General features: G+C 73.8%; 57 protein-coding genes and 2 tRNA genes (2 of these 59 only partly in view). 23 read left to right on the forward strand and 36 right to left on the reverse strand.

Translation table 11 applies throughout. The features are described from left to right. Window positions 1-329 carry the 5' portion of a MarR family winged helix-turn-helix transcriptional regulator gene (locus ACGFI1_RS02945; RefSeq protein ID WP_392782316.1) on the reverse strand. The gene continues 217 nt to the left of window position 1, outside the view, so 329 of the gene's 546 nt are visible here — the first part of the coding sequence; the start codon lies at window positions 327-329; its stop codon lies off the left edge, out of view. A 115-nt stretch (window positions 330-444) separates the two neighbouring features. On the opposite strand from ACGFI1_RS02945, the gene ACGFI1_RS02950 reads away from it, so the two are divergent. Beyond that, window positions 445-1989 (forward strand): DHA2 family efflux MFS transporter permease subunit, encoded by a 1545-nt coding sequence (locus ACGFI1_RS02950; RefSeq protein ID WP_386866826.1) that lies wholly within the window; start codon window positions 445-447, stop codon window positions 1987-1989. A gap of 38 nt (window positions 1990-2027) precedes the next feature. Here the strand turns inward: ACGFI1_RS02950 and ACGFI1_RS02955 are convergent, their stop codons facing one another. The 3 genes from ACGFI1_RS02955 to ggt form a co-directional block, all read right to left on the reverse strand. Then, complete coding sequence (locus ACGFI1_RS02955) at window positions 2028-2894, reverse strand: oxygenase MpaB family protein (RefSeq protein ID WP_240807442.1); 867 nt, start codon at window positions 2892-2894, stop codon at window positions 2028-2030. A 99-nt stretch (window positions 2895-2993) separates the two neighbouring features. Next, window positions 2994-3356, reverse strand: a complete 363-nt coding sequence (cutA, locus tag ACGFI1_RS02960) for a divalent-cation tolerance protein CutA (RefSeq protein ID WP_138636011.1) — start codon at window positions 3354-3356, stop codon at window positions 2994-2996. Between the two features lie 58 nt (window positions 3357-3414). Continuing rightward, window positions 3415-5367: a gamma-glutamyltransferase gene (gene ggt / locus ACGFI1_RS02965; protein WP_449201461.1), complete on the reverse strand. Its 1953-nt coding sequence runs from the start codon at window positions 5365-5367 to the stop codon at window positions 3415-3417. A gap of 395 nt (window positions 5368-5762) precedes the next feature. On the opposite strand from ggt, the gene ACGFI1_RS02970 reads away from it, so the two are divergent. From ACGFI1_RS02970 to ACGFI1_RS03000, 7 genes are all read left to right on the forward strand, one after another. Beyond that, window positions 5763-7727: an amino acid permease gene (locus tag ACGFI1_RS02970; RefSeq protein WP_392782322.1), complete on the forward strand. Its 1965-nt coding sequence runs from the start codon at window positions 5763-5765 to the stop codon at window positions 7725-7727. A 182-nt stretch (window positions 7728-7909) separates the two neighbouring features. Next, window positions 7910-8743 carry an NUDIX hydrolase gene (locus ACGFI1_RS02975; RefSeq protein WP_138636010.1) on the forward strand — a complete coding sequence of 278 codons (834 nt, stop codon included), beginning with the start codon at window positions 7910-7912 and terminating at the stop codon, window positions 8741-8743. After that, window positions 8740-9765 carry a molecular chaperone DnaJ gene (locus tag ACGFI1_RS02980; RefSeq protein ID WP_386866830.1) on the forward strand — a complete coding sequence of 342 codons (1026 nt, stop codon included), beginning with the start codon at window positions 8740-8742 and terminating at the stop codon, window positions 9763-9765. Before ACGFI1_RS02975 ends, ACGFI1_RS02980 begins: the two co-directional genes overlap by 4 nt. 14 nt (window positions 9766-9779) lie before the next feature. Beyond that, complete coding sequence (locus ACGFI1_RS02985) at window positions 9780-10751, forward strand: hypothetical protein (RefSeq protein ID WP_387070265.1); 972 nt, start codon at window positions 9780-9782, stop codon at window positions 10749-10751. 3 nt (window positions 10752-10754) lie between these two features. Next, complete coding sequence (locus ACGFI1_RS02990) at window positions 10755-12035, forward strand: adenylosuccinate synthetase (protein ID WP_392782327.1); 1281 nt, start codon at window positions 10755-10757, stop codon at window positions 12033-12035. Between the two features lie 36 nt (window positions 12036-12071). Further along, complete coding sequence (locus ACGFI1_RS02995; RefSeq protein WP_392782330.1) at window positions 12072-14042, forward strand: hypothetical protein; 1971 nt, start codon at window positions 12072-12074, stop codon at window positions 14040-14042. A 23-nt stretch (window positions 14043-14065) separates the two neighbouring features. Further along, window positions 14066-14770 (forward strand): 3-keto-5-aminohexanoate cleavage protein, encoded by a 705-nt coding sequence (locus ACGFI1_RS03000; RefSeq protein WP_301173988.1) that lies wholly within the window; start codon window positions 14066-14068, stop codon window positions 14768-14770. Window positions 14771-14790: 20 nt separating this feature from the next. On the opposite strand, the gene ACGFI1_RS03005 is transcribed toward ACGFI1_RS03000, so the two are convergent. The 3 genes from ACGFI1_RS03005 to ACGFI1_RS03015 are packed head-to-tail and all read right to left on the reverse strand — an operon-like array spanning window position 14791 to window position 17758. Further along, window positions 14791-15402: an Rv1733c family protein gene (locus ACGFI1_RS03005; RefSeq protein ID WP_392782335.1), complete on the reverse strand. Its 612-nt coding sequence runs from the start codon at window positions 15400-15402 to the stop codon at window positions 14791-14793. Window positions 15403-15452: 50 nt separating this feature from the next. Then, window positions 15453-17063: an MFS transporter gene (locus ACGFI1_RS03010; RefSeq protein WP_392782338.1), complete on the reverse strand. Its 1611-nt coding sequence runs from the start codon at window positions 17061-17063 to the stop codon at window positions 15453-15455. A gap of 11 nt (window positions 17064-17074) precedes the next feature. Continuing rightward, the gene (locus tag ACGFI1_RS03015) at window positions 17075-17758 is read right to left on the reverse strand and encodes an LppX_LprAFG lipoprotein (RefSeq protein WP_392782341.1); all 684 of its coding nucleotides are present in this window, start codon (window positions 17756-17758) and stop codon (window positions 17075-17077) included. Window positions 17759-17912: 154 nt separating this feature from the next. Here ACGFI1_RS03015 and ACGFI1_RS03020 point away from each other — a divergent pair. Next, window positions 17913-17986 (forward strand) — tRNA-Ile (locus ACGFI1_RS03020). Between the two features lie 239 nt (window positions 17987-18225). On the opposite strand, the gene ACGFI1_RS03025 is transcribed toward ACGFI1_RS03020, so the two are convergent. Then, window positions 18226-18999 (reverse strand): enoyl-CoA hydratase-related protein, encoded by a 774-nt coding sequence (locus ACGFI1_RS03025; protein ID WP_392782344.1) that lies wholly within the window; start codon window positions 18997-18999, stop codon window positions 18226-18228. A 60-nt stretch (window positions 19000-19059) separates the two neighbouring features. Here ACGFI1_RS03025 and ACGFI1_RS03030 point away from each other — a divergent pair, with 60 nt between their 5' ends. Both ACGFI1_RS03030 and ACGFI1_RS03035 read left to right on the forward strand, forming a co-directional pair. Then, window positions 19060-19452 (forward strand): DUF7715 family protein, encoded by a 393-nt coding sequence (locus tag ACGFI1_RS03030; protein WP_364552052.1) that lies wholly within the window; start codon window positions 19060-19062, stop codon window positions 19450-19452. Between the two features lie 12 nt (window positions 19453-19464). Next, complete coding sequence (locus ACGFI1_RS03035; protein WP_138640961.1) at window positions 19465-19758, forward strand: MTH1187 family thiamine-binding protein; 294 nt, start codon at window positions 19465-19467, stop codon at window positions 19756-19758. Here the strand turns inward: ACGFI1_RS03035 and ACGFI1_RS03040 are convergent. After that, window positions 19748-20116, reverse strand: coding sequence for an STAS domain-containing protein (locus ACGFI1_RS03040; RefSeq protein ID WP_138640962.1), 369 nt, complete (start codon window positions 20114-20116; stop codon window positions 19748-19750). The two genes, ACGFI1_RS03035 and ACGFI1_RS03040, sit on opposite strands and share 11 nt — an antisense overlap. Before the next feature lie 32 nt (window positions 20117-20148). Then, complete coding sequence (locus ACGFI1_RS03045) at window positions 20149-20847, reverse strand: neutral zinc metallopeptidase (RefSeq protein ID WP_392782348.1); 699 nt, start codon at window positions 20845-20847, stop codon at window positions 20149-20151. Window positions 20848-21008: 161 nt separating this feature from the next. On the opposite strand from ACGFI1_RS03045, the gene ACGFI1_RS03050 reads away from it, so the two are divergent. From ACGFI1_RS03050 to ACGFI1_RS03070, 5 genes are read left to right on the forward strand one after another with little or no spacing between them, the layout of a single operon-like run. After that, complete coding sequence (locus tag ACGFI1_RS03050) at window positions 21009-21815, forward strand: ABC transporter ATP-binding protein (RefSeq protein ID WP_392742243.1); 807 nt, start codon at window positions 21009-21011, stop codon at window positions 21813-21815. Next, entirely contained in the window at window positions 21812-22603 is a 792-nt protein-coding gene (locus tag ACGFI1_RS03055; protein ID WP_138640965.1) for an ABC transporter ATP-binding protein, read from the forward strand. The genes ACGFI1_RS03050 and ACGFI1_RS03055 overlap by 4 nt, the downstream gene beginning before the upstream one ends. Continuing rightward, entirely contained in the window at window positions 22600-23490 is an 891-nt protein-coding gene (locus ACGFI1_RS03060) for a branched-chain amino acid ABC transporter permease (RefSeq protein ID WP_386866851.1), read from the forward strand. The genes ACGFI1_RS03055 and ACGFI1_RS03060 overlap by 4 nt, the downstream gene beginning before the upstream one ends. After that, window positions 23483-24583, forward strand: a complete 1101-nt coding sequence (locus ACGFI1_RS03065; RefSeq protein ID WP_301177432.1) for a branched-chain amino acid ABC transporter permease — start codon at window positions 23483-23485, stop codon at window positions 24581-24583. Before ACGFI1_RS03060 ends, ACGFI1_RS03065 begins: the two co-directional genes overlap by 8 nt. Further along, entirely contained in the window at window positions 24580-25848 is a 1269-nt protein-coding gene (locus ACGFI1_RS03070) for an ABC transporter substrate-binding protein (RefSeq protein ID WP_386866853.1), read from the forward strand. Before ACGFI1_RS03065 ends, ACGFI1_RS03070 begins: the two co-directional genes overlap by 4 nt. Before the next feature lie 18 nt (window positions 25849-25866). Here the strand turns inward: ACGFI1_RS03070 and ACGFI1_RS03075 are convergent, their stop codons facing one another. The 5 genes from ACGFI1_RS03075 to ACGFI1_RS03095 all read right to left on the reverse strand — a co-directional run bounded on the left by ACGFI1_RS03075 (window position 25867) and on the right by ACGFI1_RS03095 (window position 30868). Next, the gene (locus ACGFI1_RS03075; protein ID WP_392782369.1) at window positions 25867-26373 is read right to left on the reverse strand and encodes a MarR family winged helix-turn-helix transcriptional regulator; all 507 of its coding nucleotides are present in this window, start codon (window positions 26371-26373) and stop codon (window positions 25867-25869) included. Continuing rightward, window positions 26370-27836, reverse strand: coding sequence for an MFS transporter (locus ACGFI1_RS03080; RefSeq protein ID WP_392782371.1), 1467 nt, complete (start codon window positions 27834-27836; stop codon window positions 26370-26372). Before ACGFI1_RS03080 ends, ACGFI1_RS03075 begins: the two co-directional genes overlap by 4 nt. Before the next feature lie 108 nt (window positions 27837-27944). Then, entirely contained in the window at window positions 27945-28754 is an 810-nt protein-coding gene (locus ACGFI1_RS03085; RefSeq protein WP_364552072.1) for an ABC transporter ATP-binding protein, read from the reverse strand. Further along, on the reverse strand, window positions 28755-29804 hold the full coding sequence (locus ACGFI1_RS03090; protein WP_392782374.1) for a FecCD family ABC transporter permease: 1050 nt from the start codon (window positions 29802-29804) through the stop codon (window positions 28755-28757). It abuts the gene before it with no gap. After that, complete coding sequence (locus ACGFI1_RS03095) at window positions 29801-30868, reverse strand: FecCD family ABC transporter permease (RefSeq protein ID WP_240808277.1); 1068 nt, start codon at window positions 30866-30868, stop codon at window positions 29801-29803. Before ACGFI1_RS03095 ends, ACGFI1_RS03090 begins: the two co-directional genes overlap by 4 nt. 78 nt (window positions 30869-30946) lie before the next feature. Between ACGFI1_RS03095 and ACGFI1_RS03100 the strand changes: the two genes are divergently transcribed. Both ACGFI1_RS03100 and ACGFI1_RS03105 read left to right on the forward strand, forming a co-directional pair. Next, window positions 30947-31972: an ABC transporter substrate-binding protein gene (locus tag ACGFI1_RS03100; protein WP_392782377.1), complete on the forward strand. Its 1026-nt coding sequence runs from the start codon at window positions 30947-30949 to the stop codon at window positions 31970-31972. Between the two features lie 11 nt (window positions 31973-31983). Next, window positions 31984-32814, forward strand: a complete 831-nt coding sequence (locus ACGFI1_RS03105; protein WP_392782380.1) for a siderophore-interacting protein — start codon at window positions 31984-31986, stop codon at window positions 32812-32814. Window positions 32815-32918: 104 nt separating this feature from the next. Here the strand turns inward: ACGFI1_RS03105 and ACGFI1_RS03110 are convergent, their stop codons facing one another. Further along, entirely contained in the window at window positions 32919-33533 is a 615-nt protein-coding gene (locus ACGFI1_RS03110; protein WP_386866867.1) for a response regulator transcription factor, read from the reverse strand. Beyond that, the gene (locus ACGFI1_RS03115) at window positions 33521-34678 is read right to left on the reverse strand and encodes a sensor histidine kinase (RefSeq protein ID WP_392782384.1); all 1158 of its coding nucleotides are present in this window, start codon (window positions 34676-34678) and stop codon (window positions 33521-33523) included. Before ACGFI1_RS03115 ends, ACGFI1_RS03110 begins: the two co-directional genes overlap by 13 nt. A gap of 66 nt (window positions 34679-34744) precedes the next feature. On the opposite strand from ACGFI1_RS03115, the gene ACGFI1_RS03120 reads away from it, so the two are divergent. Continuing rightward, window positions 34745-34927: a hypothetical protein gene (locus tag ACGFI1_RS03120; RefSeq protein WP_387070273.1), complete on the forward strand. Its 183-nt coding sequence runs from the start codon at window positions 34745-34747 to the stop codon at window positions 34925-34927. Between the two features lie 38 nt (window positions 34928-34965). On the opposite strand, the gene mnhG is transcribed toward ACGFI1_RS03120, so the two are convergent. From mnhG to ACGFI1_RS03155, 7 genes are all read right to left on the reverse strand, one after another. Next, window positions 34966-35289: a monovalent cation/H(+) antiporter subunit G gene (mnhG, locus tag ACGFI1_RS03125; RefSeq protein WP_387070274.1), complete on the reverse strand. Its 324-nt coding sequence runs from the start codon at window positions 35287-35289 to the stop codon at window positions 34966-34968. Beyond that, entirely contained in the window at window positions 35286-35570 is a 285-nt protein-coding gene (locus ACGFI1_RS03130; protein ID WP_138639439.1) for a monovalent cation/H+ antiporter complex subunit F, read from the reverse strand. Before ACGFI1_RS03130 ends, mnhG begins: the two co-directional genes overlap by 4 nt. After that, window positions 35567-36118 carry a Na+/H+ antiporter subunit E gene (locus ACGFI1_RS03135; protein WP_392742283.1) on the reverse strand — a complete coding sequence of 184 codons (552 nt, stop codon included), beginning with the start codon at window positions 36116-36118 and terminating at the stop codon, window positions 35567-35569. The genes ACGFI1_RS03130 and ACGFI1_RS03135 overlap by 4 nt, the downstream gene beginning before the upstream one ends. Further along, window positions 36115-37638, reverse strand: coding sequence for a Na+/H+ antiporter subunit D (locus ACGFI1_RS03140; protein ID WP_392782388.1), 1524 nt, complete (start codon window positions 37636-37638; stop codon window positions 36115-36117). Before ACGFI1_RS03140 ends, ACGFI1_RS03135 begins: the two co-directional genes overlap by 4 nt. Next, window positions 37635-38063, reverse strand: a complete 429-nt coding sequence (locus ACGFI1_RS03145; RefSeq protein WP_138639442.1) for a Na(+)/H(+) antiporter subunit C — start codon at window positions 38061-38063, stop codon at window positions 37635-37637. The genes ACGFI1_RS03140 and ACGFI1_RS03145 overlap by 4 nt, the downstream gene beginning before the upstream one ends. Further along, entirely contained in the window at window positions 38060-40849 is a 2790-nt protein-coding gene (gene mbhE, locus ACGFI1_RS03150) for a hydrogen gas-evolving membrane-bound hydrogenase subunit E (RefSeq protein WP_392782392.1), read from the reverse strand. The genes ACGFI1_RS03145 and mbhE overlap by 4 nt, the downstream gene beginning before the upstream one ends. 92 nt (window positions 40850-40941) lie before the next feature. Next, window positions 40942-42963, reverse strand: coding sequence for a WD40 repeat domain-containing serine/threonine protein kinase (locus tag ACGFI1_RS03155; RefSeq protein WP_392782394.1), 2022 nt, complete (start codon window positions 42961-42963; stop codon window positions 40942-40944). A gap of 224 nt (window positions 42964-43187) precedes the next feature. Here ACGFI1_RS03155 and ACGFI1_RS03160 point away from each other — a divergent pair, with 224 nt between their 5' ends. From ACGFI1_RS03160 to ACGFI1_RS03170, 3 genes are read left to right on the forward strand one after another with little or no spacing between them, the layout of a single operon-like run. Further along, on the forward strand, window positions 43188-43613 hold the full coding sequence (locus ACGFI1_RS03160) for a hypothetical protein (protein WP_392782397.1): 426 nt from the start codon (window positions 43188-43190) through the stop codon (window positions 43611-43613). 17 nt (window positions 43614-43630) lie between these two features. Beyond that, window positions 43631-44026 carry a peptidase inhibitor family I36 protein gene (locus tag ACGFI1_RS03165; RefSeq protein ID WP_392782399.1) on the forward strand — a complete coding sequence of 132 codons (396 nt, stop codon included), beginning with the start codon at window positions 43631-43633 and terminating at the stop codon, window positions 44024-44026. An 8-nt stretch (window positions 44027-44034) separates the two neighbouring features. After that, window positions 44035-44418, forward strand: a complete 384-nt coding sequence (locus ACGFI1_RS03170) for a peptidase inhibitor family I36 protein (protein WP_392782402.1) — start codon at window positions 44035-44037, stop codon at window positions 44416-44418. A 51-nt stretch (window positions 44419-44469) separates the two neighbouring features. On the opposite strand, the gene ACGFI1_RS03175 is transcribed toward ACGFI1_RS03170, so the two are convergent. The 3 genes from ACGFI1_RS03175 to ACGFI1_RS03185 all read right to left on the reverse strand — a co-directional run bounded on the left by ACGFI1_RS03175 (window position 44470) and on the right by ACGFI1_RS03185 (window position 46687). Next, window positions 44470-45306 (reverse strand): AfsR/SARP family transcriptional regulator, encoded by an 837-nt coding sequence (locus ACGFI1_RS03175; RefSeq protein ID WP_392782405.1) that lies wholly within the window; start codon window positions 45304-45306, stop codon window positions 44470-44472. Window positions 45307-45437: 131 nt separating this feature from the next. Continuing rightward, window positions 45438-46175, reverse strand: coding sequence for a hypothetical protein (locus ACGFI1_RS03180; RefSeq protein WP_392782408.1), 738 nt, complete (start codon window positions 46173-46175; stop codon window positions 45438-45440). 439 nt (window positions 46176-46614) lie between these two features. Then, window positions 46615-46687: transfer RNA gene (locus ACGFI1_RS03185), tRNA-Asn, on the reverse strand. Between the two features lie 141 nt (window positions 46688-46828). On the opposite strand from ACGFI1_RS03185, the gene ACGFI1_RS03190 reads away from it, so the two are divergent. Continuing rightward, entirely contained in the window at window positions 46829-47101 is a 273-nt protein-coding gene (locus ACGFI1_RS03190) for a YtxH domain-containing protein (RefSeq protein WP_138641282.1), read from the forward strand. Here the strand turns inward: ACGFI1_RS03190 and ACGFI1_RS03195 are convergent. The 9 genes from ACGFI1_RS03195 to ACGFI1_RS03235 form a co-directional block, all read right to left on the reverse strand. Next, window positions 47098-47589 carry a hypothetical protein gene (locus ACGFI1_RS03195; RefSeq protein WP_301175415.1) on the reverse strand — a complete coding sequence of 164 codons (492 nt, stop codon included), beginning with the start codon at window positions 47587-47589 and terminating at the stop codon, window positions 47098-47100. The two genes, ACGFI1_RS03190 and ACGFI1_RS03195, sit on opposite strands and share 4 nt — an antisense overlap. A 17-nt stretch (window positions 47590-47606) precedes the next feature. Continuing rightward, window positions 47607-48926: an MGH1-like glycoside hydrolase domain-containing protein gene (locus tag ACGFI1_RS03200; protein WP_392782411.1), complete on the reverse strand. Its 1320-nt coding sequence runs from the start codon at window positions 48924-48926 to the stop codon at window positions 47607-47609. Window positions 48927-49051: 125 nt separating this feature from the next. Further along, on the reverse strand, window positions 49052-49858 hold the full coding sequence (locus tag ACGFI1_RS03205; RefSeq protein WP_392782414.1) for an HAD family hydrolase: 807 nt from the start codon (window positions 49856-49858) through the stop codon (window positions 49052-49054). Continuing rightward, window positions 49855-50967 (reverse strand): cysteine protease StiP family protein, encoded by a 1113-nt coding sequence (locus tag ACGFI1_RS03210; RefSeq protein WP_392782417.1) that lies wholly within the window; start codon window positions 50965-50967, stop codon window positions 49855-49857. The genes ACGFI1_RS03205 and ACGFI1_RS03210 overlap by 4 nt, the downstream gene beginning before the upstream one ends. Beyond that, window positions 50964-52322 carry a phosphoribosyltransferase family protein gene (locus ACGFI1_RS03215; protein WP_392782421.1) on the reverse strand — a complete coding sequence of 453 codons (1359 nt, stop codon included), beginning with the start codon at window positions 52320-52322 and terminating at the stop codon, window positions 50964-50966. The genes ACGFI1_RS03210 and ACGFI1_RS03215 overlap by 4 nt, the downstream gene beginning before the upstream one ends. After that, the gene (locus tag ACGFI1_RS03220; RefSeq protein WP_387067473.1) at window positions 52319-53476 is read right to left on the reverse strand and encodes an HpcH/HpaI aldolase/citrate lyase family protein; all 1158 of its coding nucleotides are present in this window, start codon (window positions 53474-53476) and stop codon (window positions 52319-52321) included. Before ACGFI1_RS03220 ends, ACGFI1_RS03215 begins: the two co-directional genes overlap by 4 nt. A 25-nt stretch (window positions 53477-53501) precedes the next feature. Continuing rightward, complete coding sequence (locus ACGFI1_RS03225) at window positions 53502-54080, reverse strand: TerD family protein (protein ID WP_138634840.1); 579 nt, start codon at window positions 54078-54080, stop codon at window positions 53502-53504. A gap of 49 nt (window positions 54081-54129) precedes the next feature. Continuing rightward, the gene (locus ACGFI1_RS03230) at window positions 54130-55266 is read right to left on the reverse strand and encodes a DUF475 domain-containing protein (protein ID WP_138634844.1); all 1137 of its coding nucleotides are present in this window, start codon (window positions 55264-55266) and stop codon (window positions 54130-54132) included. Window positions 55267-55328: 62 nt separating this feature from the next. Further along, window positions 55329-55343, reverse strand: the 3' end of a protein-coding gene (locus ACGFI1_RS03235; RefSeq protein WP_138634847.1) for a TerD family protein. The gene runs 564 nt beyond the window's last position; the window shows 15 of its 579 coding nt (coding positions 565-579); its start codon lies off the right edge, out of view; the stop codon is at window positions 55329-55331.

Consider the following 55343-nt stretch of genomic DNA (forward strand, 5'->3'; position numbering starts at 1 on the left):
CTGACGATCATGCGCCTCCGGTCGCGCTCGTCCGGGCGCCGCTCGACGAAGCCGCCGCGCTGCAGCTCCCCGACGAGCTGGCTGACCGTGGCGGGGCTGAGCGCCATGCGCCGGGCGAGGACGCCCACGGGCGCCGGGCCGTGCAGGACGAGGTGCATCAGCGCGGGCACGTGCCGGGGGCCGAGGCCGGCCTTCCGCACCCGCTCGATGAGGTCGTCGGCCGCGCCGTGCCCGCCCTTCATCCCGCGCACCATCCGGGTGATGAGCTGGACCATCGTCTCCAGGTCGGCGTCGATGGGCGCGTCGGTGGAGAAGCGATCCTCGGACATACCTTGAAGTTCAACACATTTCGTGATGCACTGCAAAATGTTGAACTTCAAGGTGTTTCACATCTTGCGTTCGGGGGACTCGGGGGTACCGGACCTTCAGGCAAGGGGGACGACCATGGCCGAAAGCCCGTCCACCAAGGTGGCCCCGCCGGGCAGCCCCGGCGGCGAACGGCTCGACCGGCAGACCATCGTGCTCGGCCTCGTGATCGTGGCCGGCACCGTGATGGCGATCCTGGACACCACGATCGTCAACGTGGCGCTGGAGACGCTCGGCCGCGACTTCGCCACCGACCTGTCCACCATCCAGTGGGTCATCACCGGCTACCTGCTGGCCATGGGCAGCGTCATCCCGCTCACCGGCTGGGCCGTCGACCGGTTCGGCGGGCGGCGCGTGTGGCTGACCTCGATCGTGCTGTTCGTGACCGGATCGGTGCTGTCCGGCGCGGCGTGGGACATCGGGTCGCTGATCGTCTTCCGGGTGGTGCAGGGGCTCGGCGGCGGCATGCTGATGCCGACCGGCATGGCCATCCTGACGATGGCGGCCGGCCCGCGCCGGCTCGGCCGGATCATGAGCATCGTCGGCGTCCCGATGCTGCTCGGCCCCGTCCTCGGCCCGGTGCTCGGCGGCTGGCTGGTCGAGGACGTCGACTGGCGCTGGATCTTCTTCGTGAACGTCCCGGTCGGCCTGCTGGCCTTCGCGCTGGCCTGGTGGAAGGTGCCGCACGGCCACGGCGGCGACGGCGCGTCGGCGCTCGACCTGCGCGGGCTGGCCCTGCTGCCGCCCGGGTTCGCGCTGCTGATCTACGGGCTGTCCACCGCGAGCAAGGAGGGCGGCTTCGGCAACGCCACCACGCTCGGCTGGCTCGCCGCCGGCGCCGTCCTGGTGGCGCTGTTCGTGCTGCACAGCCTGCGCCGCCGCGAGCGCTCGCTGATCGACGTGCGGCTGTTCGCCGACCGGACGTTCGCCACCGCGTCCGCCGCGGTCTTCCTCGTCGGGATCGCGCTGATGGGCTCGATGCTGCTGATCCCGCTCTTCTACCAGACCGCGCACGGCGAGGGCGCGTTCGCCGCCGGCCTGCTGCTGGCCCCGCAGGGCGTCGGCGCGGCGATCGCGATGCCGCTGGCCGGGGTGGTCACCGACCGGTTCGGGGCCGGGCGGATCGTCCCCGTCGGCATCGTGCTGCTGGTGCTCGGCACCATCCCGTTCGCCCTGGTGGACGCGGGCACGTCCTACTGGCTGCTCGGCGGCGCGCTCATCGTGCGGGGCCTCGGCCTCGGCTGCACGATGATGCCGACGATGTCGGCCGCGCTCACGACGCTCCGCCGCGAGGCGGTGTCGCGGGCCAGCAGCTCGCTGAACATCATCATGCAGCTCGGCGGATCGGTCGGGACCGCGCTGCTGGCCGTCATCCTGTCCCGCGAGATCAGCGACCGGATCCCGCAGGCGGGCGGCGGCGGTGGCGGCGTCGGCACGATCCCCGCGCAGGTCCGCGAGCGGCTCGCGCCGCAGCTCGCCGACGCGTTCGGCAGCACGTTCTGGGTCGCGCTGATCCTCACCGCGCTGCTGATCGTCCCGGCGCTGCTGCTGCCGCGCCACGGCGCCCATGCCGAGGAGGACGCGGAGAAGGGCGGCGCGGGCGCGCCGCCGCCCATGGGCTGACGCCCCGGCGACCGGTCAGGGCGCGGCCGGAACCCCCGTCAGGACGCGATGGACCAGGTGGCCAGGCCCGCCTCGTGCTCGCGCGTGAGCTGCTTGGCCCGCCGGGCGTCCGGCGAGTACCGGTACCGCTCCGGGACGACGTGCGAGGTGCGGTACAGGCCCTTCAGCGTCAGCGTCGCCGCCAGGTCGGACGTCGGCAGCCCCGGCAGCCCGTACATGCGGCGCGCCCAGCGCGGCAGCGTCGCGACGGTCAGCGTGCCGATCGCGGGCGCGGCGAGCTTCAGCGGCAGCAGGTTCCGCGGGACGGCCGGGCTGAACATCCTGCGCAGCCCCTCGCGGGCCTCCCGGCACGCCCAGATCCGGCGCCGCATCTCCTCGTAGTAGTCGCGCATCTCCGCGACCGTGCCGGGCACGTCCGCCGGGTCGAGCCCGACCACGGCGGCGGCGCGGCGCTGCTCGTCCACGAAGGTGTCGGCCTCCTCGGCGGTCAGCGGGACGCCGGCGCGGCGCGCCACGTCGAGGTAGGAGTCGACCTCGCCCAGGTGGACCCAGAGCAGGTTCTCCGGGTCGTCGATCGGGAACGTCTCGCCGGTGCGCATGTCGAGCCCGGTCAGCTTGGAGTGCAGCCGGCGGACGCGGCGGCCCACCCGCTCGACCTCCTCCTCCGTCCCGTAGGTGCGGACGCGGACGAACTCGACCGTCCGGGTCAGCCGCGCCCACGCGGCGGCGGGGTCCATCAGCTCGGAGTTCTGCGCGGTCCCCCACATGGAGCGCGGATGCAGGGCCTGCAGCAGCAGCGCCCGGATCCCGCCGACCAGCAGCACGGGCTCGCCCATGACACGCCAGGTCACCGAGCCCGGCCCGAACAGCCCGTGGTCGGTTCCCACCTCGCCCAGTTCGCGCACGTCGACCGCCTTTCCGTCCCGCCGCGGCCCGGGAGCACACCCGCGGCCAGGGTAAACAAGAACTTACCCTGCCATGGCGCAGGTCACACGGTCCAGCGGTCAGTCGTCGGCGGGGTCCTCGACGGCCTCGTCGCGCGCGCCGGGCTCGGTCTGCTCGGTGATCCAGGCGAGGTAGTCCATGCTGCCCGCCACCACCGGCGTCGCGATGATCTCCGGGGTGTCGTAGGAGTGGCCCTCGGTGATCAGCGAGGCCAGCTCGTCGAAGCGGTCGGCGGAGGTCTTGAACAGCACCATCCACTCCTCCGCCGACTCGATCTCGCCCTCCCACCAGTAGGTGCTCGCGATCGGGCCGACCAGCTGGGCGCAGGCGGCGAGCCGCTCGGCGACCGCCGACCGGGCCAGCTCGGCGGCCTCGGCGCGGGAGTCGGTCGTGGTCGTCACCTGCACGTAAGAGTGCGCCATGGCACGACTCCTTCCCGCTCGCCGCCCGCGCACGCCCCGCGTTCCGGCCGCGCGGCGGTCACCGGGCCGGCCGGACGACCAGCGCGCTGCCGCCGCCCCGCCGCGCCGGCTCCGCCACCGCCTGCACGAGGCCGGGCCGCAGGAACTCCAGCCCGGTCGCGGCGCCGATCACGCCCACCGGCGGGCCGGGGAACGGCTCCAGGCGGTGGCCCCGCGCGGCGAGGTCGCGGCCGTACCGGTCGATGAACGCGGGCTCGGCGTAGACGTAGGGGGTGTTGCGCTGCGTCGCGCGTGGCGCGGCCAGGGCGGTGGGCAGGTCCATGCCGAGGTCGATGCGGTTCACCAGGATCTGCAGCACGGTCGTGATGATCGTCGACCCGCCGGGCGTGCCGAGCGCGAGCCGCGGCCGGCCGTCCTCGAGCACGAGCGTCGGGGACATGCTGCTGCGCGGGCGCTTGCGCGGTCCCGGCAGGTTCGGGTCGGGCGCCTGGCCCGGCGCCGGCGGCTGGAAGGAGAAGTCGGTCAGCTCGTTGTTGAGCAGGAAGCCCCGGCCGGGGACGGTGATGCCGCTGCCGCCGAACTGCTCGATCGACACCGTGTAGGACGCGACGTTCCCCCACTTGTCGGCGGTGACGAGGTGGGTGGTCTGCGGGCCCTCGAACGCCAGCGCGCGGGTCTGGGTGCCGGGCGGGACGCACGGCGCGTAGCTCCCGTCCGGGGAGCCGGGCGCGACGGGCGCGGGCGCGGCCCGGTCCGGCGCGATCAGGCAGGCGCGCTCGCGGGCGAACCCGGTGGACAGCAGCTCGTCCAGCGGCACGTCCACCTTGTCGGCGTCGCCCACGTAGCGGCCGCGGTCGGCGTAGGCGAGCTTGGACGCCTCCAGGTAGTAGTGCAGGGCGGTGACGGGGTCGCGGGCGTCAAGGCGGAAGTTGCCCAGGATGTTGAGCGCCTCCCCCACCGTGGAGCCGCCGGACGAAGACGGCGGCATGCCGTACACGTCCATCCCCCGGTAGGGGACGTGGGTCGGGCGGCGCGGCACCGCGCGGTAGGCGGCGAGGTCGGCGGGCTCCATCAGCCCGGGGCGCACGGTGCGGCTCGCCGCGGGGTCGACGGGCGGCCGCGCGACGGTCCGGGCGATCTCCTTGCCGAGCCCGCCCTCGTAGAACCAGCCGGTGCCGCGCTTCGCGAGCTGCCGGTAGGTGTCGGCGAGGTCGGGGTTGCGGAACACCGAGCCGACCTCGGGCACCTTCCCGCCGGGCAGGAACAGCTCCCGGGTGGGGACGATGTCGCGGAAGCGCGCCTCGTTGACCACCGTCTGGTCGTGGAACTCCCGGTCGACGACGAAGCCGCGGTCGGCGAGCCGGATCGCCGGGCGCAGCAGGGCGCCGAGGTCGCGGCTGCCGAACCGGCGCAGCGCGAGGTCCCACTGGGCGAGGGTGCCGGGCACGCCGACGCCGAGCCCGCTGGTGACGGCCTGGTCGAACGGGAGCGGCTTGCCCGTCGCCGGGTCGATGAAGGAGTCCTCCTTCATCCGCGCGGGCGCGAACTCGCGGCCGTCGATGGCGTGGACGCTGCGCGTGCGCGCGTCGTAGTAGGTGATGTAGCCGCCGCCTCCGATCGCGGAGACGTACGGCTCGGTGACGCCGAGCGCGGCACCGGCGGCGACGGCCGCGTCCATCGCGTTGCCGCCGTGCTTGAGGACGTCCAGGGCCGCCTTGCTGGCGTCGAGGTCGACGGTCGACACGGCGCCGCCGTAGCCGGTGGCGACCGGCTGTTTGACCGGCTTCTGCGGCGGCCCTGCGTGCGGGCCCGGCGCGGGGACCGGCGCGGCGACGGCGGCGCCCGGCACGGTCAGCGCCGCGGCGGCGGTCAGCACGGCGGTGAGCGCGGCGGCGAGCGGCGTGCGGCGCCGGACGCGCACCCGCACCGGCCGCACGGGACCGGACGGCCGTACGGGGTCGGCGGGCTGGGCGGGGTCGGACGGCTTCGAGGGCGATGGGGAGCGGAACACCGGACCTCCAGTCGAACGCGGCGTCCCTACGGTGCCACCGATCTTCGCGGGGCGCCACCGTCCGCACCGGCCGGGCCCGGACGCGGCGCGGAGAAAGATCGTAAGCGCTTTCCCCCTGAGAAATCAGGGCCTTTCGCCACGGAACGGTCCATTAGAAAGGGATTCGGGAATCGGCTGCCGCGCGTGCGGACGCCGCCACGGCACGTCGCGGACCTGCGGTTTGGCAGGATGCGACAACGACGAGACGACAACCGACCCGACGAAAACGTTGCGATTATCCCCATACGTGGTGAATTCTTAGGGACTTCGACAAGCCATCACCTCGCGAACAGCGGCGCGGGTTCAGCACCCCCGGCCCGGCCCCCGGGCCGGCGGGACAACCTAGGACCTGGGACATGCGCATGCGCAACAACATGTTCCGCCGGCTGCCGGTGGAACAGGCCACCGGCCGGCTCTACGGCGGGCGGCACCGGCTCCGCGTGGTCTACCGGACCCGCGACCTCGTCGTGCTCGGCCTCGGCGTGATGATCGGCTCCGGCATCTTCAAGATCGCCGGAGAGCAGGCCAGCTCGACCGCCGGCCCCGGCGTGCTCGTCTCCTTCCTCATCGCGGGCGGCGTCTGCGTGCTGGCCGCGCTGGCGTTCGCCGAGCTGTCCTCGATCATCCCGGTGGCGGGCAGCGCCTACTCCTTCAGCTACGTCGCGTTCGGCGAGGTCTGGGCGTGGGTCGTCGGCTGGGCGCTGGTCATGGAGCTGCTGCTGGCCGCGTCGGTGCTCGCGCGGGTGTGGTCGCTCTACGCCACGCAGGCGCTGCACGACTTCGGGGTGCCGATACCGGGCGCGCTCGGCGACCTGATCGGCCAGGTGAAGGGGCCGGACGTGCTGGCCCTCGGCATCCTGCTGCTGGTCGTGCTGATGCTCGCCACCGGCAGCCGGCTGAGCCTGAAGACGCTGTGGTACATGGTGATGGCCAAGGTCATCGTCATCGGCCTCGTCATCGCCACCTGCCTGAAGTTCTTCGACGCCGGCAACCTCACCCCGTTCGTCCCGCCCGCCAAGCCCGCGCCGGAGGGCGACCAGACGGTGCTGGACGCCGTGCTCGGCGCGTTCGGCGGCGGCACCCCGCACGTGTTCGGCGTGTGGGGCCTGTTCGCGGCGGCGCCCGCCATCGCGTTCGCCTACATCGGGTTCGACCTGATCGCGACCGCCTCGGAGGAGACCGACGACGCGCCCCGCAAGGTGCCGCGCGGCATCCTCACCGCCCTGCTCACCGCGATCGTGCTGTACGCGGCGGTGGCGATCGCCCTGGTCGGCATGGTCGGGATGGACGGCTTCGCCAAGCTCGACCCCGACAAGCTGCTGCTCGCCGCCGCGTTCGACGGGGCCGGCGCGGGCGCCATGGGCAAGATCGTCGATGTCGGCGCGGTGCTCGCGCTCACCACCGTCATCCTGGTGGTGATGATCAGCCTGACCCGGGTGGTGTTCTCGATGGCCCGGGACGGGCTGCTGCCGCGCCCGCTCGCCGCGATGAGCCGCTACAAGGTGCCCTCCCGCGCCACGCTGCTCGCCGGCGGCGCGGCGGTCGTCATGTCGCAGACCATCGACGTGCTGACGCTGGAGCAGCTCGTCGTGATCGGCACGCTGTTCGCGTTCCTGTTCGTCGCCGCCGCGGTCCTCGCGCTGCGCCACTCCCAGCCCGACCTGCACCGGCCGTTCCGGATGCCGGCGGCGCCGCTGGTGGTGATCGTGACGATCCTCGCGGTCGGCTGGCTGATGCTGAACCTCAAGGTCCAGACCTGGGCGTACTTCGCCGTCTGGATGGCGGTCGGCCTCGTGCTGTACCTGCTCTACGGGCGCCGCAAGAGCCAGATGAAGCTGCTGCTGGACGCGCCGCCGCCGGACCGCTCGGTCGCCGCCGCGCTGGGCGCCGCGCCGCCGCCCGGGGCGCTGCCGCCGGGCGTGGTCCCCGCCGGGCCGGCCGAGCACGCCCGGTACGAGAGCGGCCCGTACGAGAGCGGCCCGTTCGGGGCGCCCCCGTACGAGCCCGGCGCGCGGCGGCCCGGGGCGCCGGAGAGCCCCTACCCGACGGGCCGGTACTCGACCGCGCGGCAGCCGGGCGGCCAGTTCTCCCGGGACCCGCACCCGGCCGGGGGCCGCCCGCCCGAGCGCTACGACCGGGACGACCTCGCGCGGCCGTCCGGTCCACACCCCGCGGGGCCGTACGGTCCCGGGCAGCCTGGGGACCCGTTCGGGACCGAGCCGGACCCGTACGCGTCCGGCCCCTACGGGTCCGGGCCGTACGGCCCCGCCGAGTACGGGGAGCACGACGAGGAGCCGCCCGGCGGCCGGCACCGCCGCTGACTTCGTCTTTGTGAAGTTCCGCCGAACGCAGCGGGCACCGCCCCCCCACCCGGGGGACGGCGCCCGCTTCGCATCGCGGCACCCGCTCTGGACAACGGGACCCGTCCGGGTTATGTTCTTCTCAATACGAGATGAACTCACTCTGAGACTTACTCACTCGGAGACCGACGAGAGGCCCGCGGATGACCCCGGAACCGAGGCGCGGCGAGGAAGCGTTCCTCGCCGACTACGACCCGCGCGACTACGACCCGGTCGCCGTGACGGTGGACGTGGTGGCGCTGACCATCCGGGACGGCGCCCTGCACGTCCTGCTGGTCCGGCGCGGGCACCCCCCGTACGCGGGCATGTGGGCGCTGCCGGGCGGGTTCGTCCAGGCGGGCGGGCCGCTGCAGGGCGCCGACGCCGAGGACCTGTCCGACGCGGCCGTCCGCGAGCTGGCCGAGGAGACCGGGCTCAGCGCCAAGGGCGGCGTCCTCGGCCGGGTGCACCTGGAGCAGCTCGGCACCTACGGCTCGCCCGGCCGCGACCCGCGGATGCGCGTCATCTCCGTCGCCCACCTGGCGTTCGCGCCGGAGCTGCCCGACCCGGAGGCCGGCGGCGACGCGGCCGACGCGGCGTGGGTCCCGGTCGACGCGCTCGGCCTCACCGAGTCCGGCGACCAGCGCCCCGGCACCACCCGCAGGCTGGCGTTCGACCACGCGCGGATCCTCGCCGACGGCCTGGAGCGGGCGCGCGGGAAGCTGGAGTACACCCCGCTCGCGACGGCCTTCTGCGGCGGCGAGTTCACGATCCCGGAGCTGCGCTCGGTCTACGAGGCGGTGTGGGGCGAGGAGCTGCACGCCGGCAACTTCCACCGGAAGGTCCTGTCGGTGCCCGGCTTCGTGGAGGGCACCGGCGCCACCTCCGACCGCGGCGGCCGGCGCGGCGGGCCCCGCCCCCGGCTCTACCGGGCCGGCGACGCCCGCCTCCTGCACCCCGCCCTGCTGCGGCCCAGCCGGGAGGAGGAGATCAGATGACGCGGGCCCTGGACGACGCGCTGGCGCGGCTGGACCGGGCGCGCGTCCCGGCCGACCTGTTCGGCGCGGACGAGGCGGAGGCGGCGCGGCGCTACCGGGCGCTGGCGCGGCTCGTCCACCCGGACGCGACCGGCGGCCGCACCCGCGAGGCGTTCATCCGGCTGAACGACCTGTGGCGGGCCCGCCACAGCGGCGACGGGACCCTGATCAGCACCCGCCGCCACGCGTACCGGCTGCACGGCGACCCGATCGGGGGCGACCTCGCGGAGCTGTACCCGGCCCGCACCGGGACCGGCCGCGAGGTGCTGCTGAAGATGCCTCGCGACCCGCGCGACGGCGATCTGATCGAGCGCGAGGCGGTGGCGCTGCGCCAGCTCCCCAAGGACGGCGACGGCAAGTTCCTGCCCTACGTCCCGCGCCTGGTCGAGTCGTTCCGGCACCGGGACGCGGCCACCGGCGTCCAGCGGCAGGTCAACGTGATCGGCGCGCTGGACGGGTTCCGCAGCCTGGCCGAGGTCCGGGCGGCGTTCCCGGACGGCGTCGACCCGCGCGACGCCGCCTGGATGTGGCGGCGGCTGCTCGTCGGGCTCGGGTTCGCGCACCGCGCGGGCGTGCTGCACGGCGCGGTGCTCCCCGAGCACGTGCTGATCCACCCGGAGGAGCACGGCCTGGTCCTCGCCGGCTGGTGCCACTCGGTGCCCGGCTGCTACGCGCACGTCGACGGGTCGGGGCGCGTCCCCGCGATGGTCGGCCGGTACGCCGATTGGTACCCGCCCGAGGTGCCGGGGCGGCGCCCGGCGAGCCCGGCCACCGACATCTTCATGGCCACCCGGTGCATGACGCACCTGATGGGCGACAAGGCGCCCCCGGCGATGCGCTCGTTCGCGCGCGGCTGCACGCTGCCCGCGCAGAACCGGCGCCCGTCCGACGCCTGGCGGCTGCTGGCCGAACTGGACGAGCTGCTGGAGCGGCTCTACGGCCCGCGGCGCTTCCGCCCGTTCCACCTGCCCACCCCCCGCTGAAGGAGAAGACCGCCATGGGAAGCGGACACTGGTCCACCGACGTCTACGCCGCCCGAGCGAGCTACCGCGCGTCCACCGGCGCGAGCGCGTTCGCCTACTCCGACGGCGGCGCCACCGCCGTCCACCCCGACCTCGACCCGTCCGGCGTGACGGTCCGGGAGAGCCGGGACTCCGCCGACCACCCCGAGTCGCTCGCGATCGGCGTGCTGTTCGACGTGACCGGGTCGATGGGCACGGTCCCCCGGACGCTGCAGACCAAGCTCCCCGACCTGCTCGGGCTGCTGCTGCGCAAGGGCTACGTCGAGCACCCGCACATCCTGTTCGGCGCGGTCGGCGACGCCACCTGCGACCGGGCGCCGCTGCAGATCGGCCAGTTCGAGGCCGACAACCGGATGGACGACGACCTCGGCAAGATCCTGCTCGAAGGCGGGGGCGGCGGCCAGATGCGCGAGTCGTACGAGCTGGCGATGTACTTCATGGCCCGGCACACCGCGATCGACTGCTTCGACAAGCGCGGGAAGCGCGGCTACCTGTTCATGATCGGCGACGAGCTCGCCTACCCGAAGGCGAAGCGGCGCGAGATCGCCGAGGTCATCGGCGGGGAGCCGGACGAGGACGTCCCGGTCGCCGCGATCGTCCGGGAGCTGCAGCGCAGGTACGACGTGTACTTCATCATCCCCGAGGGGGCCTACCACTCCGGCAGCCGGGAGCTGACGGACTTCTGGCGGAAGCTCCTCGGCCAGAACGTCCTCTACCTGGACGACCTGGACGCGGTGTGCGAGACGATCGCGCTGACCGTCGGGCTCGCCGAGGACGCCATCGACCTCGGCGAGGGCCTGGAGCACCTCGCCGAGGCCGGGTCGGACGCCGGCGCGTCGGTGTCGCGGGCCCTCGCCCCGCTGGAGGCGTCCCGCGCGCCGGTCGCGGTGTCGGCCGCGCCGCCCGGACTGGACGCCTCGGGCCCGTCCGCGACGACCCGGCTCTGACCCGTGGACCATGTGATCGTCGTCGACCTCGGCTTCGGGGACGCGGGCAAGGGGACGGTCGTCGACCACCTCTGCGCGACCCGCCCCGTGGACGTGGTCGTCCGGTTCAACGGCGGCGCGCAGGCGGCGCACAACGTCGTCGCCGGCGACGGGCGGCACCACACGTTCGCCCAGTTCGGCTCCGGGACGTTCACGCCGGGCGTGCGCACGCACCTGTCGCGGTTCATGCTGGTCGACCCGCTCGCCCTCGCCGCCGAGGCCGACCACCTGCGGTCCCTCGGCGTCGGCGACGCGCTCGACCGGCTCACCGTCGACCGGGACGCGCCGCTGACGACGCCGTACCACCGGGCCGCCAACCGCGCGCGGGAGACCGTGCGCGGCGCGGCCCGGCACGGGTCGTGCGGCATGGGCATCGGCGAGACGGCGTCCTACGCGCTCGCGCACGCCGACGCCCCCCGCGCGGGCGACTGCCTGGAGCCCGCGCGGCTGCGGCGCCGGCTGGCCGCCGTCCGCGACTGGTACCGCGACGCGTTCCCCGGCGGCCCCGGCGTCCCGGACGTGGACGCCTGCGCCACCGCCTTCGCCGCGTTCGGGGAGCGGGTCGCGATCGTCGGCGGCGATCACCTGCACGGCCCGCTGCGCGGCGGCACGGCGGTGTTCGAGGGGGCGCAGGGCGTCCTGCTGGACGAGTGGCACGGCTTCCACCCGTACACGACCTGGTCGACGACGACCTTCGCCAACGCCGAGACGCTGCTGGCGGAGGCGGGCGCGTCCGCGGCGCGGCTCGGGGTGCTGCGCGCGTACGCGACCCGGCACGGGCCGGGTCCGTTCGTCACCGAGGACCCGGCGCTGACCGCCGGCCTCCCCGACCGGCACAACGGCACGGGCCCGTGGCAGGGCGCGTTCCGGGTCGGCCATCTCGACGCCGTCGCGCTCCGGTACGCGCTGGACGCGGCGGGCGGCGCGGACGGCCTGGCGGTCACGCATCTGGACGTCGCGGGGGCGCGTCCCGATCTGCGTGTCGCGCGCGCGTACGAGATCGACGGCGCGCGGGTCGAGCGGCTGGAGACCGGGCCGCCCGACCTGGACCGCCAGGCCGCCCTCACCCGCCGCCTCCTGCGGGCCCGCCCCGTCTACGCGCCGCTCGGCGACGCCGTCGCGACGGTAGAGGACGCGCTCGGGACGCCGGTCGTGCTGCGTTCCTACGGGCCCACCTCGGCCGCCAAACGGGCCGCGAAACGCGATGGCCACCTTCGGACGCCCCTTGACCTCGGCCTCCGGTGAGACCAAGATCCCGCTACACGCCGCGATCATCCGGAGGTGGACGTGCGTCTCCCCCAGCGCACCCTGGCGGCCCTCGCGGCGATCGCCGCGGCCCTCGCCCTGCTGACCGTCCCGCCGGCGCCGCCCGCCGCGGCCGGGACGGGCGACGGCTGCGACCCGATCGACCCCGCCGCCTGCCTGCTGCCGTTCCCGAGCGACTGGTACACGGTGCCGGACGGCGGCACCGCCACGGGCCGCCGCGTCCACCTGCAGACGACGATCAAGAACGCGCTGGGGCTGCCCGTGGCGCCCGCCGAGTGGAACCGCGCGGACGGCTTCTCCCCCGGCTCCCCGCTGCTCGCCCGGGTGCCCGGCGTCGACCTGGCCCGCACGGGGGCCGCGCCGATCACCGACATCGGCGCGTCGCTGCGCGCGGACGCGCCGATCGTCATCGTGGACACCGCGACCGGCGAGCGCTGGCCGTACTGGGCGGAACTGGACGCGAACGCGCCCGATGACCGGAAGGCGCTGATCGTCCGTCCGGCGAAGAACTTCCGTGAGGGCCACCACTACGCGGTCGCGCTGCGGAACCTGCGCGACGCGTCCGGGAACCCGATCGGGCCGAACGCGGCGTTCGCCAAGATCCTCGGGCCGGACCTGCCGTCCGGCGACCCGCTCGCGGCGCGGCAGCGGGCCGCGCGGAAGACCCTCGCCGCGCTCCAGGCGAGCGGCGTGGGACGCGACGGCCTCCACCTCGCCTGGGACTTCACCGTCGCGAGCCGGCAGAGCCTCGCCGGGCCCGTGCTGCACATGCGCGACGAGGCGCTCCGCAAGCTCGGCGACCGGTCCCCGTCGTTCCTCGTGACGCAGGTGACCGACGGCGTGGACGACAAGATCGCCCGCGAGGTGAAGGGGATCGTCTGGGCGCCGAGCTACCTCGACCAGTACGGCGGCCTGCCCGGCGCGTCCCTGCACCGGGGCCGGGACGGGCAGCCCTCGCAGCTGCCCGGCAACTCCCAGGGCGTCCCGTTCCAGTGCGAGATCCCGGCGTCGGCGCTCACCGCCCCGGCCCGGCCCGCCCTCTACGGGCACGGCCTCCTCGGCAGCGAGGGCGAGGTCGACGCGGGCAACGTCAAGGCGATGGCGGCCGAGCACGGGTTCGTGTTCTGCGCGACCAAGTGGATCGGCATGTCGGACGAGGACGTCCCCAACGTCGTCACCGCGCTCGCCGACCTCACCCGCTTCCGGACGGTCGCCGACCGCCTCCAGCAGAGCCTGCTGAACTTCACCTTCCTCGGCCGCGCCATGATCCGCGGGTTCGCCGGCCACAAGGCGTTCCAGAACGGCGCCGGGAAGCCGGTGATCGACACGGGGGCCGAGCTGACCTACGACGGCAACAGCCAGGGCGGGATCATGGGCGGCGCGCTCACCGCCGTGTCCCCCGACCTCCGCCGCGCCGTCCTCGGCGTCCCCGCGATGAACTACAGCACGCTGCTGAACCGCAGCGCCGACTTCCCGGAGTACGCGCAGGTCCTCGACCTGTTCTACCCGGACAGGCTCGACCAGCAGATCGGCCTCGCGCTGATCCAGATGCTGTGGGACCGCGGCGAGGCCAACGGCTACGCCCAGCACATGACCGACGACCCGCTGCCCGACACGCCGAAGCACCGGGTGCTGCTGCACGTGGCGTTCGGCGACCACCAGGTGGCGCCCGTGGCCGCCGAGGTCGAGGCCCGCACGATCGGCGCCCGCGTGCACGCGCCGACCGTCCGGCCGGGCCGCAGCCCCGACAAGGTGCCGTACTGGGGCATACCGACGTTCGGCGCGTCCCACGACGGCTCCGCCATGGTCGTCTGGGACAGCGGATCCCCCGTGCCGCCGCTGACCAACACCCCGCCCACCGAGGGCCGCGACCCGCACTCCGACCCGCGCAACAACGCCGACGCGCGGCGCCAGAAGGCGGAGTTCCTGAAGACCGGCACGGTCGTGGACGTGTGCGGAGGCGGACCCTGCGTCATCACCCCCTGACCCCCACCTGAGAAAATCGGAGCATGCTCCAGGTCTGCCCGAACGGACCCCGGACGGAGGGCGTTCCCGTCTCCGCGGCGGAGGTCGCCGCCGCGGTCCGCGCCGCCGTCGACGTGGGGGCCGACGACGCCCACGTGCACCCGAAGGACGACGCGGGAGCCGACACCCTGGACCCGTTCCACGTCGCCGAGACCGTCACCGCCGTCCGCGCGGCCACCCCGGCGGTGAAGGTCGGCGTCACCACCGGCGAGTGGACGGCCCCCGACCCGGCCGAGCGCGCCGCGCTGATCCGCGCGTGGACCGTCCTGCCCGACCACGCGTCGGTGAACTTCCACGAGGACGGGGCCGGCCTGGTCGCCGAGGCGCTGTTCGAGCGGGGCGTCGCCATCGAGGCGGGCGTGTTCTCCGGCACCGACGGCGCCGACCGGTTCCTGCGCTGGCCGCACGCCCACCACGTGCTGCGCGTCCTCGCCGAGGTCACCGACACCGACCCGGCGACCGCCCCCGACACGGCCAAGGCGCTCCTGCGCGCCCTCGGGACCCGGCACGCGCGGCCGATCCTGCTGCACGGCGAGGACGGCGGCGCCTGGCCGGTGCTGCGCCTCGCCGTCCGGCACAACCTCGACGTCCGGATCGGCCTGGAGGACACCCTCACCCTCCCGGACGGCTCCCCCGCCGGTGACAACGCGGTGCTCGTGCAGACGGCCCGCGCCCTCCTCGCGCCCTGACGATCAGGAGCAGGGACGGGTCACGATCGTGGGTTGTGGCCCGCGGAGTCGAGCCGGGCCCAGTCGGCCTCCCACATCGCGTCGCGGTGCCGGTCGCAGCGGCGCCGGACGAGGGCGTAGGCGCTCAGCACCGGGATCCCGCAGCCGAGGACGGCCGCGGCGCCCGCGTACACGGCGTCGGTCACCGTGCGGCTGTGCGGGCGCGGTCGCACCGTCGGCTCGGCGTTGCGGTCGACCCAGATCGTCCTCTGCGCGCCCACCTTGGCGTTCTTCCACGCCGGCAGCGTCCCGACATGGGGCTTGCCGTTCGCCCCCGGCCAGGTCGCCTGGACGGTCTCGTGGATGTAGCGGTCGCCGGACGAGCCGAGGCCGCCGGTCGAGGTGACGGTCGCGACCACCTGGTGCCGGTTCGCGCGCTCGGCGTGCTCGGCGTTCATGCCGGAACCGTAGGACCACGACGCGGCCAGCGCCGCCACCGGCGGCGCGGTCCCGAGCAGCAGCAGGAGCAGCCCCAGCGCGACCAGCCGCTGCACGCGGTCCACCCGGCGGCGCAGCGCGTTGCGCTCCAGACCGAGCCGGCGGCGCAGCCTGACCACCGGCGTGCTCGCGCGGCGGATGCCTGACCCGCGCATCTGCGTTCACCTCCCCGGGGATCGCCCTCCCGGCAAGAGGCCCTCAGCCTTTAGCCTTCTTTACCGAGGATATTCCCGAGTTCGTTGATCGGCACATCGCCGGTGGCCGAATCATTTCCCGTATCCCGCCCGATATGCCGCGTTGATGACCGATTTAGGCCACCATCCGGACCGGTCGCCTCACGCGGCGGCCCGCCGCGCCCCACCGACAGCGCCAGCAGCGCCCCGAGCACGCACATCCCGGCGGTGATCCAGAAGATCTCCTGGTACTCGGTGCGCAGCGCCTCCTGCAGCGCCGCGTTGTAGACCTCCATCTGCCGGGCGAACTCGTCCTTCGACATCAAGAACGGCAGCGGCGGCTTCAGATCGGCCGTCAGCGCGTGGAACCGGTAGAACCCCCAGCCCGACAGCGCCGAGACGCCGAGCAGCATCCCCATCATCCGCGCGACGACCACCGCCGCCGACGCGACACCGTGCTGCGCCGCCGGGACGAACGCCAGCACCGCCGACGACACCGGCGCGATCACCAGGCCGAGGCCGAGGCCCGTCACCACCAGATCGACGTCCATCCGCGGCAGCGGCCCGTACGACGCGCTCGCCAGGTCCGCCGGCCAGCCCGCGATCAGCAGGTAGCCCACCGCCGACACCGCCATGCCCGCCGCCATCGGCCAGCGCTCCCCCACCCGCCGCGCGAGCAGCCCCCCGGCCACCGCCGCGACCGGCAGCGCCACCAGGAACCGCGTCAGCAGCAGCGCGCCCTCGGTGGTGTCCTTGTGCAGGACGGTCTGCGCCACCAGCACCACGTCCACCAGCGTCACCATCAGCGCCGCGCCCGACAGCAGGCTCACGCCCAGCGTCGCCAGCAGCGGCCCACGCCGCACCCCCGACAGGTCCAGCAGCCGCGTCCGCGACCTGACCTCCCACAGGACGAACACCGCCAGCACCACCGCGCCCGCCGCCAGCGCCGCGAGCCCCCACGACGGCAGCGCCGACTCCTGCGGCTCCGGGTTGTAGACCGCCGCCACCAGCAGCCCCAGCCCCAGCGCCAGCAGCAGGCCGCCGACCACGTCCACCCGCGGCCGCGGCCCCTCCCCGCGCCCGCCCGGCACCGCGACCTGCACCGCCACCATCGCCACGACCACCAGCGGCACGTTGATCCAGAAGATCGCCCGCCAGTCCAGGACGGCCGCGACCCCCGCCCCGTACAGCGGGCCCAGCACACTCCCCAGCTCCTGCGCGGCCCCCACCGCGCCCAGCACCACCGGCCGCTGGCGCTCCTCCCACAGATCCCCGGCCAGCGCCATCGTCACCGGCAGCAGCGCACCCCCCGCGACGCCCTGCACCACCCGGCCCGCCGTCAGCACCGGCACATCCCCCGCCAGCGCCGTCACCACCGACCCCACCGCGAAGAACACCAGGCACGCCTGCAGCAGCGGCCGCCGCCCGAACCGGTCCGACAACTGCCCGAGCAGCGGCATCGCCGCCACATACCCCAGCAGGAACCCCGTCAGGACCGGCGTCACCCGCTCCAGCCGGTTGATCGGGACCCCGACGTCCTTGACCATCGGCACCAGGACCGTCGTCACCACATACGCGTCCAGCGCGGCCAGCAGCACCACCGCGCCGCCCGCCCCGATCGCGACCCGGCGCCGCACCCTCACCCCCGGCCGCCCTACTTCGGCGCGCTGATCTTGTACGGGGCGTCGAACTCGGTGAACGCGATCACCACCGCGCCGCCGTCCGGGAACGCCCCCCGCACCTTCACCAGCCGGTGATCGGCCTTACCCACCCACACCTGGCCGTCCATGTCCGCGCTGATCCCCGGGATCAGCCCCGCGATCTGCGCCTTCGGCAGCTTCGCGCCCACCCGGTACGCCTCCTCGCCGTCCACCTTCTCCACCGCCTGCGGCTCCGGCGACGCCGCCGACGACAACAACAGCATCGGAATCCCCCGCTGCGGATCCAGCACCGCCGACGGGTCGTACACGCTCGACGCCAGCGCCTTCGGCAGCTTCCGCCACCCGCCCGTCCCCGCGTCCAAGAAAATGCTGTCCCCCGCCGCGACGACCTTCATCTCCACGTTCTGGCCCGACTGCTCGATCGTCAGCGTGCCCTCCGCGTCCCCGCTCCGCAGCAGCTTCATATCGCCGCCCTTCACGATGACCGGCGTCTTCCCCTCCGACTCCAGCGTGAACCCGACGCTCTTCAACGCCCCCATCGCCCGCGCCGCCTCCCGCAGCGTCCCCGCCGCGTCGAACTGCGCCTTCTTCGCCGGCTCATCCGACCCGCCATCGCACGCGCCGGTGAACACCAGCGCCAGCAGAACCGGAACAAGAGCGACCATGCGTCTCGACATACGCGGGACCCTACCGACCGGTCACCACGGCCGTCACTCGCCTCCAGGTATGACATCCGCCCGCCAAAAGGAGGACATCACACCGCCCGCCCGCACCCTCCACCGCTAAGATTGCACGCGGCAAAACCCCCACCGCCACCGGGGGAACGGCCACGGGGCGGTAGCTCAGCTGGTCAGAGCAGGAGACTCATAATCTCCCGGTCGCGGGTTCGAGTCCCGCCCGCCCTACAGAGGTGGGGGAGGTGTGTCCGCGGAGAGCGCGGACCTTGCCTCTTTCGCAATGCCTTCCCGGGGGGCGACCCCCGGACCCCCGATGTGGGGGCTCCGCCCCCACGCCCCCTGGTGGCTTGGGCTCGCGCGTGGGTTTGGGGCTTCGCCCCTTGCCCCCCTGCGGCTTAGGTCAGTGCGGGCTGGCTTGGCTTTGGCCCTTGTCCCCTTGTGGCTGGGGATGGTGCGGGTCTTGTGGGTTAGGCGGGCCAGGTGGGGTGGCGTTTCTCCAGGAAGGCCGTCATGCCCTCTTGGGCCTCCGGGGTTTGGCTGGAGGCGGCCATTACCTCGATTGCGTAGGCGTAGGCGTCTTGTTCTGGGCGGTCCAGTTGGGCGTACATGGCCTGTTTGCCGAGGGCCTTGCTTCGGGGGCTGCCCTGGGTTGCTCGGGTGAGGAGCTCCCGGGTCTCCTTCTCCAGGCCCTCGTCGGGGACGGCGTAGTTGATCAGGCCCCAGTCGGCCGCTGTGGCGGCGTCGATGATCTCGCCGGTGAGAGCCATTTCGGCGGCCCTCTTGCGGCCTATGTTGTGGGAGATCGCCACCAGGGGCGTGTGGCAGAACCAGCCGCCCTTGCCGCCGGGGGCCGCGAAGCCGGCGCTCTCCGCGGCCACGGCCAGGTCGCAGCTCGCGACCAGCTGGCAGCCGGCGGCGGTCGCCAGGCCGTGCACGCGCGCCACGACCACCTGCGGGACGGACTGGATCGTCCGCATCAGGTCCGTGCAGACCTGGAGCAGGTCGCGGACGTCGGCGTGGGACGCGCCGGCCATGTCGGCGAAGTCGTGGCCCGCGGAGAAGACCGGGCCGTTCGCGGCCAGGATCACCCCGCGGGCGTCCGTAGCGCCGACGTGGTGGAACGCGTCGGTCAGGTCCTTGAGGAACGCCTTCGAGAGGGCGTTGCGGCGGCGGGGGCGGTTCATCGTGATCGTGGTGAACGGGCCTTCGCGCTGAACCAGGACGTCTTTGTCATCGCTCATGACATCGACGTTATGTCAGACCCGCGTCGTACGGTGGGTGGGTCCGAGGACCGAGGGGGTATGGCCTTGAAGCTGCTCACCGCCACCAACGCCGGCCAGGGATTGCGCGACAACGACTTCGACTGGTGCGTCGAAGGGGAACTGGTGCACATCGGGCTCGTGTGCGCCCGCGACCGGGGCGACCCCGACGGCGGCTGCGGCTGCGGCCGCTCGTTCGCCGGGCTCAACTCGCACCGGGCCACCACGACCGCGATGGTCCGGGACGTCCCCGGGTTCACCGAGGCCGACTACGTCATGGCCATCCGGTCCAGCCTTGAGCAGCAGGGCTGCGACCCCTCGTTCGCCGAGCACGAGGCCGCGCTGCTGCGGTGCCTCGTGCGCGACTGGCCGGTGGGGGTGATCGTCGAGCGGCGGCTGGATGAGATCGTGGTGAGGCAGGTCGTCCAGCCTTGATGGAGGTGCACGATGCTCGTCGCGTTCTCGGTGACGCCGCTCGGTGCGGGTGAGGAGGTCGGCGAACTCGTCGCCGAGGCGGTCCGGGTCGTGCGGGAGAGCGGCCTCCCGAACCGGACCGACGCCATGTTCACCACGATCGAAGGCGAATGGGACGAGGTCATGGACGTCGTGAAGCGCGCGACGGACGCCGTCGCGGCGCGTGCGCCGAGGGTCGGGCTCGTGGTCAAGGCCGACATCCGGCCCGGGGTCACGGGAGCCCTCGACGCCAAGGTCGCGTCGGTGGAGCGCCACCTCAGCCGCTGAGCCAGTCCTGGATGTCGTCGTCGGTCGGCGGCAGCAGGCACCACAGCGCCTCCTCCTCCGAGGCGCACAGCGGGACGCCCAGGCCGAAGAGGCGGAACAGCTTGGCCGTGAACGGGTTCGCGCCCACCAGGGCCAGGGCCGCCCCCTCCGCCTCGCAGACGCGGGCGCACTGGTGGACCATGCGCAACCCGTCCACGTCGATGAAGGTGAGCCCGGACAGGTCGAGGACGAGCGGGCGGTGGGCCAGTGCCCGCAGCCGCGGCCGGACGTCGGAGCACGATGCCCGATCCAGCTCTCCGGACAGGAGGGCCGTGGTGTGGCGGTCGCCCTCGATGACGACCAGATCGGCGACGCTCATGACGCCATGATGGTGCGCGCCGCGGTCCCCCGTCAGGTGAAGCAGGCGCTTACGCCGTTCTCGCCGCCGCGGGAGAAGCTGCGCAGCCGCTGCACGGCCGTGCCGTGGTCGCCCGGCTTCGTCCACGGGGCCCCGTCGCCGATGACCTGGAACGCGTCCACGAGCTCCTGCTCGTCGCCGTCCTCGAACCGCAGCGTCCCGTCGTCGGACGAGCCGTACAGGACCGCGCCGGCCAGGCAGTCGGCCTGGAGTTCGGCGGCGGGCGACACCAGGCCGCGGCGGAGCCGCGCCTGTATCGCGTGACCCCACTCGTGCGCGATCACCAGGTACACCCACGCGTCGCCGCGCGCGTAGCCCGAGCGCATGAGATGGGCGTCCCACGCCACGTAGTCGCCGTCCGGGCAGTAGGCGGCGTTGTCGCTCGTCAGGCGTTCGTCGCCGCAGAGCGGGGCGGAGCCCTGGTCGCGGCCGTCGTAGAGGCCGACCACGCGCGGTGAGCCGTACGAGCCGGTGAACAGCTCGTCCCAGTGGCGGCGCCAGTAGTCGTCGGTCGTCTGCTCGGCGGTCCGCAGGTCCTCCTGGAAACCCGCCTCGTCGAACGCGCTCGGCACGGGCCGCGATTGGGCGGGTGCCACGGCGGCCGGGCCGGGCGGGCGGACCTGGAACTGGCACGCCGCCGTCAGCGCGAGCACCGCCGCGGCCGCCGCTCCGGTGCGCCTCAACTCCCTCATACCGGGACATACGCATGGGCGGGCGCGGAGGGTCGAACTGTGCTCGCCGCACAACCCGAACGACCTTCGGTTGGACTCCCGCCACGTCTTGCCCCGGGCCCGTAGACGCAGGTCGGCGGCCCGTGCTGGGCTGCCCGCCACACGAACTTCGGGAGGGGCGAATGGCGAACGGGACCCTCGTGGTCCGCGATCTGTCGGTGAGCTACGGGCGGGCCGTCCGGGCCCTGCGCGGCGTGTCGCTGGACGTCCCGGCGGGCGCGGTCACGGCCGTGCTCGGCGCGAACGGGGCCGGCAAGACCACGCTGCTGCGGGCCATCTCCGGCACGCTCCCGTTCCACCGGGGGGCGGTGGACACCGGCACGGTCCGGCTCGGCGACCGGTCCCTCATCGGGCTGCACCCGGCCACCGTCGTGGCGGCCGGGGTGGTGCAGGTCCCGGAGGGGCGGCGGGTGTTCGGCCGGCTCAGCGTGGAGGACAACCTGCGGGCGGGCGCGCTCGGGGCGCCCGGCCGCGCCGCCGCGGCCAAGGCGCACGGGCGGGTGCTGGAGCTGTTCCCGGTGCTCGCCGAGCGGGCCCGGCAGCGGGCCGGGCTGCTGTCCGGCGGCGAGCAGCAGATGCTCGCGATCGGGCGGGCGCTGATGGCGTGCCCGTCGGTGCTGCTGCTGGACGAGCCCACGCTCGGCCTCGCGCCGCTGATGGCCGAGCGGATCGCCGAGACCGTCCGGGAGATCAACCTCCAGGGCACGGCGATCCTGCTGATCGAGCAGAACGCGGCGCTGGCGCTGGAGCTGTCGTCGTCCGCGCACGTGCTGGAGGTCGGCGCGGTCGCGCTGCACGGGCCGTCGGCGGAACTCGCCGCGAGCGACGAGGTCCGGCGGCGCTACCTCGGCGTCGGCGGCGAGGACGACGGCGACGAGGGCGGGGACGAGTCCGCGCCGCCGCCGTCGCTGGAGCGGTGGGTCGGATGAGCGACCTGGTGGTGGAGGGGCTCACCGTGCGGTTCGCCGGGCTGACCGCGCTGGACGGGGTCGGGTTCACCGTCGCGGCCGGGAGCGTGCACGCGGTCATCGGGCCGAACGGCGCGGGCAAGTCGACGTGCTTCAACGTGCTGTCCGGGGTGTACCGGGCGAGCGGGGGCAGCGTCCGGTTCGGCGGCGCGGAGCTGACCGCGCTGCCGCCGCACCGGATCGCGGCGCTCGGCGTGGCCCGGACGTTCCAGAACATCGCGCTGTCGCGGCACCTGACCGTCGAGGACAACCTGATGCTCGGGCGGCACCGGCTCACCCGGGCCGGGTTCGTGTCGGCGGGGCTGCGGCTGCCGCGGGCGCGCCGCGAGGACGCCCGGCACCGGGCGCGGGTCCGCGACATCGCCCGGTTCGTCGGGGTCGCCGAGCATCTGGCGGCGCCGGTGGGGCTGCTGTCCTACGGCGTCCAGAAGCGGGTCGAGCTGGCGCGCGCGCTGGCGATGGAGCCCCGGCTGCTGCTCCTGGACGAGCCCGTCGCCGGGATGAACGGCGCCGAGCGGCGGCGGATGGCCGGCGTCATCGCCCGGGTCCGCGCCGACCTCGGCGTCTCCGTCCTGCTGGTCGAGCACGACATGGGGATGGTCATGCGGCTGGCCGACGAGGTCACCGTCCTGGACTTCGGCAAGCGCATCGCGGGCGGCGCGCCCGAGGCGGTGCAGCGGGACCCGGCCGTGGTCCGCGCCTACCTCGGCGCTGCGCACGTCCCCGCGGATTCGGAGGGAAACCCTTGAGCACGTTCATCGAGCTGGTGGTCAACGGGGTCTCGGCGGGGTCGGTGTACGCGCTGATCGCCCTCGGCTTCGTGATCATCTTCAAGGCCACCGAGGTGGTCAACTTCGCGCACGCGTCGCTGCTGCTCGTGGGCGGCTATGTCACGGCGGTCCTGCACGACGACATCGGCTTCCTGCCGGCGCTCGGCGCGGGCGTCGCCGGGGCGGCGGTGGCGGGCGTGCTGGTGGAGCTGGTGGTGCTGCGCCGGGCCCGGGTGGAGGACCACGCGGTGCTCGCGATCGTCACGATCGGCGTCGACATCGTGCTGACGACGGCGCTGACGCGGGAGATCGGCACGCAGGTCCTGTCGATGGGCGACCCCTGGCAGAACAAGATCGTGGACGTGGCGGGCGTCGGCATCGCGCAGACCCGCATCGCCGCGTTCGCCGTCGCGTCCGTGCTGATCGCGGCGTTCCTGCTGGCGTTCCGCTACACCTCGTGGGGCGTGGCGATGCGGGCGGCGGCCGAGGACGGGGAGACGGCGGCGCTGATGGGCGTCCGGCTGTCGCGGGTCTCGCTGGCCGCGTGGGCGATCGCGGGCGCGCTCGCGGCGGTCGCGGCGCTGTTCCTCACCGTGTTCCCCACGCCGGGGCTGGACCGCAGCACCTCGTTCGCGGCGATGAAGGCGTTCCCGGCGGCGATCCTCGGCGGGCTCGACTCGACGACGGGCGCGCTCGCCGGCGGCCTCATCGTCGGGTTGACCGAGTCCCTGGCGACCGGCTACCAGGGCGACCTCGCGTTCATGGGGCGCGGCATCGGCGAGGTGGCGCCGTTCCTGGTGATGCTCGCCGTGCTGCTGATCCGGCCGGCGGGCCTGTTCGGGACGAGGGAGCTGTCGCGTGTCTGAGCGTCCGCTGCGCCTGGCGGCGGCGGCCGGGGGCCTCCTCGTGCTGCTCGCCCTGCCCTTCTACCTCGACGCGTTCTGGCTGCAGACGGGCCTGTTCGCGATGTCGGCGGCGATCGGCGCCATCGGCCTGAACCTGCTGACCGGCGCGACCGGGCAGCTGTCGATGGGGCACGCGTTCTTCCTCGCGGTCGGCGCCTACGGGTACGTGTACCTCGCGTCCGACTCGGGGCCGCACGGGGCGGGCCTCGGGCTGCCGACGCCGCTGGCGTTCGTCGGCGCGATCGTCCTCGCCGGGGTCGCGGGCGGGCTGTTCAGCCCGATCGCCGGCCGGCTGCGCGGCGTCTACCTCGGCATCGCGTCGCTGGCGCTGATCTTCATCGGGCAGCACGTGCTGTTCAACGCCGAGACCGTCACCGGCGGGTTCAACGGCCGGGACGTCCCGCCGCTGGAGATCGCCGGGTTCCGCTTCGACGACTCCCCGGAGCTGGTGCTGTTCAACGTGCCGCTGGGCGCGCTGGAGCGGCTGTGGTTCCTCGCCGTCCTGCTGCTGGTCCCGGCGGCGTGGATCGCGCGCGGCATCCTGCGCGGCCGGCCGGGGCGGGCGATGAACACCATCCGCGACCACGAGACGGCGGCGGCCGTGATGGGCGTGCCGGTGGCGCGCTACCGGGCCGGGGTGTTCGTGCTGTCGTCGATGTACGCGGGGGCGGCCGGGGCGCTGCTCGCGCTGGCGTTCCGGCGGACCGTCCCGGACTACTTCGGCATGTTCCTGTCGCTGGACTACCTCGCCATGATCGTCATCGGCGGGCTCGGCACCGCCGCCGGGGCCGTCGCCGGGGCGGTGTTCGTGTCCGTCCTGCCGCAGCTCCTCACCCGCTTCGGCGACGACCTGCCGCTCGTCGCCGCGCCGGGCTCCGCCGGGGTCTCCCCCGCCGAGGCCGCCCGGATCCTGTACGGCGCCGCCGTCGTCGCCGTCGTGCTGTTCCTGCCCGGCGGCCTGGCCGGGACGTGGTCGCGGCTGCGCACCGCCGCGTCCCGGCGCCGGGCCGCCCGTCCCCTCACCCGACTCGACCAAGAGGAGCAATTCACATGAACCGAACGGCACGTCTCACGGCGGTCGCCGCGCTGGCGGTCGCGCTGCCGCTGGGCCTGGCGTCCGGCTGCAGCGGCAAGGCCACCGGCGGCTCCGGCGGCACCGGCGCGGACGGCGTCAAGACCGGCCCCGGCGTCACCGACGACACGATCCGCGTCGGCGCGGCGACCGACCTGACCGGCGTGTACGCGCCGCTCGGCAAGAGCCTCACCCAGGCGCAGCAGCTGTACTTCGAGCAGGTCAACGCCCAGGGCGGGATCTGCGGCCGCAAGGTCGAGCTGGTCGTCCGCGACCACGGCTACGACGTGCAGAAGGCCGTCGCCGGGTACAGCGAGATGCAGTCGAGCGTCATCGGCCTCGCGCAGTTCGTCGGGTCGCCGATGGTGACGGCGCTGAACCAGCGGATCACCTCCGACAAGATGTTCGTGATCCCGAACGCGTGGTCGACGACGCTGCTCGGCAACAAGTACATCCAGGTCACCGGCACCACCTACGACGTCGACATGATCAACGCCCTGGACTTCCTCACCAAGGAGAAGGGGATCAAGAAGGGCGACAAGATCGGGCACGTGTACTTCGAGGGCGACTACGGCGAGAGCGCGCTCGCCGGGTCCAAGTACGCGGCGGGCAAGCTCGGCCTCACCATCGTCGAGCAGAAGATCAAGGCGACCGACAACGACATGACCGCGCAGGTCTCGGCGCTGAAGGAGGCCGGCGTCGCGGCGATCCTGATGAGCGCCGGGCCGAAGCAGTCCGCGTCGCTCGCGGGCGTCGCGCGGGCCAAGGGCATCATGGCGCCGATCGTGGCGAGCAACTCCGGGTTCTCCCCGCAGCTGCTCCAGACCCCGGCCGCGCCCGCCCTGCTGAAGGGCTTCTACCTCGCCAGCGCGGGCGCGCCGATCTCCTCCGACCTGCCCCTGATCAAGCAGCTGGCGGACGACTACGGCAAGAAGTACCCGGGGCAGCCGCGCGACAGCGCGGTGGTCAACGGCTACACCGGCGCCGTGATCTTCGCGGACGCGCTCAAGAAGGCGTGCCAGTCCAAGGACCTCACCCGGGAGGGCGTGATCGCGGCGCACCGGTCGACGACCGCGCACGACGGCGGCTACGGCACCCCGATGGACTTCTCGAAGGTGGACGAGCCCGGCACCCGCAAGACCTACATCCTGCGGACGGACGCCAAGGCGCTCGGCGGCATGGTCGTCGAGCGGGATGCGGCGGAGTCGGAGGCCGCCGAGACCTACAAGGTCCCGTCCGGCGCCTAGACCGCCGGCCGCCGGGGCTCAGTCCCCGGCGACCAGGCGGGCCGCGATCCGGTCGAGGGCGGCGAGGTCCTCGGCCGGGAGGGCGCGCAGCTCCGGCGGCGGGGTGCTGAGGATCCGCTCGGCCTCCGCCGCCGCGGCGCGCCCGGCCTCCGTCGCGGTGACGAGCTTGGAGCGGCGGTCGGCGGGGTTGGCGCTGCGCTCCACCAGGCCGCGGCCGACCAGGTCGTCCACCACGAGCGTGACGTAGGGGCGGTCGGTGAGCAGCAGCTCGGCGAGGTCGCGCAGCGGCAGCGGGGCGGGCGCGGCGGCGATGCGGCGCAGCGCCTTCACCCGGAAGAAGCTCATCCCGAGCGCCTCGGTGACCTCGCGGCGCCGGTCGCCCCGCTCGTGCAGCAGGACGCCGAGGTTGCGCCACGCCCGCGCGGCGGTCTCTGCGGTGCCGGAGGGCTGGTCGGTGCCGGAGGGCTGGTCGGTGCCGGGCGGCTCGGTGGGCGCGGCCGGCTCGGCGGCGGGCTGGGTGCTCATCGGGCGCTCGCTCCCGTCACAGGGGATCCGTCTGGGGCCGGGTCGCCGGCGTCGAACAGGCCGGCGACGCGCGCGACGCTGCGGGCGGCCCGCCGGCCGGTGGTGGCCGTGCCGAGCACGAGGACGGCGGCGGCGCATCCGGTCAGGATCCAGTATGCCGGGCGGGCCGCGGCGGTGAAGGCGGCCGCGCCGGGCGCGCCGGCCGTCCCGGCGGCGAGCACCGCGCCGATCACCGCGACGCCGAGGGCCTGCCCGATCTGCCGGCTGGTGGAGGCGACCGCGGCGGCGACGCCGGCCTGGGCGCGCGGCATCCCGGACACGGCCGTGTTGGTGATCGGCGAGTTCACCATCCCGAACCCGATCCCGAACAGGACGTAGGACGCGAACAGGGTGGCGTCATGGGTCTCGGCGTCGAACCCGGCGAACAGCAGCGCGCTGGCCAGCATCGCCGCCCCGGCGAGCTGCAGCGGCAGCCGCGGGCCGCGGCTCCCGACGAGCCGTCCCGACAGCGGGCCGCACACGGCGGTCATCGCGGCCATCGGCAGCAGGTACAGCCCGGCGTGCAGCGCCGACAGCCCCCGGATGTTCTGCAGGTACAGGGTGTTGAGGAACAGGAACCCGCCGAGCGCCGCGAACCCGCTGATGGCGATGAGCGTCGCGCCGGAGAACGGGACGCTGCGGAAGAAGCGCAGGTCGATCAGCGGTTCGGGGGCGCGCAGCGCGTGCACCGCGAACCCGGCGAGGGACGCGGCGGCCAGCAGCGCGGCGCCGAGGACGGCCGGGTCGGCCGGGCCGCGGCCCGGCGCCTCGATGATCGCGTAGGTGAGCGTCCCGAGCAGGACGATCAGGTAGCCCTGGCCGAGCGGGTCGGCGCGGCGCGGCCGCGGGGCGCGCGACTCGGGGACGAACAGCGCGGTGAGGGCGAGGGCGGCGAGCCCGATCGGCACGTTCAGCCAGAAGATCGACCGCCAGCCGACCGAGTCGACGAGCAGCCCGCCGACGAGCGGGCCCATCGCCATGCTGAGCCCGACGACGCCGCCCCAGACGCCGATGGCGCGGGCCCGCTCGCGCGGCCCGGTGAACACGTTCGTGATGATCGACATGGCGACCGGGTTGAGCATCGACCCGCCGACCGCCTGCACGACGCGGGCGCCGACGAGCCAGCCGAGGGACGGCGCGAGGCTGCACAGCACCGACCCGGCGACGAACAGCGCGAGCCCGGTCTGGAAGACGCGGCGCCGCCCGATCCGGTCGGCGGTCGAGCCGGCCAGGATCAGCAGCGAGGCGAGGACGATCAGGTACGCGTCGATCGTCCACTGCAGGCCGGACAGGGAGCTGCCGAAGTCGTGCTGGAGCGTGGGCAGCGCGACGTTGAGGATCGTGTTGTCGAGGCTGACGATGAGCAGGCTCATGCAGCAGATGGCCAGCACGAGGAGCCTGCGGCGGTGGCTCAGCTCGGGCACTGGCACTCCACTCGTTGTAGGCATATAACGGTTATAAGCCTACAACGATCCTCGGCGTGCCGGTCCCGCGCCGGTTCAGTGCCGGTTCAGTGCCGGTTCAGTGCCGGTTCAGTGCAGGGCGGGCACCCGGGTGCGCGCGGCCGGGACGACGAGCGGCGTCCCGGTCTCCGGGCAGTCGATCACCCGGCACGGCAGCCGGAACACCTCCTCGACCAGCTCGGACGTGACGACCGCGGCGGGGGCGCCCTCGGCGACGATCCGGCCCTCCCGCATGGCGATCATGTGGGTGGCGTAGCGGGCGGCGTGGTTCAGGTCGTGCAGCACCGCGACCACCGTGCGGCCCTCCTCGTGCAGCCGCGCGCACAGGTCGAGGACCTCGATCTGGTGCGCGATGTCGAGGTAGGTCGTCGGCTCGTCCAGCAGGAGCAGCGGGGTCTGCTGGGCGAGCGCCATCGCGATCCAGACGCGCTGCCGCTGCCCGCCCGACAGCTCGTCCACGGGCCGGGCCGCGAGGTCCTGGACGCCGGTCGCGGCCATCGACTCGGCGACGACCCGCTCGTCCTCCCGGGACCACTGGCGCAGCAGGCTCTGGTGCGGGTACCGGCCGCGCGACACCAGGTCGGCGACCGTGATGCCCTCCGGGGCGATGGACGACTGCGGCAGCAGCCCGAGCGTGCGGGCGAGCTTCTTGGCGGGCCAGCCGGAGATCGGCCGGCCGTCCAGCACGACCGTCCCGGCGGCCGGCTTCAGGATCCGGGCGAGCGCCCGCAGCAGCGTCGACTTGCCGCACGCGTTCGGGCCGACGATGACGGTGAACGACCCGTCCGGCACGGCCACGTCGAGGTTCTCGGTGATGGTGCGCTTGTCGTAGGCGAGGGTGAGTCCCGTGCCGGTGAGCCGCGCGTTCGCGTCCTTCATTCAGATCCGTCCCGTCTTGCGTTCGGTCACCAGGAGCCAGACCAGGTACCCGCCGCCGAGGAGCCCGGTCACCACGCCGACCGGGAGCTGGTGGCCCGGGAAGGCGCGCTGCGCGACCCAGTCGGCGGCGACCAGCAGCGCCGCCCCCATGCACGTCGCGGGCAGCAGGTTGGGGCCGGTCGTGCGGGTGAGGCGCCGGGCGAGCTGCGGCGCGGTCAGCGCGACGAACGCGACCGGCCCGGCCGCCGCCGCGGCGAGCGAGATGAGCAGCACGGCCGCCGCCAGCATGATCAGCCGGACCCGCTCGATGGGGACGCCGAGGCCGTGCGCGGCGTCGTCACCCATCTCCAGCATCCGCAGCGCCCGCCCGCAGCCGATGAGGACGAGCGGCCCGAGGACGGCGAGCCCGGCGATCGCCGGCGCCGCGTCCGCCCAGTCGCGGCCGTCCAGGCTGCCGGTCAGCCACAGCACGGCGCGCGCGGCCTCGGTGATGTCCGCCTCGGTGAGCAGGTAGCCGTTCACGCCGGTGAGGATCGCCGCGACGCCGATGCCGACGAGGATGAGCCGCTGGCCGTGCGCGCCGCGCCGGCCCGCCGCCGCCCACACGACCAGCCCGGTGAGCAGCCCGCCGCCGGCCGCGCCCGCCGCGACCGCGAGCGTGCCGCCGCCGGTCAGCACGATCACCGCGAGCACGCCGCTCGCCGCGCCCTGGGTGAAGCCGAGGATGTCGGGGCTGCCGAGCGGGTTGCGGGTCAGCGACTGGAAGATCGCGCCGCCCAGGCCGAGCGCGGCGCCGACGGCGAGCGCCGCCGCCACCCGCGGCAGCCGGATCTGGTTGACGATCAGCGAGTCGGCGGGGGTGCCCTGGCCGAACAGGGTCGCGACGACGTCGGCGGGGCTCATCGGGAAGTCGCCGCTGCCGATGAGCAGCACCCCGGCGCCGAGCGCCACGGCGAGGCAGAGCACCGCGACGGCGAACGCGCGCGGGTGGAACCGGAACGACACGCCGCCCGGCGTCCGGAGGACGGCTGCGCGGGGTGCGCGGCTCACGACGCCACCGCCTTCCCGAACGGCCGCCTCACGAAGTACAGGAAGACGGGCCCGCCCGCGACGACCATCACGATGCCGACCTGCAGCTCCGACGGCCGGACGACGACGCGCCCGAGGACGTCCGCCGCCAGCATCAGCGCGGGCGACAGGAGCGCGCAGAACGGCAGCAGCCGCCGCAGGTCCGGGCCGGTCAGCGAGCGGACGAGGTGCGGCACCATCAGCCCGACGAAGATGATCGGCCCGCAGGCGGCCGTCGCCGCGCCGCACAGCAGCGTGACGGCGACGATCGCGACGACGCGGGCGCGGCCGGGGTCGGCGCCGAGCGCGCGGGCCGCGTCCTCGCCCATCGCCATCGCGTTGAGCGGGCGGGCGAGCAGCAGCGCGAGCACCAGCCCGACGAGGACGAACGGGGCGACGCGGACGACCGTGTACTGCTGCGCGGCGGCGAGGGAGCCGACCGTCCAGAAGCGCATCCGGTCGAGGGACGCGGTGTCCAGCAGCTGCACGGCGTTGACGTAGGAGAACAGCGCGGCGTTCAGCGCGGACCCGGCGAGCGCGAGCCGGGCGGGCGTGGCGCCGCGCCCGCCGCCGACCGCGTAGAGCAGCACGGCGACCGCGCCGGCGCCCGCGAACGCGAACCACACGAAGCCGGTGAACGAGGTGATGCCGAGGAACGAGATGGCGGTGACGACGGCGGCGGACGCGCCCGCGTTGATGCCGAGGATGCCGGGGTCGGCGAGCGGGTTGCGGGTGAGCGCCTGCATCACCGCGCCGGCGAGCCCGAGCGCCGTCCCGGCGAGCAGGCCGAGCAGGGTGCGCGGGAGGCGCATGTCGTGGACGACCGTGTACGCGGCCGAGCCGGGGTCGAACAGCCCGTCCCACGCCTCCGCGAGCGACAGCGGCTTGGCGCCGACCGCGAGGCTCAGCACGGCGGTCGTGAGCAGGAGCAGCACCGCGGCGAGGAGCCCGGCGGCCAGCCGCGAGCGGTGCGGCGGATCGGCCGGCCGCTCGGTGAGCAGCGGCGGCGGCGTGGTCGACAGCACCTGCGGGCCCCCTCTGGACAAGATCTTAGGTTAGGTTAACCTAAGTCTTGATCGGCCCACTATCCGATCACTGTAGTTGATTCTTGGAGATCGCCCGAAATGTCGAATACCGGTGCCCGCCACCTCACCCGCCGCGGCTTCCTCGGAGCCGGCGGCGCCGTCGCCCTCGGGGCCCTGATCAGCGCCTGCGGCGGCGACGACGGCGCGGGCGGCACCGCCTCCCCCGGCGGTGCCTGGACGTTCACCGACGACCGCGGCACGAAGGTGGACCTCAAGGCTCGCCCGCAGCGCGTCGTCGGCTACGTCGCGACCGCCGCCGCCCTCTACGACTTCGGCATCGACAAGCAGCTCGTCGGCGTGTTCGGCCCGACGAAGCTCAAGGACGGCAAGCCCGACCCGCAGGCCGGGAACCTGCCCGTCGACCGGCTGGAGATCATCGGCAACGCGTACGGCGAGTTCAACATCGAGAAGTACGCCGCGCTCCGCCCCGAGCTGCTCGTCGACAACATGTTCATCCCGGGCGACCTCTTCTACGTCCCCGAGGAGAGCAAGGACAAGATCTACGCGCTGGCGCCGAGCGTCGCCGTCGCGGCCGGGTCCGTCCCGCTGCCGAAGCCGATCGAGCGGACCGCCGCCCTCGCCGCCGCGCTCGGCGCCGACCTGAAGGCCGCGAAGGTCACCGCCGCCAAGGCCCGGTTCGAGAAGGCCGCCGAGGCGGTGCGCGCGGCGGCCAAGGCCAAGCCCGGCCTGAAGGTGCTCGCGGCGTCCGCGAGCCCCGACCTGTTCTACGCCTCCAGCCCGAACAAGAACACCGACCTCATCTACTACAAGGAGCTCGGCGTCGACCTGATCCTCCCGGACAAGCTGGGCGCCGACGACTACTTCGAGAACCTGAGCTGGGAGAACGCCGACAAGTACAAGGCGGACCTCATCCTGCTCGACTCCCGGACGCAGGCGCTCCAGCCCAAGGACCTCGGCTCCAAGCCGTCCTGGCAGGAACTGCCCGCGGTGAAGGCCGGCCAGGTCATCCCGTGGCAGCCGGAGCCCCGCTTCTCCTACGAGGGCTGCGCGCCGCTCCTCGAAGCGGTCGCCGCTGCCCTGCAGTCCGCGAAGAAGCTCGGCTGAAAGGCGGCACGATGACGACTCCGGCCCACCCCTACGCCTTCTTCGACGTGCACGTGGTCCGGTCCGTGCGGCTCGGGCCGTCCATGGCGCGGATCACCTTCGGGGGCGCGTCCCTCGACGGCTTCGCGACCGGCGGCCGCGACCAGCGGTTCAAGGTGTTCCTGCCGCACCCGCACCAGGACGCCCCCGTCATGCCGGAGAACAGCGACGGCGCCACCTGGTTCGCCGACTGGCGGGCGCTGGACCCGGCCGAGCGCGGCATCATGCGCTCCTACACCGTCCGCGAGTACCGGCCCGGTGAGCTGGACGTCGACTTCGCGCTGCACATGGACGGCGCGTCCGGCCCCGCGGGCCGGTGGGCGGCGAAGGCCGCCCCGGGCGACCGCGTGACGATCCTCGGGCCGACCGGCCCCGACAACGGCGGCGTCGACTTCCGGCCGCCGGACGGCGCGCCGGTCGTCATCGCGGGCGACCTGACCGCGCTGCCCGCCGTCGCGGGCAACCTCGCCTGGCTGCCCGCCGGGACGCCCGCCCAGGTCTGGGTCGACGTCCCGCACCCGGAGGACCGGCAGGACATGCCGACCGCCGCCGACGCGGAGGTCACCTGGGTCTCCCCCGGCGGCCTGCTGGACGCCGTCCGCGACGCGAAGATCCCGGACGGCGCCTACGCGTGGATCGCGGGCGAGTCCGCCGTGGTGAAGGCGCTGCGCCGGCACCTGGTGAACGAGCGCGGCATGGACCGCCGCGCCGTCACGTTCACCGGCTACTGGCGCCGCGGCGCCTCCGAAGAGGACCTCCTCGCCGAATACGAGGCCGGCGGCAGCCCCGCCACCGAGGAGTAGGCCGGCGCGGAAGCGGGACGCGGCGGGTCAGCGCAGGTCGAACCCGCCGCTCTTCGCCCGCCGCGCGAACGCGCGCCATTCGGCGGACGCGAAGACGAGATGAGTCAGGGGGCGGGGATGAGGCCGTGTTGGAGGGCGGTCATGACGGCGGCGGTGCGGTCGGAGACGCCTAGTTTGGTGAAGATGCGCAGCAAGTGCGTTTTCACCGTCGCCTGGCCGATGTAGAGGCGCTCGCCGATCTGGGCGTTGGTGAGGCCCTCCGCGACGAGCGCGAGTACCTCCGCCTCGCGCGCCGACAGGACGGGCGGCGCGGGGGTCTGGTCCACCGCCGCGAGGCGTGCCGACACCTCGGGGGACAGGACGCGGCGGCCCGCCGCGGCGTCCCGCACGGCCGCGGCGAGGTCGGCGCGCGAGGCGTCCTTCAGCAGGTAGCCCGCCGCGCCCGCCTCGATCGCGCGGACGATGTCGGCGTCGTCCTGGAACGTCGTCAGCACCAGGATCCGGTGGCCGGGCAGCCGCTCGATGGCGCTCACGCCGTCGCCGGACGGCATCCGCAGGTCCATCAGGACGACGTCCGGCCGGACGCGGGGCACCAGCGCGACGGCCTCGTCCCCGGACGCGGCCTCCCCGGCCACCTCGATGTCCGGCTCGGCGGCGAGCATCCCGCGCAGCCCCTCCCGGACGATCGGGTGGTCGTCGACGATCATCACGCGGAGCACGGCACCGCCACCTCGATCCGGGTCCCGCCGGTGGTGGCGGCGACGGCGAACGTCCCGCCGGCGCGCTCGACCCGGGTCCGCATGCCGCGCAGCCCGAAGCCGCGCTCGACCTCGCCGGGCGCGAACCCGCGCCCGTCGTCGGCGACGGCCAGCCGCACCGGGTCGCCGTAGTCCAGTTCCACCCGCACCGCGCCTGCGGCGGCGTGCTTGCGGACGTTCGCGAGCGCCTCCTGCGTCACCCGCAGCAGCACGACCTCGACGGCGTCCAGCGGCCGGGGCTCGCCCGTCACGGCCAGGTCGACGGGCAGGTCGAAGTCGCGGGCCAGCCGGCGCAGCGCCTCCACCAGCGAGCCGCCGTCCAGCGCGGGCGGCGCGAGCGCGGCGACGAGGCCGCGCGTCTCGGCGAGGTTCTCGCGCGCGGTCCGCAGCGCCAGCTCCACGTGCCGGTTCGGCCCGATCTCGGCCTCCGCCGCCTGCAGCAGCATCGTGATCGAGGTGAAGCCCTGCGCGATCGTGTCGTGGATGTCGCGGGAGAGCCGCTCCCGCTCGGCGAGCATCCCCGCCTCGCGGGACACCTCCGCCAGCTCGCCGCGCGTCCGGTCGAGCTCCTCGATGAGCCGCAGCCGCTCGGCGTTCTGGTGGCCGAGGCGCCCGATGAACACCGCGAGCAGCAGGCTGCACGCGAGGCCCGCCGCCACGACCACCGCCGTCATCGCCGTGCTCGCCCCGGACTCCGCCAGCCCCAGCCCGACCGGGCCGGAGAACAGCACGAGCATCAGCGCGAACCCGCGCGCCGCCCCGTACATCATGTAGACCTGCGGCGCCAGCGCCGCGAGGCCCGTCGCCGTCACCGGCGCCAGCAGCGTCGCGGGCACGAACATGCAGACCAGCGCGACGGCGTAGACCCTGCAGCCGGGCCGCGGCACCTCCGGCGACCGCAGCGCCGCCCGCCCGATCGCCGCGTACGCCACGCTCAGCAGGACGAGCAGCGCGATCGCCGCGGCCCGCCGCCCGGGCGGCAGCTCGTCGGCGGCGGTCGCGGCCACGGTCCCGACCAGCACCATCGCGAAGTAGGCGTCCCAGAGCGGGTAGGAGCGGCGCCAGACGTTCTCCGCCCGCGCCACGGGCTCCCCGGCCTCGTCCACCTGCACCCCTTTTGTCCACCGACCGGTGGATACTACTGCCCTCCAGGTCGCGGCAGGCTCGTGGCCATGAACAAGAACACCGTCCGGCGGGCCCTCTTCGCCCTCACCGTCCTCTACGGCCTCGTGATCGCGCTGCTGTCCGCGCTGGACGTCCCGGCGGTCGGCGTCGTCGCGTCCCTGGGCGCCGTCCTGATCGGCCTCGGCTGGGGCTGCTCCGGCATGGTCGCCCGCCGCGACCCGCAGAGCTGATCCTTTAACGGACACCCCGCGGGGGCGGGTGTCCCCGGTCAGGTCGCGCGGCCGGTCTCGTCCAGGGCGAGGGTCGCGGGGTCGATGACCCCGGCGCGGTAGGCCGCGCCGGCGATCGTCTGCGCGGTGACCGGGGCGGTGATCAGCTGGAAGACGGCGACGAGCAGCAGCGGCGCGGCGGCCGTGACCGAGTCGGCCCGCAGCGCGACCCCGGCGAGCACGAGCAGCAGCCCGATCGTCTGCGGCTTCGTCGCGGCGTGCAGCCGGGTGAGCAGGTCGGGGAAGCGGAGCATGCCGAGCGCGCCCACCGCGCAGAACGCCGCGCCGGCGAGCAGCAGGACGGCGGAGACGGCGGTGGTCATGCCCGCTCCCCCCGCTCCCGCCGTTCCGCCCGCGCCGCCGCGAGATGGGCGGCGCTGACCGACCCCACGAACCCCATCAGCGCGATCACCACGAGGATCGTGGCGTTCGCGGATTCCTTGTGCACCGCGGTGTGCACCGCGATGCCGCTCACCAGCAGCACGGCCAGGACGTCCAGCGCCATGATGCGGTCGAACGTGGACGGGCCCCGGACGAGCCGCACGGCCGTCAGCAGGAACGCGGCGCCCAGCAGCGCCAGCGCCGCGTCGTAGACGATGCTCATCGGTCCTCCCTGGTGGAGACGTCTTCTTCGGCCGCGTCCTCGGACGTCCTGAGGGCGCGCATGAGCCGGTGCTCGGTGCGGAGCACGCCCTTCCGCGCGGCGTCCGCCTCTTTCCGCGAGCCGGCGGGCATGGCGTGGATGCGCAGCAGGTGCCGGTCCCAGTCGAGGTCGACCAGCAGCGTGCCGGGGCGCAGCGAGATGCTCGTCGTGACGGCCAGCAGGATGAGCTCGGAGCGCGTCCGGGCGTTCACCTCGACGATGGCGCCCCGCACGGCGCGCGGCCGGTAGAGGGCGTGCCGGGCGATGACCAGGCTGGAGACGAGCAGGTCCCAGGCGAACTCCAAGAGCGCCACGGCGAGCCACAGCGGCCGTATCCGCTTGATGGTGGGCACGGCCGGCAGCCGGCTCACCAGGTAGACGGCGATGACGACGACGGCGCCGCCGACCACGATGAGCGGGTCGGCCCGCCCCCACAGCAGCAGCCACACCGCGAACAGCCACCCGGCCATGCCCAGCCGGGAGACGAGGCGGCGCGCGCGTGTGCTCACGGCCGGCCCCCGTCCAGGACGGCGTGCCGGTAAGCGCTGGTGTCGACGAGGTCGCGGGCGGCGTGCCGGCTCCAGGCGGCGAGCGGGCCCGCGAACACCGCGATGAGGAGCCCCCCGACGACCAGGACGGCCGTCACCGACTTCATGAGCCGCGCGCCGCCCTTCGTGTAGGACGCGTCGGGCGGCGGCGGTTCGTCCGCCTCCTCCGGGCGGGGGCGCCAGAACCCGAGCGTCCAGATCCGGCTCATCGCCATGAGGGTGAGGACGCTGCCCAGCACGGCCACGCCCGTGACGGCGTACGCCAGGAGGCTCCCGGAGCCGACACCGGCCTGGAAAAGCGCGAGCTTCGCGACGAACCCGGACGTCGGCGGGACGCCGCTGACGCTCATCGCGGGGATGAAGAACAGCACGGCGACGAACGCGGACAGGCCCGCGAGCCCGCCGAGCCTGTGCAGCGACGTCTCACCCGTGTGCCCCTGGATGAGGTCGCTCACCAGGAACAGCGTCGCCTGCACGACGATGTGGTGGACGAGGTACAGGATCGCGCCGGTGAGGCCCGCGACGTCGAACAGGGCGAGCCCGAACAGCATGTAGCCGATGTGCCCGACGAGGACGAACGAGAACACCCGGTGGATGTCGTCGTGCGTCAGCGCGCCGAGGGTGCCGACGAGGATCGTCGCGGCGGCGAGGACGAGCATCGGCCAGGACGCCTGCTCGCGGGGGAACACCAGCGTCTCCACGCGGATGAGCGCGTACACGGCGGCCTTCGTCAGCAGCGCCGCGAACACCGCGGTCACCTTGGTGAGCGCCACCGGGTAGCTGTCGGGCAGCCACAGGTGCATCGGCACGATCGCACCCTTGATGCCGAACACCACCAGGAACAGCAGCGCGAGCGCGGTGCGGGTGGCGCCGGGCAGGTCCGGGGTCCGCGTGGCCAGGTCGGCGAGGTTCACCGTGCCGGTCGCCGCGTAGGTGAGGCCGAGCGCGGTGAGGAAGAGGATCGAGGACGTGAGGCTGACGACCGTGTAGGTCATCCCGGCCCGCACCCGCTCCCCGGTCGGGGTCAGCGTCATGAGGACGTAGCTCGACGCGAGCATGACCTCGAACCCGACGAAGAGGTTGAACAGGTCCCCGGCGAGGAAGACGAGGCTGACCCCGGCGGTCAGCGTGAGGTAGGCGGGATAGAACACGCCGGGCTCGTCCCCGCCGAGCCCGCCGGCGCCCTCCCCCACGGCGTGCAGCATGATCGCCAGCAGCACGGTCGCGGACACCGCCAGCAGCAGCGCCGACAGCCGGTCGGCGACAAGCGTGATGCCGAGCGGGGCGGCCCACCCGCCCAGCTGGACGGCGAGGATCCCGTCCCGCGCCACGGCCGCGACCAGCCCGGCGCAGGCGGCGACGCCGCCGGCGGCGAAGAGCGGGGCGAGGATCCGCAGCCAGGTGCTCCGGCGGCGGGCCAGCACCGCCAGCGCCGCGCCGAGCAGCGGCAGCGCGAACGGCAGCGGGACGAGGACGTTCACGCGCCGTCCTCCGGTCCCGGGTTCTCCTGCTCCAGCGGGGTGCCGCCGGGAGCCTCGCCGCGGCGGCGCCGCTCGGTGCAGATCCGGCGGTCCTCGACGTCGTCGGGGACCTCGTCGCCGCCGCGCAGCTGCCGGCTCCGGTAGGCCATGGCCAGCAGGAACGCGGTGACGCCGAAGGTGATGACGATCGCGGTCAGCGCCATCGCCTGCGGGAGCGGGTCGGCGGGACCGTCCGGGCCCTTCGCGCCGAGCAGCGGCGGCGTCCCGGCGGGTCCGCCCGCGAGCAGCAGCAGGAGGTTGGCGCCGTGGCCGAGCAGGCTGAAGCCGATCACGATCCGGATGAGGGACCGCTGCATCAGCAGGTCGAACCCGGTCGCGAACAGCACCGCGACGACCACCACGAGCAGGATGCCGGGCCCGGTCACGACGGCTCCCCCTCCGGCTCCTGGTCCAGCTCTTCGTCCGGATTCTCCAGGCTCGCCCCGAGCGTGCTGAGGATCGTCAGCACCAGCCCGAGCACCAGCAGGTAGACGCCCGCGTCGAAGAACAGGCTGGTGGGGAGCTCGACGTGCCCGAGCACCGGCACCGTCCCCCCGAGGTGCGCCGACCGCAGGAACTCCCCGCCGGACGCCCAGCCGCCCGCGCCCGCCGCGACCGCGATCCCGAGCCCGCCGCCGAGCAGCAGGGCGGGGCGGACGGGCAGCGCGGCGGCGAGCTCGCGCCGCCCGCCCGGCAGGTAGCGCAGCACGAACGCCATGCCCGCCACCAGGCCGCCGACGAACCCGCCGCCCGGACGGCCGTGCCCGGCGAAGAACAGGTACACCGAGAACACCAGGACCGTCGGGGCCAGCAGCCGCGCCGCCGCCTCCAGCACCACCGAGGACCCGCCGAGCGGGGGCCGGCCGGGCGTGGCGAGCCAGCGGCTCCGCTGCTCCCGCGCCGGGCCGGGCGGCCGCGCACCCGGCCCGGTCAGCACCAGGCTCGCGACGCCCATCCCGGTCGCGGCCAGCACGGCGATCTCGCCCAGGGTGTCGAGCGCGCGCAGGTCGACCAGGATCAGGTTCACCACATTCTTCACGTGCTCCTGCGCCGCGAGCCGCGTGTAGCCGGGGCCGACCGGCGGCGCGCTCCGGCTCAGCGACGCCGTCACCAGGAACAGCGCGACGAATCCGCCCATGCACAGGCTGATGACGCCGGTCGCGAGGCGCGCGGACCGCTTGCGCAGGTAGGGCGGGAACCGCTCCGGGAGGCGCCGCAGCACCAGCACGAGCATGAGCAGCGTCAGCGTCTCCACGACCACGAGGGTGAGCGCGAGGTCGGGCGCGCCGTGCAGGACGAACAGCCCCGCCATGCCGTACCCCACGCCCGACAGCAGCACCACCGCCGACAGCCGGCCGCGCGCCCACCGCGCCGCGACCGCGCACGCGATCACGACCGCCGCCAGCACGAGCTGCGCCGGGTCGGCCCAGGCCCGCGGCCAGCCCGCCGGCGGGTCCGGGCCGGTGCCGCGGACGAGCCCGGCCACGAGCACCGAGCCCGGCACGAGCAGCACCATCACCGCGATCACGCCGAGGTACGCCGGGAGCGACCCGGTCTGCAGCCGCCGCGTCACCGCGTGCGCGCCGCTCATGGTCCCCCCGATGACGGCGTCGTAGGCGCGCTGGGCGTCGGGGTGCCACCACCGCGTGGCCCTGCCGGGGAACGTCCGTCCGAACGCCGCGTACAGGCCGGCGCCGACCACGAGCGCGACCGCCGACATCGCGATCGGCACCCCGAGCCCGTGCCACAGCGACAGCTCGTAGCCGGGTCCCGGCAGCGTCTCGGCGTACGGTCCGATCAGCGCCTGCATCGTTCCCGGGACGAGCCCGGCGGCGAACCCCGCCGCGGCCAGCAGCACGACCGGCACGACCAGGCCCCAGGGATCGGCCGGCTCCTCCTCCGTCCCGCCGGAGAAGGCGCCGTGCAGGAACCGCACCCCGTACGCCACGGTCAGCGCCGATCCCGCGACCACGCCCGCGAGGACGGCGAGGTCCAGGCCGCCGTGCGCGAACGCCTTGAAGGCCACCTCCTTCGCCACGAAGCCGAGGAACGGCGGGATCCCGATCATGGACGCGACCGCCGCCGTCGCCGCGACCGCCAGCACCGGCAGCCGCCGCCCGGCGCCCGACAGCCGGTCCGCGCGCCGCGTCCCGGTGCGGTGCTCGACGGCGCCGACCGCCAGGAACAGCGGCGCCTTGAACAGCCCGTGGGCGAGCAGCAGCGCCGCACCGGCGAGGGCCGCCGTCCGCGACCCGTCGCCGAGCAGCACCATGAGGAAGCCGAGCTGGCTGATCGTCCCGTACGCGAGGAGCCGTTTGAGATCGTCCTGCCGCAGCGCGACGACGCCGCCCACGAGCAGGCTCAGCAGCCCCACGGCCAGCACCAGCGGCCGCCACGGGTCGACCCCGGCGAACCCCGGCGCGAGCCGCGCCACCAGGTAGACGCCCGCCTTCACCATCGCCGCCGCGTGCAGGTAGGCGCTCACCGGCGTCGGCGCGACCATCGCGGCCGGCAGCCAGGCGTGCAGCGGTACCTGCGCGGACTTGGCGAACGCGCCGAGCAGCACCAGCACCGCGCCCACCTGCGCGGGGGTCCCGCCCGGCGGGTCCGCGACCAGCGCCGAGATCCGGTAGGTGCCCGCGGCCTGCCCCAACACCACGAACCCGACGAGCATGACCAGCCCGAACGCCGTGGTGGTCAGCAGCGCCTGGGTGGCGGCCCGCCGGTCGGCGGTCCGGTCCGGCCGCGTGTGCCCGATGAGGATGAACGAGCTGACGGTGGTGAGCTCCCAGAACACGTACAGGACGAGCAGGTTGTCGGCGAGCACCAGCCCCGTCATCGCCCCCGCGAACGCCACCAGCGTCCCGGTCATCAGCCGCTCGGACCGCTCGAAGTACCACCCCGAGTAGCACAGGACGACGGCCCCGACCCCGCCCACCAGCAGCAGCATCACGGCGGCCAGGGCGTCCAGCCGGAAGTCGAACTCCAGGCCGAGGTCGGCGGCCCAGACGACCCGGGTCGTCAGCTCCCCCTGCCCGGCCCGGGCCGCCGCCCAGACGGCCGTGGCGGCGGGCGGCAGCGCGGCGGCGCACGCCATCGTCCGCCGGTGGCGCCCCAGTGCCCAGGGGACGGCGACGGCCGCGACGGCATAGATCCCGACCAGCGCCAGCATGCCGCCCGCAGCCCCCTCCCCCAAGGCACGTCTGCAGGCGATCTACCCGACCAGCGTTCCCGAAACGAAGGACCGGACGCGTCAGGGGGCCGTCAGGGGGCCTTCCAGAGCCGCACCTTGTGGTCGTAGCGGTGCGCGCTGGCCACCGTCCTGCCGTCCGGGCTGAACGCGACGGACATCACCGCCGCCACGCGGACCTTGAAGGCGGTGGCCTTGTTGGTGGCCAGGTCCCACACCCATGTCGTGCCGTCGGCGTCACCGGCGGCGAGGTACTTCCCGTCGCGGCTGTAGGCGAGCGACTGGACCCAGTTGCCGGCGTCGGTGAACGTACCGGTCACGCGCTTGGTGGCGGTGCTCCACTGGTTCACCTTGCCGTCCTGCCCGCCGACGGCGAGGGTCTTGCCATCCCCGCTGAACGCGACCGCCAGGGCGGTGGAATTGTCGAAGCTGCTGATGAGGCGCTTGGTCCGCACGTTCCACAGCATCGTCGGGGAGGAGTTGCCGGTCGCGGCGAGCATCGTCCCGTCCGGGCTGAATACCACCGAGTCGCCGTTCCACGCGCTGTTCCCGTACTGGGCGGCCACGCGCCGGCCCGACACGTTCCACAGTTTCACGGTCGCGCCGCCGTCGCCCGCGACGGCGAGGGTCTTGCCGTCCGGGCTGAACGCCAGGTCACCGATGTGGACGCCGTCGTTGTCGAGGGCGGCGACCGCGCGCCTGGTGCCCAGGTCCCACAACTGCACCTTGCCGCCGGAGCCGCCGGCCGCGAGGAGCCGGCCGTCCGGGCTGAACGCCACCGCGTAGACCTTGTCCTGGTAGTCGTCGAAGACGGCGACGGGACGTTCGCCGGCCACGTCCCACAGCCGTACCGTGTGGTCCTCGCCGCCCGACGCCAGCGTCTTGCCGTCCGGGCTGAACGCCACCGCCTGCACGTCCTCGGTGTGGCCGCTCAGGGCGTTGGCGGGCGCCTTGTCGTCGAGGTAGCCCTTCACCAGCACGCCGCCGCCCGCCGCGGTCGCGCCGCCCACCACCAGGAGCCCGATCAGGAACCCCCGCCGGCCCGGACCGCGCCGCACCGGCGGCGCGGTCCGCGGCATCCCGCCCATCGGCGGCAGCGCCCCCGGTGGCGGCGGCTGACCCAGCGGCGCGGCGGGCGCGAACCCGGGCGCCGGGGCGCCGGCCACCGGCCAGGGCTGCGGTGCCTGCGCGGCGGGGACGGGCTGCGCGTGCGGGGCGTGGACCGGCGGCGGGAACCCCGGCGCCGGGACGGGCGGCGGGAACCGCGGCTCGCTGGCGGCCGGCGCCCGGAGCCACTTCGCCACGTCCTCCGCGGACGAAGGCCGGTCGGCGGGGTTCTTGGCGAGCAGCGCGAGCACCAGCCGGTCCAGCTCCGGAGGGATCCCGGCCCTCCGCTGCGACGGCGGCACCGGATCGACGGTCAGGTGCTGCCGCATCAGCGCGGGCATCGTCCCCCCGTCGAACGGGGCGTCGCCGGTCAGCAGCGCGTACAGGGTGCAGCCGAAGGCGTACAGGTCCGTCCGGGCGTCGACGGGCCGCGCCTCGTACTGCTCGGGCGCCATGTAGGCCGGCGTCCCCAGCATCCCTCCGGTGCCGGTGAGGTCGCCGACCGCGTCGGCGGACCGGGAGATCCCGAAGTCGCAGATCTTCACACCGCCCTCGGCCAGCTCCATCAGGTTGGCGGGCTTCACGTCGCGGTGCACCACCCCGCGCCGGTGCGCGTAGGCCAGCGCGTTGGCGACGGCGGCGCCCGTCTCCAGCACCCGCCCGACGGGCAGCCCGCCCGGACTGCGCGCGAGGAGCGTCGCGTAGTCGGTCCCGTTGAGCAGTTCCATCACGAAGAACGGGTGGCCGCCGTGCTCCCCGAGGTCGTGGACGACGGTGATCCCCGGATGCTGCAGCTGCCCGGCGTTCTCGGCCTCCCGCCGCAGCCGGTCGATCAGCACGGACGAGGACCCCACGTCCGCCAGGAGGATCTTCACGGCGACCCGGCGCCGGAGCTGCGTGTCGTCGGCGGCCCAGACCTCCCCCATGCCGCCCCGGCCGAGCCGCGTGGTGAGCCGGTACCGCCCTCCGAGCACCGCTCCGGTATCCATCCCCCACCCTTCTACGACAGGCCGGATGAATCACACCACCGGACGTCACGCTCCCGCAAACGCACCACTCACGTCCGCCCGCCCTGGCCGCAACCGGCCATTCGACTCCCCATGACGGCACCGGTAACCCGGGAACGGCGGGGGCGGACGAGCCGCCGATAAGGGTTCGATAACGGGCTTCTCTAGCGTGTTCCGCGTTCAACCACACGAACGGGGAGAAAGGCATGCACAAGAGACGCATCATCGCGGGCGCGGTCGCGGCGGCGTCCGTCCTGAGCGCGGCTCCGGCCGCCGCCTGGGCCGACGGGCCGGGCCCGAGCGCCAAGGCGGCCTGCTGGACGGACGCCAAGGTCGACGGCAAGCAATGGGTGCGGACGTTCGACAAGGCGTTCGCGAACCCCAACTACCTCCAGTGCGGGGACCGCGTCGGCTACCTGTACCAGGGCGAGAACTACGTCTTCTGCAAGATGTGGGGCCAGAAGTACGAGGGCCAGTACGGCACCAACCACTGGTGGCTCTACACCGACCTCGACCAGGGCGCCACGCGCGGCTGGGTGTCCGCCTACTTCCTGACCGGGCCCGGCAACGGCGACGACAAGGCCGTGGACGTCAACGGCAAGACCATCAAGACCTGCTCCGGGATCTACTGAGCGGGAACGGGGAGACGATGCACAAGATCAGGATCGGGCTGCTGACCGGTGCCGTGACGGCGGGGGCCGTCACCGTGCTGGCGCCCTCGGCGGCGCTGGCCGCCGCCTCCGCCACCGACGGCGTCTGCCCGAAGGGCGACGTGTGCGTGTGGAGCGGCAAGAACGCCACCGGCACCCGCTGCAACTGGACCGGCGACGACCCCGACTGGCAGGGCGGGGCGATCCGCTGCAAGCCGTACGGGTTCAAGGTCAACAGCATCTGGAATAACGGCTACACCGGCGACCCGTACAACAAGGTCCGGTTCTTCCGGTACGCGAACTACGGGGGCGAGATCTCCGACCCGGTGCAGGTCACCTCGGGGCCGATCAACGCGGGCAATGTGTCCATCCGGTCCCACAAGTGGGCGAAGTAGGAGGCGGCATGAACAAGGTCCGCATCGCCGTGGCCGGCGTGGCCGTCGCGGGGCTCGCCGCCCTGCTCTCGCCCGCCGCCGCGCAGGCCGACGGCGCCGCCTGGCAGGGCTCCTGCGCCAAGGGCGACTTCTGCGTCTGGAGCGGCCAGAACGGCACGGGCACCAAGTGCGCCTGGGACGGCGACGACCCCGACTGGCGCGGCGGCAACGTCCAGTGCAACCCGCGGTTCCTCGTCGCCTCGTACTGGAACAACGGCTACACCGGCTCCTACAGCAAGGTGAAGGTGTACCACTTCGCCAATTACGACGGCTACTGGGGCACGATCGACGCCGGCAAGCGCGGCAGCTTCTGGGAGGGGCAGCTCATGAACTCCCACAAGTGGGCGAACTAGCCTCCCGCTGAGAGAGGGCCGCCGGGCACCGCGCCCGGCGGCCCTCCGCCGTCAGCAGGACCGGACGCCCCGCGCGGGCCCCGCCGTGCGCCGCCACCGCAGCGCGCGTCCCCGCCGCCGCGGCACGCCGGGCGCCCCGGGCCGCACCAGCGGATCGTCCCGCAGGATGCCCATCTGGAGTTCCCTCAGCTCGCGGCCCGGCTCCAAGCCGAGGTCGGCGGCGAGCAGACGGCGCCCCTCCCGGTAGACCTCAAGGGCCTCGCTCGGCCGTCCGGCCCGCGCCAGCGCCGTCATCAGCAGCCCCCGCAGCCGCTCCCGGTACGGATGCTCCCCGACCGGCCCGACGAGTTCGCCGATCAGCTCCCGGTGGCGGCCGAGCAGCAGGTCCACGTGCGCGGCCTCCTCCACCGCGGCCAGCCGCAGTTCCTCCCAGCGCAGCGCCCCCGCCTCGATCCGCGGGCGGTCGAGGCCGTCGAGGACGGGCCCGCGCCACAGCGCCAGCGCCGCCCGGAAGCCCTCGGCGGCCCGCGGCAGCCGCCCAGCCGCGGCGTCCCGGCGCGCCGCCCCGATCAGCTCCTCCGCCGCCGCCGCGTCGACCGCCGCGGCCGCCGAGGGGATCCGGTACCCCGGCCGGACGGTCTCGATCACCTGCGGGCGGCCCGCGTCCCGGAACGCGCGGCGCAGCCCCGACACGGCGATCGCGATCTGCGTGCGCGCCGAGGACGGCGGCCGGTCCCCCCATACGACGTCCGCGAGCCGCTCCACCGGCACCGGCCGGTCCGCCTCGAGCAGGAGCGCGGCCAGCACCAGCCGGGCCCGCGCGCCCCCGAGATCGACCGGCTCCCCCTGCACCCCGGCCCGCAGCGGCCCCAAGATCCGAAATTCCACCCGTCGCGTCACCTTTCCCTGGCGGTTCGTCGCGGGGTGTGCGGGGCGTGTGCCCCGAACGTTAGACCCCGGACCGCCCGGCAGGTTCGGCTCGGCACCGTTCTGAACGTTCAGAACAGCGAACGCCCAGGTCAGCAGTGCCGCGTGATGGCCGGGTCGGGCGCCTCCCCGACCCGCAACTGGGACGCGGGGACGTACCCCCACCCGTACAGCTCGGGCCGTCCCGTCGCCCGGTCGCCCTGCGTGTAGTACCAGACGTCGTTGCCGCCCTCGTGCGCCTGGCCGCGCGTCCAGCAGATGAACCAGCTCGGATCGGTCTCCAGCACGGCGACCTCGGTACCGAACTCCGCCTTCTCGTACACGCCGACGCGGGGCCGGTTCGGGCACTGGAACATGTACTGCCACGTCTGCTTCGTCCGCAGGTCCTCGATGGTCTCGCTCAACCGCCGGCACCCCTCCCCGGACGCACTCGCGACAGCGACCCAGACAACGGCCCCCGCAACCAGAACCACGGCACCCCCGGCAGCGACCCACCGCCCCCACCGCCGCCGCGGTCGCGGCGAGCCCCCGGCGGCAAGCACCCGCCACTGAGCGCCCCACCTCTCGGCCTCCGCCTCGACAGCCGCCGATTCCCCGTACCGCAGGCACGCCTCGACGAACCGGACCGTCGCGGTCTCCGGCGGCGTGGTCAGCGGGTTCTTCCCGATCAGCGTGGAGACCGCGGCGGGCGACAGCCCGTCAACGCGCCCGCACAGCGCGCGGTACTTGGGCCGCCCGCACCATTCGTGCAGCGCACGGAGCCGGGCGGTGAACTCCGCCCAGGTGGAAGCGTCCTCGGGAGCGGGCGGGGGTCCGGACACAGCGGGCAAGGAACACTCCTGTGGTCAGGCGGGGGCCACTCATAGTGCTACCGGTCAACCCCGCATCCCGCCACAGCCAGAACCCACCGGATCGGCGACCCGAAGCCCATGCCGGCCACATTGAGGTCGCTTCCGTACCGCGCCCAGAGCCGCCGAGCAATCTCAGCAACCAACGCCCGAGCCGCCACCCACTCCTCACGAGAGGCCACACCAGGCATAGTCAGCCGACACCTCAAGGCGGTCAAGCACTAAAGCCCGAGGGCATCTACCCACCCCACAACCACCCGCAGCCCTTCAAGGACCCGAGCGCCAGCAGACGCTGGGCGGGGGTGGGTGGGCGGGGGAGGACGGCGGAGACCGGGGGGCTCCGGGGGTCGCCCCCCGGAAAGACACGGCGGGCCCCGGCGAAGATGAGCAAAGCTCATCGAGCAGCCTGACCCGCCTCGAGCTCCCGCGATTGGACTCGAACCAATAACCTGCCGGTTAACAGCCGGCTGCTCTGCCGATTGAGCTACGCGGGATCGTGCGTCCGGTGGGGCGTGTGCCCCTGTCGGCGGGTCTAGGTTAGCGCATGTGAGGGGGTCTTCGCGCACGCGTTATGGATGGGCGGGCGGATGGCGGGTATGGGGGTGGTCACGATTCCGCCGTCAGTGGGAGTTGGCATGAAGACGCGCATGATGTTCATGGCAGGCGCCGCGATCGGATACGTCCTCGGGACGAAGGCGGGGCGCGAGCGGTACGAGCAGTTGAAGCGGCTGTCGCAGCAGGTGTCGGAGAACCCGAACGTGCAGGAGGCCGCGGGGATGCTGCGGGCGAAGGGCGAGGAGTTCGCGGGTGCGGCGCGCGGGAAGGCGAACCATCTGAAGGAGCGCGTGCCGGAGCAGGTGCAGGGCCGCAAGGCGGACCGGGAGCGGCCTGAGGTGTTCCCCGGTTAGAGGCCGGTCTGGCGGCGCAGTTCTTCGAGGGCTTGTTCGGCTTGGGCGCGTAGGCCGGGGTCGGTCGGGTCCATGCCCGCGTCGAAGACGAAGGTCCAGCGGACGTCGCCGCCGGCTGCGGGGCGCCGGCCGGCGATGCGGACCTTGCCGCCGGGGAGTTGGGCCTGGTGGCTGACCGCGATGGTGGCGGTGACGCGTTCCCGGACGGTTTCGGGGACGGAGCCGGGGTCGGTGAGCCGGATGTGGTGCTCGGGGCCGCCGGTGGTCTCGTGGACGTGCAGCCAGCCGTCCTTCCAGGTGGCGTGGTCGACGCGTTCCCAGGGGACGCGGGTGAAGCCGCCGGACGGGGTGGGCAGGTGCAGCGCGGTGGTGGTGGCGGCGACGTGGGAGCCGCCGCGGGTGGGGGCGGACGCGAGGACGCGTTCGCCGCGTTCGAGGGTCAGCGCGGCGCGGACTTCGGCGGGCAGTGAGCCCCGGAGCAGGCGCATGTGTTCACGGTAAGCGATCAGGCGGCCTGGGGTGCACGGCGGGCCCCCAGTAGGTCGAGGACGAGGGCGGCGGACCAGGCGTAGTCGTGGCTGCCGCGGCCGGTGCCGTCGAAGGGGTCGAAGAACTCGCGGAAGCCGGATTGGCGGACGAGCCGCATGGTGGAGCCGTAGAGGAGGTCGGCGACGACGGGGAGGCCGTGGCCGAGGGCGCCGTACCAGACGAGCCAGTTGGTGCTGATCCAGGTGGGGCCGCGCCAGTAGCCGGCGCGGTCGAAGGCGGGGGCCTGGATGTCGCAGGTGGGGACGGGGTAGCCGGCGGCGCCGGCGAAGCGGGCGGACAGCAGGAGGTCGACGAGGTCGCGGACGATGGGGGCGGGCAGGTCGGGGTCGAGGAGGGGGCCGAAGGAGCCGACGGTGATGACGGGCAGGAGCCGGTCGTCGCGGAGGTCGCGGGCGCGGAAGCAGCTGGTCTCGGGGTCCCAGAGGCGGTCGAGGACGGCGCGGTGGACGCGTTCGGCGCGTTCGCGGTGCGGGGCGGGGTCGGTGCCGATGATCTCGGCGATGTCGGCGAGGGCGTGGGTGGAGGCGAGGTAGATGGCGTTGACGAGGGGGTCCTCGACGGCGAAGGGGTGGGTTTCGCGGAGGTAGCCGGGTGCGTAGGCGGCGTCGCGCATGAGGGCGACGAGGCGGACGTAGCGGTCGTAGTCCTCGCCGGTGGGGAGGGTGTGGGGCTGCTGGGCGGGGGCGTAGGAGGTCGGGGGGAGCCGGAGGGCGGCGAGGGGGCGGTCCCAGGCGGGGCTGTTGTCGAGCCCTGATTCCCAGGGGTGGCAGATGGCGATGAGGCCGCTGGCGGCGATGTCGCGGACGCGGGCGAGGTAGCGGTGCTGGGCGGCGAGCATGGGGTAGAGGCGGGCGAGGAAGGCGCGGCTGCCGTCCGCGTCGGTGGCGCTTTCGTGGAGGCGGAGGGCGGTGAGGGCGTGCAGCGGCGGCTGGGTGAGGCCGGAGGTGTGGACGCCGCGGGGCGCGTCGGGCTGGTGTTCGCTGCGCCACAGTTCGGGGCCGGGGAAGAACGCGTGCCGGGCGAGGTTGGTGTTGAAGACGATGTGCGGGAGCATCCCGTCGGCCCATTGGCCGCGGAAGAGGGTGAGCAGTTCCGTCTCGGCGCGGTCGCGGCGGTGGCGGGCGAGGCCCATGCTGATGAACGCCGCGTCCCAGCTCCACTGGTGGGGGTAGAGGCCGGGCGACGCGGCGGTCGCGGTCCCTGTCCAGTTCGCGTCGAGTACCCGGGCCGCGGCCTTCCACAGCGCGGTCTCGTCACCGGTCAGACGGGAGCTCATGTGGTCCAGGTGACCTCCTCGGCGAGCGGGGGGCTCTCACCGTGATTGTCACCTCAGATCGCGGTGACGGCGACCCCTGAAGGTGTGTCGATTCTCAACGGGGTCGGCGAGTGGTCCGTGATTATTTACGGTTCGTTGACGCGGGCCAGGAGCCATTCGGCGATCTCCTGGCCTGCGGCGATGCCCCGGCCGGACGTGACGGCGGTGGTGGGGGACGTCCAGCCGGTGTCGTGCAGTTCGCCGTGGGCGGGGCGGATCGACCGGTCGGCGGCTTCGAGGAGTTCGGTGTCGAGGAGGGAGTCGCCGGCGGCGAGGGTCGCGGTGGCGCCGGTGCGGCGGGCGACCTCGTGGGCGGCGGCGGCCTTGGTCAGGCAGGCGGGCAGGCAGTAGACCTTGCGGCCTTGCAGGGACGTCCGCCAGCCCCGTTCGGCGCACCAGCCGGTGAGGTCGTCGACCCATCCGGGCGGGAGGGCGGCCCGGTCGACGACGGTGTAGGCGAACAGGTCGGATGCCGTGCGCTGCTTCAGGACGAAGTCGCCGCCGGTCTGGGCGAGGTGGTGCTGGACGTCCGCGAGCGGGGCGCAGCCGTCCGCGACCTTGGAGCGGACAGCCCGTGCCCATTCGGGGTCGTCCTCGCCGTCCACGAGGATGTGGCCGCCGTTGGCGCAGATGGCGTACGCGGGCGGCTTCTCCAGCAGGTGTATGCGCCGGTACTGCTCGGGTGTGCGCGTCGTCGTCGGGACGAACGCGGCGGCCGTCGCGAGTGTTTCGAGTGTCCGTGCTGAGGACTCGGTCATGTAGGAGAGCGGCGCGCCCTGGTAGAACTCCACGCAGAGCAGGCGCGGCATGGCCTCGTCCGGGCCGTCCAAGGCGAAGGCGGCCGCGGAGTAGATGAGCGTACGGTCGAGGTCGGAGCACACCAGGACGGTCACTGGACGGCTCCCTTTCCGAAGCGCGGGTGGATGAGCCCCATGCACGCGTAGGGGAACCGTTCGGGCTCGACTTCATGGACGGGCACGCCGCGTTCGTCGGCGAGCAGCCTGATGTGCGTCACTTCGGGGCCCGCGTCCGCGCGGACGAGCACCTTCCACGGGACGCGCCGCAGCAGCACCCGGGTGGTCTCCCCGATCCCGGGCTTGACGAGGTTCAGGTCGTCGACGCCCTCGGCCTCGGCGCAGCGCGCGACGGCCTCCCACCCGGACCAGTCGGGCGCGCGGTCGGCGGCGCGCAGGTCGGGCAGGTCCTTGGCGACGCGTTCGGCCACGTCGGGGAACCGCGCGCACACGGCGTCGAGGAACAGGGCGGACACGTCGTCGCCGGCCAGTTCCCGGTAGAACTTGGCGCCGTGGAAGTCGTCCGGCCCGATCAGCTCGGCGTTCAGGACGGTCCGGCTGACCAGGCCGGACACGGTCGAGTTGAGGCACGCGGACGGGATCAGGAAGTCGTCGCGGGTGCCGTAGAGGGACGTGCAGCGCCCCGGGTCGGCGAGGACGGCGAGGTCGGCGGGGAACGGGGTCGGCGCGAGCGCGGCGGTCAGCTCCCGCGTGATCGCGCCCTTGCCGGTCCAGCCGTCCACGAACATCACGGACGCGGGGTCGTGGTGCTCGGCGAGGTAGCGCAGCGCGACGGCGTCGATGCCGCGGTCCCGGACGATGCTGACCGCGTAGTGCGGGAGGTCGAGGCCGTGCGCGTAGCGGGCCCAGCGGCGCAGCAGGATCCCGACGGGCGTGCCCGCGCGGGCCAGCGACACGAGGACGGCGTCCGGGCCGCGCTCGGCGAGGACCATCTCGGTGACGAGCCCGGCCGCGTAGGCGAGCCGCTCCGCCGACGCCTCCAGCGCCCGGTGGAACAGCCGCCGGTACTCCGGGCCCGGCTGGTATTCGACGGGGAGCGACTCGGCGTAGTGGGCGCGTCCCGCCTGGATCGCCGCTTCGCGCTCCTCCGTCGGCGCCTCCAGCCGCACATGCGAAAGGTCCTTGAGCAGCCAGGCGACGTCCTCGGCCTGGTAACTGCCGAAGGACGGCCCGTACAGCGGCTTCACGTGTCCCTCCTGTAGGCGGGGACGGTGGCGACCAGCACCGGCGCAAGCGCGCGCAGCCGTTCCAAGAGCCCGCCTGCGAGCGCCTCGGTGTCGCCGATGTCGTCCACCACGAAGATGATCTGGTCGAACCCGCGCTCACCGGTGCCAGGGGCCACGTTGTAGGCGTACCGCTCCCCCGGCCCGTCGGCGGGGTCGTCGTGTGAGGGGAACACCAAGCGGGTTCTTATCGCGTACCCGGGGTCGTCTACGGCGAGCACAGGCGAACGCGTGGTCGTGGAGTAGCGGACGTCCACGTCCGGCAGGGTGTCGGCGAGCGCCTCCGCCAGACGCAGCGGCGCGTACATCAGCTCCTCGAAGCCCAGTACGAGAACCCGTGACGCCCCTGGGACGAGCTCCGCCGCGAGGACGTCCCCCATGCGGGCGAGGTCCTTCTCCAGCCGCGTCCGGTGCTCGGGGAGGAAGCCGTGCCGGCCGCCGTCCGGCAGGTCGGCGGGCCAGTCCAGCGCAGCCCGCGCCACCTCGGACTGCGCGCCACCAAGGGCGGCGGCAGAGCCACCGGACATACCGGCAACGAGCGACTGCCCCGCCTCCAGGATGCCCTCTGGAAGCTCCACGTGCCCCCCGGCCAGTGCCACCGCGTCGATGCGGGTGCCAAGACGGTCGGCGAGAGCGTCCATGCGCGCCCTGTCGGCGGGGTCGCGCAAGTCGACCAGGGACGCCAGGACGTAATGACCCCTCGGCCGAGCGGCGTGCAAGGTCTCGATGGTGTTCAGCACCGTCCGGCCCGTGGACAGCTCGTCGTCCACCAGCACCACCGGCAGGTCCCGGTCGAGCATCACCGGGTCGGCCGGCAGCAGCAGGTGGCTCGTGGCGTGGCTGTGCTCCTCCTCGAACCCGCCGTAGGCCGCGAAGCCCGGCACGGGACGCCGCGTCGAGTGCAGGTAGTAGGCGCCGCCCAGAGCGTCCGCAACCGAATGCCCCAGTGCGGTGGCGGTCTCGGCGTAGCCCAGGACGATCGCGTCCACAGGGCTCTTTGGAGCACGCATGAGGTCGCGCAGCCCCGCGGCGGCCCCGGACGTGCCGCGCAGGGCGTCCGAAAGCAGCGCACCGGGATGGGACGGCTCCTCGCCCGCCAGGCGCGCGCGCACGAGCTCGCCCAGCAGCAGCCCCGACCCGTACACCAGCCGCGGATCCGTCGGGACGTGCTTGCCCAGCACGGCCGAGACCAGCAGGTGCGCGCGGCGCGGATTGCGGCGCACCGCCAGCCCCACCAGCGACGACAGCCCCGCCCCGGCCGGGGACGCGCCGTCCGCCAGCCGCACCCCGAGACGCGCGGAGACCCAGGACGCGGTCACCGGCTGCCCGCCGCTTCCAGCAGCTCGACGAACGTGACGCCCTCCGCCGCGACCCCGAACACCTGGGCCCGCAGCATCAGCCGCTGCGCCCACGCCCGGTGCGGCTTCGCCTCGTTCATCTTGTTCGCGTACGAACTGGCCATCGCCCCGCCCCCGGCGACGCCGAGGATGTCGGCGGCGTCGCAGTACTCCTCGTGCGTCACCACCGACAGCGCGTGGACGGCCGCCACGTGGCTCGGGTGGATGACGGTCTTGCCGGTCAGGCCGTTGGCCTTGTCCAGGTGGACCTCGCGGATCAGGCCGTCCAGGTCCGAGGTGATCAGCCGCTGCCGCAGCGGCGCCGCCTGCTGCGCGTCGAACGGCGACTGTCGCAGCTGCGGCTTGAACATCCGCTCCCCCGCCGAGAAGTACTCCCACACCGGGCCGGTCACCACGTATCCGGTGCCGTCGGCCCGGCCGAGGACGTTCACCACGTCGCAGATCACGTTCGCGACCGGCCGGATGTCGTAGATCGTGAGGTCCGGCGGCCGGCGCAGCCCGTAGGCGGCGGACATGTCGGTCGCGCCGATGCGGACCGCGAGGACACTCGGCCGGTGCTTGGCGAGCAGCCGCGCCACGTCGTCCAGCATCTCCGCGCGGGACTCGGCGTACACCGCCTCCGGGCTCTCGATCACCGGCATCGCCAGCAGCCGCCGCCCGGTGCGGTCGGCGGCGTCGGCGAGCGCGTCGAGGAACGCTCCACCGGACACCGGCGTGAACTTCGGCAGCACGAACCCGCTGACCAGGTCGGCGGCGCCGCCGAGCCGGCGGAGCAGGTCGCCGATCTGCCGGGGGTCGCGGATCCGGACGAACAGCAGCGGCACGTCCGCGCCGCCGGCGTGCAGCGTCCGGAACTGCGCCACCAGGTTCGCCTCGCCGGCCGCGACCTCCGCGTCGGCGATCGCGTCCTCCAGGCAGACGACCATGCTCATCACGCCGCGCCCCGCCGCCCGCTCGACGTCGGCGGCGAGGGCGGGCCTCGTCGCCGGGCAGTACAGCGTCGCGCCGAGCGCGACGGCCAGCACCGCCGGGTCGTCGTGCCGGTCGAACGGGCGCGGGTGCCGGTAGAACAGGTGCTTGCGACGCGCGGCGTCGATGTGGTCGAAATGCCGCATGGCCGCGCCCGTCACACCCGCCGGATCACAGGTGCGCCGACACGGCGGGCAGCAGGTGCTGGAACGTGCGCCCGGTCGCGGTCGCGCCGATCGCCGTCATCGACCAGCCCTGGCCGTCCCGCGATACCTTCGCCATGATCTGCGCGTTGTGCTGGCCGGCGCCGCTCAGGTCGTAGCGGGCGATCTCCTGCCCGGTGCTCTCGTCGACGAGCCGGCAGAACGCGTTGGCGATCTGCGAGAAGTCCTGCCCGGTGAAGGAGTTCACCGTGAACACCAGCTGGGCGACGTTGGCGGGGACGCTCTGCAAATCGACGTTGATGACCTCGTCGTCGCCCGCGCCCTCGCCGGTCAGGTTGTCGCCGGTGTGCTGGACGGAGCCGTCCTTGCTGCGCAGCTGCCGGAACCAGACCTGGTCGGCGAGGTTCCCGGCGGCGTCGAACAGCAGGCAGGACGCGTCCAGGTCGATCGACTGGGCCTTGCCCTTGCCGAACAGGCCCTTCTTGGCGACGGCGTCCCAGCCGAGCCCCATCCGGACCCGGGTGAGGGTCCCGCCGCCGGGTTTGGCGAGCGAGACCTTCTGCCCTTTCTGCAGCGAAATCGACATCGTTGGCTCCTTCGGTGGGTCGTGCCGGGCGCGGGCGGGGATCCGCCGGTCAGACGTTGCTGGAGTGCAGCTGCTTGCCGTCCCCGGACGGCGGGGCCTCGACGTCGCCCTCGCCCCGGTTGCGGACGATGGAGCTGATGAACGCCGCGATGATCAGCCCGGCGCCGAGCCCGCCGGTGATCCATTCGGGCACGTGGTGCCCGATGCTGATCAGCATGCAGACCGCGAGTGCGCCGATCGCCCAGTGCGCGCCGTGCTCCAGGTAGACGTACTCGTGCAGGGTGCCCTTGCGGACCAGGAAGACCGTCAGCGACCGGATGTACATGGCGCCGATGCCGAGGCCGAGCGCGATGACGATCGGGTCGGTGCTGATCGCGAACGCGCCGATGACGCCGTCGAAGCTGAACGAGGCGTCCAGCACCTCCAGGTAGAGGAACAGGAAGAACCCGGCCTTGCCGGTGGCCAGCGCCAGCGAGCTCGGCCCGGACCGCCCGGCGGGCGCCGCCTCCCGGCCCTCGCCGGCCGCGCCCTCGGCCGCCTCGTCCTCGTCCTCGTCGTCCTCGCCCGCCTCGGAGAACAGCTCGCCGAGCCCGTTGACCAGGATGTAGGTCACCATGCCGAGCACGCCCGCGATCATGACGTTGCCGGGGTCGTCGGCCGACAGCCACGACACCAGCGCGAGCGAGCCGCCCGCGACGACGACCGCCAGCTGGTCCAGCTTCCCGATGCGGGCGAGCGGCCGCTCCAGCCACGGCAGCCACTTGTCGCCGCGCTCCTCGAACACGAAGTTCAGGAACAGCATCATCAGGAACATGCCGCCGAACGCCGCGATCATCGGGTACGCGTCGTTCATCAGCTGGTGGTAGCGGTGCGAGTCGTTGAGCGCCAGGTCGAACGCCTCGACGGGGCCGAGCTTGGCGGTGATGCCCACGATGAGCAGCGGGAAGACCAGCCGCATGCCGAACACCGCGATCGCGATGCCGATGGTGAGGAAGATCTTCTGCCAGAAGGGGCTCATCCTGTCGAGCACCTTGGCGTTGACCACGGCGTTGTCGAACGACAGCGAGATCTCGAGGATGGCCAGGACGGCGACCAGCGCGAGGCCGGTCGGCCCGTCGTAGAAGAAGGCGGCCAGCAACCCGAGGGCCGTGACGCCGAAGGACCAACCGAAGGTGCGAAGAATCATGCGCGTATTTCTGCTAGAGAGGACGGCCGGGCGGGGCGGCCGGGATGCGGGGTGCGCCGGCCTCAGCCGACGTTGAC

This window comes from Actinomadura geliboluensis, from assembly GCF_043197915.1.
GTDB lineage: Bacteria > Actinomycetota > Actinomycetes > Streptosporangiales > Streptosporangiaceae > Spirillospora > Spirillospora geliboluensis.

Bases quoted from the DNA above. Each gene is read 5' to 3' on its own strand.
- ACGFI1_RS02950 (WP_386866826.1), top strand. From the start codon at position 445: ATGGCCGAAAGCCCGTCCACCAAGGTGGCCCCGCCGGGCAGCCCCGGC.
- cutA (WP_138636011.1), bottom strand. From the start codon at position 3,356: ATGGCGCACTCTTACGTGCAGGTGACGACCACGACCGACTCCCGCGCC.
- ACGFI1_RS02970 (WP_392782322.1), top strand. From the start codon at position 5,763: ATGCGCATGCGCAACAACATGTTCCGCCGGCTGCCGGTGGAACAGGCC.
- ACGFI1_RS02975 (WP_138636010.1), top strand. From the start codon at position 7,910: ATGACCCCGGAACCGAGGCGCGGCGAGGAAGCGTTCCTCGCCGACTAC.
- ACGFI1_RS02980 (WP_386866830.1), top strand. From the start codon at position 8,740: ATGACGCGGGCCCTGGACGACGCGCTGGCGCGGCTGGACCGGGCGCGC.
- ACGFI1_RS02985 (WP_387070265.1), top strand. From the start codon at position 9,780: ATGGGAAGCGGACACTGGTCCACCGACGTCTACGCCGCCCGAGCGAGC.
- ACGFI1_RS03000 (WP_301173988.1), top strand. From the start codon at position 14,066: ATGCTCCAGGTCTGCCCGAACGGACCCCGGACGGAGGGCGTTCCCGTC.
- ACGFI1_RS03005 (WP_392782335.1), bottom strand. From the start codon at position 15,402: ATGCGCGGGTCAGGCATCCGCCGCGCGAGCACGCCGGTGGTCAGGCTG.
- ACGFI1_RS03015 (WP_392782341.1), bottom strand. From the start codon at position 17,758: ATGTCGAGACGCATGGTCGCTCTTGTTCCGGTTCTGCTGGCGCTGGTG.
- ACGFI1_RS03025 (WP_392782344.1), bottom strand. From the start codon at position 18,999: ATGAGCGATGACAAAGACGTCCTGGTTCAGCGCGAAGGCCCGTTCACC.
- ACGFI1_RS03030 (WP_364552052.1), top strand. From the start codon at position 19,060: ATGGCCTTGAAGCTGCTCACCGCCACCAACGCCGGCCAGGGATTGCGC.
- ACGFI1_RS03035 (WP_138640961.1), top strand. From the start codon at position 19,465: ATGCTCGTCGCGTTCTCGGTGACGCCGCTCGGTGCGGGTGAGGAGGTC.
- ACGFI1_RS03040 (WP_138640962.1), bottom strand. From the start codon at position 20,116: ATGAGCGTCGCCGATCTGGTCGTCATCGAGGGCGACCGCCACACCACG.
- ACGFI1_RS03045 (WP_392782348.1), bottom strand. From the start codon at position 20,847: ATGAGGGAGTTGAGGCGCACCGGAGCGGCGGCCGCGGCGGTGCTCGCG.
- ACGFI1_RS03050 (WP_392742243.1), top strand. From the start codon at position 21,009: ATGGCGAACGGGACCCTCGTGGTCCGCGATCTGTCGGTGAGCTACGGG.
- ACGFI1_RS03055 (WP_138640965.1), top strand. From the start codon at position 21,812: ATGAGCGACCTGGTGGTGGAGGGGCTCACCGTGCGGTTCGCCGGGCTG.
- ACGFI1_RS03070 (WP_386866853.1), top strand. From the start codon at position 24,580: ATGAACCGAACGGCACGTCTCACGGCGGTCGCCGCGCTGGCGGTCGCG.
- ACGFI1_RS03075 (WP_392782369.1), bottom strand. From the start codon at position 26,373: ATGAGCACCCAGCCCGCCGCCGAGCCGGCCGCGCCCACCGAGCCGCCC.
- ACGFI1_RS03085 (WP_364552072.1), bottom strand. From the start codon at position 28,754: ATGAAGGACGCGAACGCGCGGCTCACCGGCACGGGACTCACCCTCGCC.
- ACGFI1_RS03100 (WP_392782377.1), top strand. From the start codon at position 30,947: ATGTCGAATACCGGTGCCCGCCACCTCACCCGCCGCGGCTTCCTCGGA.
- ACGFI1_RS03105 (WP_392782380.1), top strand. From the start codon at position 31,984: ATGACGACTCCGGCCCACCCCTACGCCTTCTTCGACGTGCACGTGGTC.
- ACGFI1_RS03120 (WP_387070273.1), top strand. From the start codon at position 34,745: ATGAACAAGAACACCGTCCGGCGGGCCCTCTTCGCCCTCACCGTCCTC.
- mnhG (WP_387070274.1), bottom strand. From the start codon at position 35,289: ATGACCACCGCCGTCTCCGCCGTCCTGCTGCTCGCCGGCGCGGCGTTC.
- ACGFI1_RS03130 (WP_138639439.1), bottom strand. From the start codon at position 35,570: ATGAGCATCGTCTACGACGCGGCGCTGGCGCTGCTGGGCGCCGCGTTC.
- mbhE (WP_392782392.1), bottom strand. From the start codon at position 40,849: ATGCTGGCGCTGGTCGGGATCTATGCCGTCGCGGCCGTCGCCGTCCCC.
- ACGFI1_RS03155 (WP_392782394.1), bottom strand. From the start codon at position 42,963: ATGGATACCGGAGCGGTGCTCGGAGGGCGGTACCGGCTCACCACGCGG.
- ACGFI1_RS03160 (WP_392782397.1), top strand. From the start codon at position 43,188: ATGCACAAGAGACGCATCATCGCGGGCGCGGTCGCGGCGGCGTCCGTC.
- ACGFI1_RS03165 (WP_392782399.1), top strand. From the start codon at position 43,631: ATGCACAAGATCAGGATCGGGCTGCTGACCGGTGCCGTGACGGCGGGG.
- ACGFI1_RS03170 (WP_392782402.1), top strand. From the start codon at position 44,035: ATGAACAAGGTCCGCATCGCCGTGGCCGGCGTGGCCGTCGCGGGGCTC.
- ACGFI1_RS03190 (WP_138641282.1), top strand. From the start codon at position 46,829: ATGAAGACGCGCATGATGTTCATGGCAGGCGCCGCGATCGGATACGTC.
- ACGFI1_RS03195 (WP_301175415.1), bottom strand. From the start codon at position 47,589: ATGCGCCTGCTCCGGGGCTCACTGCCCGCCGAAGTCCGCGCCGCGCTG.
- ACGFI1_RS03200 (WP_392782411.1), bottom strand. From the start codon at position 48,926: ATGAGCTCCCGTCTGACCGGTGACGAGACCGCGCTGTGGAAGGCCGCG.
- ACGFI1_RS03220 (WP_387067473.1), bottom strand. From the start codon at position 53,476: ATGCGGCATTTCGACCACATCGACGCCGCGCGTCGCAAGCACCTGTTC.
- ACGFI1_RS03225 (WP_138634840.1), bottom strand. From the start codon at position 54,080: ATGTCGATTTCGCTGCAGAAAGGGCAGAAGGTCTCGCTCGCCAAACCC.
- ACGFI1_RS03230 (WP_138634844.1), bottom strand. From the start codon at position 55,266: ATGATTCTTCGCACCTTCGGTTGGTCCTTCGGCGTCACGGCCCTCGGG.